This window comes from Ancylobacter sp. VNQ12 (assembly GCF_049445835.1).
In the GTDB taxonomy this organism is placed as follows: domain Bacteria; phylum Pseudomonadota; class Alphaproteobacteria; order Rhizobiales; family Xanthobacteraceae; genus Ancylobacter.
The window spans coordinates 1-50,832 of sequence record NZ_JBMSDU010000025.1 but is presented as its reverse complement, the minus strand read 5'-3'; the positions used below and the strand labels follow the sequence as shown (position 1 = coordinate 50,832).

The following is a 50,832-nucleotide window of genomic DNA, read 5'->3' as shown; positions in this document are numbered from 1 at the left end:
GGACCGCGGGCCGAACGCATCGGGACGAGCGTGAGCCGTTGCCCGCAAAGGGCGTGATGTGGGTCCGTGATCGTGACCTCGGACACCAGCCGGTCGACGATGAGGGTATCCTGTAATGTTCGGGGACCCCAAGATGACCACGGCGCTCCTTGATCGTCTCACCCACCACTGCGACATCGTCGAGACCGGAAACGAGAGCTGGCGCTTCAAGAACCGCGCCTGACCTCCGCCACCATTGACCCCACTGCCGCTGCGCCACACCAACGCTCCGCGGCAGTGGGGTCAATGCCCCAGCCCGGGGTCAATATTCGGCGCCGATATGGGGTCAAGTTTCCATGCCGATTGACAGATCGGGTGATCGTGATCGCTGTTCGTCGTCGTGACGTGGCGCCGGCGGGTGCGGGACTGGAGGCCATGCTCGCGCATCAACCTCCTGATCTTTTTATGATTTACAACAATGCCCTGGTGCCGAAGCGCCGCTCGGACACGCCGCCAGCCGTAGCTCTCAAATTCCTCACAGACGGCCGCAATCGCCTCGACGGCGGCCGTGTCGTCGCGGGCCTCGGCCTAGCCGTCGTAGTAGGTGGACCGCGCGATCCCCATCAGCTCGCATCCTTCGGAGATGTTGAGCTCGTCGGGCCGGTGATCACGGACGTAGCGCCGCTTCTCGCCCGCGGCGCGTTTCTCAAAGCCCGCTTTAGAAACTCGAGTTCCATGGCCTGCTTGCCGACGAGCCGTTCCAGCGCAGCGATCGGGGCTTCGTATTCCTGGACCAGGTCGGCCGCCACAGCCTCTTCCTCGAAGGCGCCGGTCTCATGCTTCTGAAGCCAGATGCGGATAAGGTTCCGCGACAGGTCGTGCCGCCTGCCGAACGCGTGGAGCGTCTCGCCAGCAAGATATTCCTCGACCACCTGTCGCTTGAATGCAGTGCTGTGGCTGCGGTGTCTGCTCATGAGCTTTCATCCTTCGAAAGCCCAGACCCCTGTCAATTCCAAAACCCGGTCCTGTCCGGCCGAAGGGGCCCACTCCAACGCGGACCAGAAGCGGTGCCGGCATCGTTCGGCCTTCAGTTCGCCACAACTAGGCCGCCGTCGTACAGGATCTGCTGGCCGGAGACGTAGTCGTTCTCTTCCGACAGCAAGAAAGCTGCAAGCCGCGCATAGCCCTCAGGCGTGCCGTAGCGGCGCAGCGGGATCGTTGCCAGCGTGCGGGCTCGAATTTCCTCGACCCTCACATTCTCTTGCCCGGCATAGGAGTCGTTCCAGTCGCGGATTCGGTCGGTCTCGACATAGCCGGGCGCCAGCGCGTTCACCAGGATTCCCCCCTCGGGCCCCAGTTCCAGCGCCGCGGTCTTGAGGGCGTTGACCAGCGCCGCGCGCAGCGCGTTCGACAGGCCGATGCCCGCCCAGGGGGCCTTGACCGTGAAGGACGAGATCGCCAGCACCCGTCCGGCTGCGGCAGCCTGCATCTGAGGCACGAGCGTCCGCATCACCCGAAGCGGCCCCACAACCATGGTCTCGAAGGCGCGCGACCAATCCTCGTCCGTCAATGCCATCACCGGCTTGACAGGTGGGCCACCGTGGTTGAGCAAAAGAGCCCGCGCTCCGCCCATCTCCTGCGACGCCGCCGCGAGACGCGCGGCCAAGTCGGCCTCGGCGATGCCGCCCGCCACTGCTTCGACCCGCACTCCGAAGGCGCTGCGGATCTCATCCGCTGCGACTTCGGGTCGGCGCGAGGACAGCACCAGATCATAACCACGCCGCGCCATTTCGCGCGCCGTGGCAAGACCCATTCCCGAGCTCGCCCCGGTCATGACGGCAACTTTCCGGTCCGACATCACAGCCGCCTTCAGATCCGGCTATCGAAGAAGTCGGCGATTTTCTTCGGCATGGCGTCCGGCACCGGGCTGCCGCCGTAGCTGCACAGACCCATGGCTAGACAATGAAACCGCCCGCCCAATTCGGGAATCAGATATTGCCAATTCGACCTGCACACCGCACCCGGGCCGGAGCCGTGAATCAGAACCGTCGCCGGCAGGGTGGGGGAGCCCGAGCAGCGCAGCAACGTCGTGAAAGCGTCGTGGACAATACCCACTTCGGTAGTGTCCGTCCGCGTCTGCATATTCATGGGCACCTCGATAAATATGGCTTCTCGTCCACTTTTGGACGATCAAGAGCATCGGTGACCGCGGAGCGCCCCTGATTGGGCGCCGCTCGGCGGCGCTTTTCGGTTGTTTGTAGCTGTCCAGCATACTCTCCGTATGCATTTCTCCTATAGCTGAACCGGTCAACTCGGGGCGCGAGCAGTGACCAACCCGTCCAGCTGCACCGCCCGACGCATGTTGTAGGCCAGATTCTTCAACCCGATCCGCGCCTTGGCGCGCGCGATCCCGAAGCTGCACCCCAAGGTGCCGCCCATGTCGCTGGTCTGTGCGCCGAACACGTGTTCGACCCGGGCGTGGACCTTCGATCGGGTCGTGTTGCCCTGTTGCTCGCGCTTGGTGAGCGGTCGGTTGCGATGGGCCTTGCGGTGGATCCGGCTCTTCAGGCCGCGATCTTCCAGTTTCTTATCGATCTCGGCCGAGCGGTAGGCGCTGTCCGCCCAGACGTCGGAGGCGGTGTTGTCGTCATCCAACACGTCATCGACGGCCCGGCTGTCGTGCACGGCCGCGTCGGTCACCTTGTAGCGCCGGATCAGCTTGTGCCGCCGGTCGACGCTGACGTGGGTGTTGTAGCCATAGCGCGACTTGCCGTGCTTCTTCGTCCAACGCGCGTCGGTGTCCTTCTGGCGCTTCTTGGCCGGCTTCTCGTCCCAACCCTCGGGCGTCTCGCCATCCTTGAGGCCGCGCTCTCCTCGCGCCCCGTTGCGCTGCCTGAGTACCGGTATGATCGAGGCGTCAACCATCTGCCCGCCCATCGCCAGCCAGCCCCGACGCCTTCAGGTAGGCGTCGAAGGCGCCGAAGGCGCCGAACAGCTCGTCTACGGTCCCGGCTTGGACCAGTTGCTCGCGGTACTGCCGGACCCTAGTGGCGTCCGGCACCCGATCCTCCAGACCAAACCCCAAGACGCGCATGAACGACAACAGTTCGCGCGGCTGGTACTCGAACTGCTCGTCGGAGAGGTTGTACAGCTCGCACCGCACCAGCACCTCAAACATCGCGACCGCATCCCCAAGACTTGCGCCCCACCCTAGACTTCCGCGCCTCCGGCCGCCGCCACACCGCCTCCACCTGGGGCCGGACATCCGCCCGGCCACCATCGCGTTCAGCCCGACATAGCGCTTCCGCACATCGAAAACGCCCATCTGGCCCCTCAGCAATCCCCAATCATACTGCCTACACCGCAAATTATACTGCAACCCGCGCAGAGCGCAACATTTTTCGAGGTGCCCGTCATCTCCCTCAGTCAGGGAGCAAAGCTTTTGCACGAATAACGTTCACGGATCGTCGAATATGCGCAGCAAGTGCGGATACTGCCTTATCTGTGTCCCGCGCCATCGTAGCGTGGAATATTTCCTCATGCTCATTGTGCACTTCAAGAGGAACCGGCCCCCTCGTGCCAGAAAGCCGACGGTAGCGCTCGGAACTTTGAAACAAAACCTGTCTAAACCGAGCAAGCCAAGCGGAAGGCGCCGCCGCCGCAAGCGCCTCGTGAAACTCCTTGTTCCGAACTTCCCACGCATCGAAGGCAATGGCGGGATCAACCTCAAGTCTCTCCTGCGCCCGAGCAAGACGGTGAAAGCAAGTGACGAGGTTATCCTCCCAAGCGTTATCGCCCAGCTTGATGCTCTCAGCTAACGCGCTTGTTTCCAACTTTATACGCACATCTGTAATATCCTCAAGGTCCGACAGCGACATCGGCGTCACGCGAAACCCTTTTTGGCCTTCGGCGACTACAAGCCCATCCGCCATCAATCGCGTCAACGCTTCGCGGAGGGTGCTACCGCTAATGCCGAGCGAGGACTTTAGCGTTTCAAGATGAAGCTTGGAACCTGATGGATACACTCCTTCAATGACCCGCCTTCTAACTACTGAATACGTTAACTCAATGGCCATTGGTCTCTTCTCTGTAGACCGCGCGCCACCGAGACCTGCTCTCTTAATGATTCTGTGGTCAACCATCACTTCTTAGTTCCAAATCTACCCAACCAATTTGGCGCATGGCCTGCTGGACCGGAGGACCGGCCGCAACGACGCGATTCGGTTCCAAAAGCGATGGTATAATCTGCCCCGCCGGTTTCACGCCATAAAATGAGTTGACGAGTCACAATATCGTTTTTACGCTCGAAAGTCGACATATGAGGGTGGCGGACTCTTGCGCCTCGTGCCGACTATTCCGCGGCGGAGCCTGCGGAAAGCAGTCGGTGAACGTCTCAAAACCATAGGAGGGATATCGTGCAGGAAGCCAATCCGGACATTGCGCGAACAATCGACGCAAACGGGATCGCGACGAACTTTCATGACGCCGGATCTGGTGCGCCTGTCGTGCTTGTTCATGGCTCGGGACCGGGCGTCACGGCTTGGGCGAACTGGAGAGCGGTGATTCCCGCATTGTCTCGACATAGGCGCGTCATCGCGCCCGACATGATTGGCTTCGGCTTCACCGAGCGGACACACCACGTTGAATACAATCTCGATCTTTGGACCAAGCATCTCGCGGGTATTTTGGACGCTCTGAATCTCGAGGTTGTCGATCTCGTCGGGAATTCATTCGGTGGTGCGCTGTCGCTGGCCTTCGCTATTAAATTTCCGAAGCGAGTTCGGCGCCTCGTTCTCATGGGTTCGGCGGGTGTCAATTTCGATCTGACCGAGGGTCTCGACGCTGTGTGGGGATATGAGCCATCCGTGCAAAATATGCGCAGGTTAATGGACTATTTCGCCTACGACCGAAGCCTCGTGAGCGATGAACTCGCGGAATTACGATATAAGGCGAGCATTCGGCCAGGCTTTCAGGAATCGTTCTCCGCAATGTTTCCTGCGCCAAGGCAGCGTTGGGTCAGCGCACTCGCCAGCAACGAGGACGATATTCGAGCCATTTCTCAAGAAGCGCTTATCTTGCACGGCCGCGATGACAATGTGGTGCCACTGGAGACTTCCATTCGGCTAAATCAGCTTATTGTGGCCTCTCAGCTGCATGTCTTCGGCCGATGCGGGCATTGGGTACAAATCGAGCAGGCGGCACGTTTCATTCGGCTGGTTGAGGATTTTCTTGCCGAGTCCTGATGTGCTCGCCTCTGGATAGGCGGTTCTACATTTCGATTTGCACATCTGGAGGCTACACGACCGAGCCTCATGATTGGGCACCCGTCCAGCTGGTTCGGGTTCGCATGGTAGGGAGGAAAAAGTGAGCATTCAGCGGCTTAGATACTTGGGCTTCGCGGTAACGGACGTGTCTGTCAGGAGTGTTCCTCAATGAACACGGTGACGACAGTGACCTCGGAGGCAGTTTGGCAGGCAGCCGATCGCCTTTTTGAGGCGGGGCGGACAGGTATCCCAACTTCGCCCGTGCGTGAGATGGTCGGCCTTAACGATGTTGACGTCGCTTACCAGGTTCAAGAGTTCAACACAAAGCGGGCGATGGAAGCTGGTCGCCGCTTGGTGGGTCGCAAGATCGGCTTGACGTCTCTGGCCGTGCAAAAGCAGCTCGGCGTGGATCAACCCGATTATGGGATGCTTTTCGCCGATATGTTCCGTAGCGATGGGGAAGAGATTTCTCTGAAGGATGTTATGCAGCCGAAGGTGGAAGCCGAAATCGCGTTCGTGCTGGAACGGGATATCGGGAGTGATCAGCCTACATTTGCGGATCTATTTCTGGCCATCGCTTACGCCGTGCCCGCTGTGGAAGTCGTGGGTTCGCGGATCGCCAACTGGGACATCAAGATCAGCGATACGATAGCAGACAATGCATCCTCCGGACTTTACGTGCTGGGCTCGATGCCGCGGCGGTTGGATGCAGGAGGCTTTGACCTGCGCAATTGCGACATGACAATGGAAAAGGCCGGGCTAAAGGTAAGTACCGGCACGGGTGCTGCATGTCTCGGATCCCCCCTGAATGCCGCCTTATGGCTGGCTCGGATCATGGCGCGTACGGGCCGTCCACTGCGGGCGGGCGACACTGTACTCTCGGGCGCGCTTGGGCCCATGGTTCCGGTGACACCAGGCGATGTGTTCGACGTGTGTATCAACGGAATTGGAAGCGTACGCGCTTCTTTCCTGAAGGAGTAGGTTATGCGAGATGTTAAAGTTCAGTGTGCGATAATCGGGTCAGGCAATATCGGCACGGACCTCATGATCAAGATCATGCGCACGTCCCGACACCTTGAAATGGGCGCCATGGTGGGCATCGACCCCGAGTCGGACGGCCTCGCCCGCGCCGCGCGCCTCAAGGTGCCGGTTACCCACGAGGGCGTTGAGGGGCTGCTAAACCTGCCCAACTACAAGAACATCCGGGTCGTCTTCGACGCTACCTCCGCCAAGGCGCATTTGCACAACAACGCGCTACTTCAGAAGGACGGCAAGAAGGTCATCGACCTGACACCAGCGGCCATCGGCCCCTTTACCATTCCGGTGATAAATGGGGAGGCCAATCTCGACGAGCCGAACGTCAACATGGTCACCTGCGGTGGTCAGGCGACCATCCCCATGGTTTATGCGGTGAAGCGGGTATCGAAGCGCCTCATTTATGCGGAGATCGTCGCCTCCATTTCCTCGAAGTCCGCCGGTCCGGGGACCCGCGCCAACATCGACGAGTTCACCGAGACCACTTCCAATGCCATCAAGGTGTTAGGTGGGGCAGAGCGCGGCAAGGCGGTGATCATCCTCAATCCTGCTGAGCCGCCGCTGATCATGCGCGACACAATTTTCACTCTCTCTCAAGGCGGGGATCGCGAGGCCATCGCTGAGTCCATTGTGGAGATGGCCGCGGCGGTACAGAAATACGTACCCGGCTATCGGCTGAAGCAAAAGGTGCAGTTCGAATCCATCGGCGGCACCGCGCCGCTGCGCATCCCCGGCATCGGTCCGTGCGAAGGACTCAAAACCACCATCATGCTGGAGGTCGAAGGCGCGGCCCATTATCTGCCAACCTATGCCGGCAACCTCGACATCATGACATCCGCCGCGCTCGCCACCGCCGATCGGTGGGTAGGCCGCGTGCTCGCCAGGGAGGCTGCGTGATGGCCCGTACCGATCCCGACAAGCTCTACATCCAGGACGTTACGCTGCGCGACGGCATGCACGCCATCCGCCACCACTATGATCTGGAGACGACGCGGGCCATCGCCCGTGCTCTCGATCGCGCGAAGGTCGACGCCATCGAGATCAGCCACGGCGACGGCCTCAGCGGCTCCACCTTCAGCTACGGCTTCGGCGCCCATGACGACGCCGAATGGATCGCCGCGGTGGCCGAGGAATGCACGCATGCGGTGGTCACGGTATTGCTCATTCCGGGCATCGGCACGGTGCATGACCTGAAGCACGCCTACGAAGCCGGTGCCCGCTCGGTGCGTGTGTGCACGCATTGCACGGAGGCCGACGTGTCTCGCCAACATATCGAGGTAGCTCGAAAGATGGGCATGGACACGGCGAGCTTTCTGATGATGGCCCACATGATTCCGGCCGAGATCCTTGCCGAGCAGGCGAAACTGATGGAGAGCTACGGCTCTGAATGCATCTATGTGACGGATTCGGCTGGTGCCCTCCTGCCGGAGGACTACACGCTGCGTGTGAAGATTCTAAGAGATGCGCTCCGGCCCGAGACGGAGATTGGCGTCCATACCCACCACAACCTCACCATGGGCGTCGCCAACGCCATAGCCGGCATCGAGGCAGGCGCCGTCCGTGTAGATGCCTCGCTTGCAGGCATGGGCGCCGGCGCCGGCAATGCGCCACTCGAAGCGCTCATCGCCGTGCTCAACCGCAAGGGCATCGACAATGGCTGCGACTTGTATGCCTTGATGGACGCGGCCGACGACTTGGTGCGCCCGTTGCAGGACCGTCCAGTGCGGGTGGACCGCGAGAGCCTCTCGCTAGGCTACGCCGGAGTTTATTCGAGCTTCCTGCGCCATGCAGAAAACGCATCGAAAATCTATGGGGTAGACACGCGCGAGATCCTCGCTGAGCTCGGCCGTCGCCGAATGGTGGGTGGTCAAGAAGATATGATTATCGACGTAGCGTTGGATATGCAGGCTCGCGCAAACCAATGATCAGCAGCGTCGATTGCTACGTTGATAACTAATGCAAGCAACGTGTGGAGGAAAGAACGATGTTCAACTATTCAGCGCTTGCCGCATTGTCCCATCGCCTGGACGGGCTGTTGCAGCATGATCGGGAAAAAGGGACGTCGCGCATTCATCGCGATGCATTCACTGACCCCGAAATCTTCGAATTGGAGATGAAACACATCTTCGAAGGGAATTGGGTATTCCTCGCTCACGAAAGTCAGATTCCGAAACCAAACGATTACTTCACGACCTATATCGGCCGACAGCCGATCATTATCACGCGCGACAAGGAAGGAAAGTTGCACTGCCTGATCAATTCGTGCAGCCATCGCGGCGCGCAACTGTGCCGATTCAAGCGGGCAAATCGTTCAACCTTTACCTGTCCCTTTCATGGCTGGAGCTTCTCGAACACCGGCAAGCTGTTGAAAGTCAAGGACCCCGAGGGGGCCGGCTACCCGGATCAATTCAACAAGGACGGTAGCCATGACCTCAAGCGCGTCGGCCGATTCGAAAGCTACCGCGGCTTTCTATTCGGCAGTCTGAATCCCGACGTGCAACCTCTGACCAAGTATTTGGGCGATGCCACCAAGATCATCGACTTAATGGTCGATCAGTCCGAGGAAGGGCTTGAGGTGCTGCGCGGCGTCTCAAGCTACACCTACGACGGCAATTGGAAGCTCCAAGCTGAGAACGGAGCGGACGGGTATCACGTCAGCAGCGTACACTGGAATTATGTCGCCACAACTGGTCGCAGGGTTCAGCAGAAAGGCGACGACACGATCAAAGCCGTAAACGTCGGTACCTGGGCCAAGCAGAAAGGTTCCTATTGGAGCTTCGACAATGGACACATTCTGCTTTGGACTTACTCTTCGACGCCTGAGAACCGGCCGCTCTACAACCGGCGCGATGACCTTGTGGAAAAATTTGGTGAGAAGAAGGCTGACTGGATGATTGGCGTCTTCCGCAACCTCTGTGTCTACCCCAATGTCTTCTTGATGGATCAGATGAGCACTCAGATCCGCGTGTTCCGTCCCATTGCGGTTAACAAGACTGAAGTCACGATCTACTGCTTTGCGCCGAAAGGCGAGAGCCCGGACTCGCGCGCGCGGCGGATTCGACAGTACGAGGATTTCTTCAATGCATCCGGCATGGCTACACCGGACGACCTAGAAGAATTCCGCTCGTGCCAAGTCGCCTATCAGGCACGCGATCTGGTTTGGAACGATCTCAGCCGTGGTGCGAAAAATCGTATCGAAGGGCAGGATGAAGATGCCAGGGAAATGGGTGTCCGCCCGCTGTCAAGCGGCATGCACGTCGAAGACGAAGGTCTGTTCGTCGATCAGCATACTGATTGGCTGTACCGCATGAAGGCCGCCGTCAATGAGGAGCTGGCAAAAGCCGAACCGCTGCGCGTGGCTGGGGAGTAACGCCTTTGAGCGCACTCAAAGAGACAACTGCGCCTGTGCAAGCCGCAATGACCTTCGAGGAAATTGTAGCCTTCCTGTTCAAGGAAGCGCGTGCCCTCGATGACCGCGACTGGGACACTTGGCTAACCTACTATGACCAAAACTCAGTGTTCTGGATGCCGACTTGGGACGACTTTGACCAGCTGACCGAAAACCCACAGACGGAAATGTCTCTGATCTATTACCCGAGCCGTTCGGGTCTGGAAGATCGAGTATTCCGTATAAAGACCGACCGTTCGTCAGCCACCAGCATGCCCGAGCCGCGAACCTCGCATAACATCTCCAATATTGAGGTTGTGGAGAGGCAAGGTAGCGAGGTTAAGGTGCGTTTCAACTGGTGCACCTTCAATTACCGTTACACTACAACCGATACGTTCTGGGGTACTTCATTCTACACGATCGATAAGGCAACTGGTCATCCCTTGATAACCAACAAGAGAGTGATTCTCAAGAACGATCAGATCCATCACGTGATCGATGTCTATCACGTCTAGTCCCCGGGACATTCAAACGCGTGAACTCGCCGCGTTGCAGGGAAGACCATGTGTTACAAGATAGCGCTCAATTTTGAGGATGGAATAACGCGCGTCATCGACTGCTACGCGGGTGAATACGTGGCAGACGCTGCGTTCCGGCAAAAGATCAACCTTCCGATGGACTGCAGAGACGGCGTTTGCGGTACCTGCAAGTGTTTTTGCGAGGACGGCAACTACGAGCTAGGCGCACATCTCGATGAGGCATTGACCTACGAGGAAAAGCGAAAAAGATATGTGTTGACTTGCCAGATGACCGTTGCGTCCGACTGCGTCCTAAAGGTTCCGACTACCTCGCATGTCTGCAGGACGGCGGCGGAGGTCTATAAGGCCGAAGTTTTGGAAGTCAGGCCAGCGTCGGAAACGACATTCAGTTTGTATCTTGCCTTAAGGCAAAAGATCGAATTTTTGCCGGGCCAGTATGTGAATGTTTCCGTTCCCGGAACGGAGCATAAGCGACCCTATTCCTTTTCCTCTTCGTCGGGAGCAGAGACCGCAAGTTTCCTGATCCGCAATCTCCCCGGTGGTGTCATGAGCACCTATCTGGCGGAGCGCGCCGTCCCGGGCGACACGATGGAGCTGACCGGGCCGATGGGAGCCTTTTATCTGCGCCCGGTCGTGCGCCCCCTACTTTTTCTCGCAGGAGGAACAGGGCTTGCCCCATTTCTTTCGATCCTAGAGGAACTTGCGGAGAAGGGAATCGAGCAGTCTGTTCGCATGTACTACGCTGTCACGCGCGACAGCGATCTTGTGGAGCTGTCGCGACTGGAGGCGCTCAGCCAGCGGCTTCCGAGTCTCAGTTTTGAGACGATTGTGGCGGATCCATCCAGCTCTCACCCACGTAGGGGTTTTGTCACCGACCATTTAGTAGCGGATGATTTAAACTTGGGCGACGTGGATGTGTACCTCTGCGGTCCACCGCCGATGGTCGAGGCCGTGTGCAATCACATAGATAAGCTCGGGATCAGTCCTAACAACTTCTACTTTGAAAAATTCAACCCGGCCGACGCAGCCAGAACAGCCGAGAAAGTTGCATGATGAACAGGTTTCTCAACAGGATTTTTGTTGTAACTGGCGCGGCACAAGGGGTGGGCCGGCGTGTTGCGGAGCGCGCTGCCAGCGAAGGAGCCACGGTGTTGCTGGTCGATCGTTCCGAACATGTGAGCAGCGTCGCGGAAGCCATCAGAAGCGTCGGAGGAGATGCGACGGATTTCCGGGCCGATCTAGAAACCTGGGACGGTGCCGAGCAGACCATGGTCGAGGCATTGAAACGTTATGATCGCATCGATGTTCTTGTAAACAATGTCGGCGGAACGATTTGGGCAAAACCCTACGTTCATTATGAGCCCGACCAGATCGAGGCTGAAATTCGCCGTTCCCTCTTCCCCACGCTTTGGTGCTGCCGTGCAGCGGTATCGAGCATGATCGAGCGTAAAAGTGGCGTCATCGTGAATGTTTCCTCTTGCGCGACGCGAGCGACCAAGCGCGTTCCTTACGGGGCCGCAAAAGGTGGAGTGAATGCAATCACCACCTGCCTCGCGCTCGAAGTGGCTGAGCAGGGAGTGCGAGTCGTCGCTGTTGCGCCAGGCGGGATCAGTGCGCCGGAAAGGGTGATTCCCCGGAATAAAGCCGAGTCGACTGAGCAAGAGAGGATTTGGTTGCAGGACATTTACAAGGAAGCTGTCGAGATGAGCATGATGAAGCGCCTTGGAACGCTTGATGAGCAAGCTGGTGCGATTCTATTTCTGGCCTCCGATGACGCTTCCTACATCACCGGCGTCACGCTGCCGGTGGCTGGAGGGCATCCTTCTTGACCTCACTCGAACCGCTCTGCCTACGAGGCTGTGTGGACGGGTTCAGTCGCGCAACGGGGAAGCGGAGATTTGCGGACCGCGTGTCTTTGATCAATAGCGGGGCCAAGAGGCTAGACTACGTTGATTGGAATGACAGAGAATTATGGAGCGAAGTGCCGCGAGCGCCCATCGTATCATACCAGCTTCTGCATGCATGAAAAATATAAACCAAGGGAGGTGTGTTGAAATGTTGAAACTCGAAGTAGCTATGCTTGGTCACGCAGCGTATGTCGTACCTGATCTGGAGAAATCGCTCTGGTTTTGGAAGGACGTCGTCGGTCTGATTGAAACCGAACGGACTACGGATGCAGTATATCTGCGCGCCTTCCAAGAGTTCGAGCATCATAGCCTTGTTCTGATACGGGGCAAGCAGGGCGAGGAAGCGCATTTGCACCATGTCGCCTTCAAGGCCAAGCGGCCCGAGGACGTGGATGCCTTCGCCAACCATCTTCGTGGCCTCGGCGTCGCGGTCGAGGAGGTGCCGGCGGGCACCGAGGCGGGGCAGGGTGCGGCGATCCGCTTCTTCGTGCCGACCTCGGGCCATCCGATCGAGATCTATTACAACATGGCCCGCCCGCTCTCGCCCAAGGAAGTTCGCTCGGCGCTAAGAAGTCAGACCGCGCGCAAGGGGATCGGCATATCACCACGGCGGATAGACCACATCAATCTGTGGTGCGGCGGCTTCCCGCCCGACGAGACCATCGCCTGGATGTGCGACAACCTCGGCTTCAAGGTCAGAGAATTCATCCAGCTGCCCGAGTTCAAGCTGGGCGCCTGGATAAGTGTGACACCGCTGGTGCACGATGCCGCCTTCATGTTCGATAGCAACAGCGAGGGCGCACGCCATCACCACATCGCTTATTGGCTGGAAGAGCCGACAGAGATCCTGAACGCGCAGGAGCATTTCGCCGAACATGGCATCAAGGTCGATCTCGGGCCGGGCAAGCACGGTGTTACGCAGGCGTTCTACACCTATCTGCGCGATCCGGCCAGCGGCATCCGCTTGGAAATCTTTGCCGGCGGTTACCTGATCTTCGATCCGGCCTGGGAGCCGATCAAATGGGACGCGCACGAGATTGAGCGCGGCCTGTTCTGGTATGGGGACAGCATGGATCCGACGAAAGAGCCCGAGCACCCCTTTATGCCGACCATTGGCGTACGCGGAAGGGAGTAACCATGGAGCGTACCCGGTGCCAGTCCAACTGGCGCCTAGCTCTGCCGGCGCTCGGCGACCGTTTGCTGTGTCTTGCGCCAGATCTGGTAGGCTGCGATCAGAGTACCCCTCCCGATCCCCGATTCGGCGCCTCGCGGCCCATGGGAATGTAAGTGGCGCTGGGTCGATCGGCTGATCGGCCTTCTGGATGTGCTGACCATCGACAAGGCGCTCTGGCGGGCAATTCCCTGGGCGGGGCGATCGCGCTGAACTTTCTCGTCGAGCGGCCCGAACGCTTCGGCCGGGCGGCGCTGATGGACCCTGCGGGCGCGCCGATGCCGATCACGTCGGAACTGGCACTTATCTGGTGCTTCTATCATGATCCCACGGCGGCAGCGATAAAGGCGGCGATCCGCATGTTCGCCTATGACGAGGGCTTCATTGCCGACCGGCTCGACGGCATCACCGAATCGCGGCTCGCTGCAGCCACCCGGCCCGAGGTGCACGCAGCTTTGCGGCCAAGTTCCACGACCCTTCGACGTGGTGGTCCGCGAGCTGATCCTGCCCGCGACGCTGCTCGAGCCGATCGCACACAATGCCTTGATCCTGCACGGGATCCAGGATTGCGTCGTGCCGCTGTCCCGTTCGGTCCGCCTGATCGACCACCTACCCGACGCGACGCTCTTGGCCGTTCCGAAATGCAGCCATTGCGTGCAGATCGAATGTGCGGATCTGTTCCATGCCGAAGTTGCACGGTTTCTTTCACAGGAGACGACCAAGTGAAGCATGCATTGCTCGAAACGCTTGCCAGCTTTTCCATGGGCCCGATCACGATGCGGCCTTTTGCCGGAAAGGACTACTGGTCGTGCGCACCGAAGTTCCCGGCGGGTCGGTCGCCCCGCGCCATTCGCATCCGACGGACGGTTGACAATCGTCGTTTCGGGCCGGACGGAGATGTCGGTGGGCGACGAGACCGGGATCCTCGGGCCGGGCGAGGTGGTGCACATTCCCGACGGAGTGGAGCACGGGGTGGTTCAGCTGGACGGGCTGGCCGCGGTCGCGCCCCGACGTGACCTGTTCAGCTACAGGAGAAGTGCGTACGGAGAGTAGCTGAACAGCTAAAAGCAACTGAAAGCGCCGCGGAGCGGTGCTCAATCAAGGGCGCTCCGCGGTTACGGGGTACTCTTGATCGTCCAACAGTAGGCGAGGAGCCGTATTTGTCGAGGCGCCCAAAGCAATAACATCTCCGAATTCCGGAAAGCCACGGCCGTCGTTGAGCTTTTAATTGCCTTCGAAAATCAGAATGATTGGGGAACGTTCAATGCCAAACAGCCTTCCACTAGCGTGGGATATCAAAGAGGTTATCGACACCGGGTCGATGACGGGCCGCCGCTGGTTAGTTATCGGCCTGAGCTTCGTCATTGCCTTGCTTGACGGCTTCGATACGCAGTCGATCGCGTTCATCGGCCCCGCGATCGCACAGGAATTCAAGATGAGTCCGGTCGACATGACATGGGTCATCACGGCGAGTATCATCGGCATGGCGATCGGCGCCATCGCGCTCGGAAGTTTCGGCGACCGTTTCGGCCGTCGCAAGGCCATCATGATCGCGGTCTTTCTGTTCGGCATCTTTTCGCTCGCGGGCGCGTACGCCACCTCACCCACACAGATCATCGTGCTGCGTTTCCTTATCGGTCTGGGAATGGGCGGCGCGACGCCTTCGTTGCTGGCGCTGGCGAGCGAATACAGCACGGCGTCCAAGCGCGGCATCATGATGACCACCGTGCTTCTTGGCCTACCTGCCGGCGCCATGCTGGGCGGCCTGATCGCGGCAAGTTGGCTGTCGGTTCTCGGCTGGCGCGGAATCTTTCTGCTCGGCGGGTCCCTGCCCCTCGCGCTCATGGTCATTATTCATTTCCTCCTGCCGGAATCTCCCGCCTATCTCGTCTCCCGCAACGAGCCCGCCGCGCAGAACCGAGCCCGTCATCTGCTGGAACAGATGACGGGTAAGGCCATTCCCGTCGATGTGCAGCTGGTGAACACGGTCAAGGTCGAGCGCGGGGCGTCGGTCGCCGGCCTGTTCGAGCCTCGCTATCGCAATGTCACACTGGCGATCTCGGTGATCTATCTGTTCAACTGGATTGCCTGGTTCCTGCTTCTTCAGTGGCTGCCCACCGCGTTGACGACGCTCGGCCTGGAAAAGGCGCAGGCGGCCTACGGCACTGTCGTGGTCAATGCGGTCTTCATCATCATGGCGCTGCCGCTATCGACGATCCTGCCCAAGGTCGATCCCCGCAAACTGCTCACCATCATGTTCATCGTCGGCATCGCCGTTGCGATCGGCCTGGGTTTGGCAGGTGACAGCTGGCCGATCGTCTTTGCCCTGATCGCGCTGGCGGGCTTTGGCATCGGTGGTCAGCAACTCGTGCTCAACTATCTGATTGCCAACGCTTTCCCGACCCAGCTGCGCGCCACGGCGACCGGTTGGGGCATCGGGATCGGCCGTTCCGGCGCCATTGTGGGATCCGCCGTCGGCGGGCTGCTGCTGTCCAGCGCCGGGCCTTCCGGTTACTTCATAGCGCTCGCCGTCCCCCTTGCGGTCGCGGCGGTCGCCAACTTGACCTTGCGCGCGTCCCAGAAGAGCTAAGGCCGCCATCGCCGTGGAAAGGCACTGATGCTCCGCTCAGCGGGACGGGTTCGCCCGTCCCTTCGCCCCAAGTTTGCTCACGGAGGGTACAAGTGTCAGTGCAGAGCACCCGCTCGCGACGCTTCGAAGGCAAGAGCCTGATCATCACCGGTGCGGCGCAGGCAGTGGGCAAGCAAGTCGTGCTTGATGCGGCGGAGGAGGGCGCCCGGTTCCTTGTCGCCGACCGCTCGCCCATCGTCGAGGAGGTGGCGGCTGCCGTCGAAGCCGCGCACGGTCCCGATCGCGCCATCGTGATGGTTGAGGATACGAGGCCTATGCTGGAGACGAGCGGGTCATGCAGCGGGCTCAAGACGCTTTCGGTCAGATCAATGTCCTTGTGACCAACGTCAGCGGCGCGATCTAGATGAAATCTTTCTAAGATGTTACACGAACGACAGATTGCGGCGGAAATCGGCCGCTCGCGGTTTCCGCCATTGCGGGGATGCCAGACCGTGCTCACCTACTTGCGGCGCCAGGGGCATGGCGCCATCGTGAATGTACCTGCCGTCGCGACCAAAGGCATCAATCGGATGCTATATACGACGGCGAAGGGCGGCCGCTGACATTGGCATCGTCATGGGCGCTCACCGGTACCGACGTCTCGAAGGAAGCCTCCAATATGGTGCTGGCGGGCGACAATTTCGCCACCATCGTCGCCTCCGTCGCGGAAGGGCGCGCCATCTTCGCCAACATACGCAAGTTCCTGGTAACCCTCCGGTGAGGGCCGCAATCATGCAGCTTTGAGCTTGTCGGCGGAGCTGGGTTGCCAGTTCCAGGGCAGGAGTTCGGAGAGCCGGTTCTGCGGAGTATCGGCGATGCGAGCGAGCACGTCGGCGAGCCAGGCCTGCGGATCGATGTCGTTGAGACGGGCGGTGCCGATCAGGCTGTACATAACGGCTGCGCGCTCGGCGCCGCGCTCGGACCCGGCGAACAGCCACGCCTTACGGCCGAGAGCGATGCCGCGCAGCGCCCGTTCTGCCGCATTGTTCGTGAGGCAAACGCGCCCATCGTCGAGGAAGCGGGTGAAGCTGTCCCAGCGGCGCAGCATGTAGTCCATGGCCTGGGCCACAGGTGCGTGGCGGGAGAGCCTGGCGCGATGCTCGCGCATCCAGGCCTCAAGCTCGGCGACGAGAGGAGCGCTGCGCTCCTGGCGAACGGCCCGACGCTGTTCGGCACTCGTGCCATTGATCTCGCGCTCGATGTCGAACAGCGTGTCGATGCGGGTGACGGCCTCGAAGGCGATGGGCGAGATCGGTGCGGGATTTCGCCCGCGCCGGCGGTTCGCCGCGATGTCGGCAAGCTCGCAGAACTTACGCCGTGCGTGGGCCCAGCAGAGGGCCTCGACGATCGGTCCCGGCTGGCGATCGGGTGCAAGCAGGCGATTATAGCCGGCATAGGCATCGACCTGCAGGACGCCGGTGAAGCGCATCAGATGCTCTTGCGGGTGATCGCCCGCGCGGTCGCGTGACGCTCGGAACAGCACTGCCGGCGGATCGGCGCCACTGAGCGGCCGATCGTCGCGCACATACACCCAGACCCGTCCGGTGTCGGTCTTGCCCTTCGCCAGGATCGGCACCGGCGTGTCGTCGCCATGCAGGCGTGCCGCGGCCATGACATGGCGCTCGATCAGCACGTGCAAGGGGCGCAGCGCCGCCGCACAGGCGCCGACATGATCGGCCAGCGTCGACAGCGGCAGGTCGATGCCCTCGCGGGCATAGCGTTCGCTCTGCCGGTTCAGCGGCTGGTGCTGGCCGAACTTCTCGAACAGCACCATGGCCAGCAGGTTCGGTCCGGCATGGCCGCGCGGGATGACGTGGAACGGCGCCGGCGGCTGCGTCACTGCCTCGCAGGCCCGGCACGAGAAGCGCTCGCGTACCGTCTGGATCACCTTCCACTGGCGCGGAATGACCTCTGACCTGAGACCCTTTTCTCCTCCGGCTTAAAGGAGAGTCCGAGGGTTGATTTGTGGCCTCAGGCGGCGTGGGTTTCCAGTGCGATTATTGCGGCGAACTCGGCAGGGGATCGATGGCCGAGAGCTGAATGAGGGCGGTTCAGGTTGTAGTCCTCCTTCCATGAGGCGATGGCGGCACGGGCCTGACCCAGGCTCGAGAACAGGGTCTCGTTCAGGCATTCGTCCCGGAAGCGGCCGTTGAAGCTCTCGACGAAGCCGTTTTGCATGGGCTTGCCGGGCGCGATGTAGTGCCATTCGACGCCGGTCTGCTGGCACCATTTGAGAACCGCCATCGAGGTCAGCTCGGTGCCATTGTCGGAAACGACGGTCAACGGTTGGCCCCGGGTGGCGATGAGCCCGTCCAACTCGCGCGTCACCCGCAGGCCGGAGAGGGAGGTATCGGCGACCAGCGCCAGGCACTCCCGGCTGAAGTCGTCGACCACGGCCAGCACCCGGAAACGGCGTCCGTCCGTGAAAGCATCCGATACGAAGTCGAGGCTCCAGCGGGCGTTGATCCGATCCGGCACCAGCAGGGGCCTGCGTGTGCCAAGCGCCCGTTTGCGGCCACCCCGCCGACGGACCTGGAGCTTCTCCTCCCGATACAGCCGGCGGAACTTCTTCTGGTTCATGACGATACCCTGGCGCCTCAGCATGACGTGGATCCGCCTATAGCCGAAGCGGCGGCGCTCGCCGGCCACGGTTCTCATGGCCTCCCTCAGGGGTGCATCGTCGGGACGGAGGCTCCGGTAGCGCGCGCTGGTGCGATCGACGCCCAGCGCCTGGCACGCCCGACGCTGGCTCACCCCGTGCGCGGCACAGGCATGAGCCACGGCTTTGCGCCTAGCATCGGGCGTCACCATTTTTTTGAGCTGACATCCTTCAGGATGGCATTGTCCAGCATCTGCTCGGCCAGCAGCTTCTTCAGCCGCGCATTCTCCTCTTCCAGCACCTTAAGCCGCCGGGCATCCGACACGTCCATGCCGCCGTACTTCGCCTTGAACTTGTAGAAGGTCGCCGAGGAGATGCCGTGCTTGCGGCAGACGTCAGCGGTCTTCGCGCCCGCCTCCTGCTCCTTCAGCATCCCTATGATCTGTTCCTCTGTGAACCGTGAGGCTCGCATCGTCCGTCTCCATGATCGACGGACTCTACCTAAATCTGGACGAGGATCAGGGTCTCAGGTCAACGACAGCATGGGTGCGGTTCATCGCGTCGAGCTTGTCTCGCGCCGAGCGCATGTGCTTGAGCACGGTCGGACGGGAGATCCCGAGGATCGTTGCAATATCCCAATCGCTCTTGCCCTCTGCCGCCCAGAGCAGGACATCGGTTTCGCGCGGGGTCATGGCGACCTCGACGTCGACGGACCGGCGCGGCACGTGCAAGAGGCGGCCGACGGCGTAGGCGGCTGCGAAGGTCAGCGCGTCCGTCGCATCGGCGCTCATTTCCGGTGCTTCGCCGCCAAACGAAATCGTTGCGAGGCTTCCATCAAGCGTTGGCACCGGAACAACATGGCCGGCGCGGAGACCAAACGCGCTGGCTTCGCCGCGGATCAGTTTCACGTCGGTGGAGTTCAGAGATGCTGCATACGCTTCGTCCCATGAGAAAGGCGCTCGCGCACTCTGTAGATGACTGACGATCGGGTCCCTGAAAACATAATCGTGATTATTATACCGCCTGGCCCATTCGATTGGCATTCGCTGGATAATTATGCGGGATGGGATCTCTTCGCGTGTGACCTCCTGACCTGGTACAACACCTCCGAAGACAGAGGTGAAGCCGAACAGCTCAGCGAGATCCATCAGGCAGCGCTCAACACTGAGAGCGTCGGGAGCCTGCTCCATCCTTTCGATAAAGTCCCAGGTCTTATAAAGGTGCTGGGAAGCTGATGTCGTTCGATAGGTCAAATTTATTCCGAGAGCTCTGTTGAACAGTGCCAGATAATCGGTGAGTGATCATAGGTGTCAAAGTAAACTACAAACCAAACGATCGCTGAGTTGAGCAGTATATTGGGATTCCGACCTCGTTCAGTGCGAGAGTTGCCGTTGCTAAGCGCACAAAGTGGACCATCAGTCTTAATTGTCGGAATAAATACTATACGGTAAGGAAATGGAATCTAGTGATGGGCGGAAGGCGAATGATTTCCATAGAAGTCATACGGATGTCAAGTTCCATGAAAGTCATCTTAATCTGATTCAGAAGTGTCTATCTTCATCAAGCGGCGAGGTCTGTCCACAAAACATATGTTGATCTGGACAGGAATATCTCACTTGGTCTGTGAAAGTGAGGACTTACGGGATGCCAGCAATCGGCTCAGAGCCGAAAGTAGGCCAATGCCAAGTGTCAGATTGCTGCCAAGGTTTTCGATACGATGGCCCGCAGCATGAACGAGCTGCACCATTCCCTGCGTATCCGCTGTGACCGTATCGAGTGCTGCCGTTTCCATCTCCTCAAGAGCCTGCAATTCAGGTGAGCGTGGCTCGCGCAACGTATAGGCGAGCAGGAGAATGGCGCAGACGAGATAGAGCGCAGCAATCGCCAACGTCGCGCCGAGTTCGCCGAGAGGAACCGTGCTCGCGAGAAATAACGCATAGGTCGCCAGACCCGCGGCAACAATGAACGCCGCAACGGCGAGCGCTCCAGTGATGACACGCCGGATGAGTTGCTGGAGGAGAACCTGGCGGCGCAGGAGCGCCACTCGGCTATAGAGTTTGACGGAGTTGAGCGTGGACATGGCTGACCTTTCGGGCGAGACGGGAGGTTGCTAGCGGAGTTGCCGGCCGATCACGACTCCGGCCGCCAAGCCGACGCCGAGCGCCGCAAGCGCCGTCAGGCGCGGAAACCTGTCCAGTTCGTCCGCGAACTCGTCGAGGGTGTCGTTCACTGCTTTCAGGACAATGTCGACGTCATTGGCTTGGCCGGGCGGCCCCGCCGATGGTTCGGAGCGAGCGGGCTCGGCGCCTGCGTTTTCGGCAGTTGTCGAGGGCTTACTCGTGTGGGCTCGAATCTCCGTTCGCAGCGCTTGGATTTCGCTCATCAAGCTCATGTACGTTCTCCTTGCATTTATGCCGGAGGCGGGAGAGGGGCGATATCATCCCGCCTCCGGCCCATAGGGACTATTTCTTTGTTGCGTCCTCTATGGATTGGCGGATCGAGGCGTAGGTGTCGAAGAAGAGCTGCTGCGCGTCGGCGTAGCTCTTCTTGGTGGTCTCCCAGGCCTGCGCGGATGCGTCCTGAAGACGGGCAGCGCGCGCCTTGGCCTCGTCCGCCTGGGCCTTGAGGGCTGCAATCCTCGTATCGACCGCCGCACGTTGGTCGGCGGCGAGCTTCCCGGCATCAGGCTTGAGATCGTCGATCGACTTCTGCCAGGCCTTCTGGCGAGCTTCGAGTTCGGCTTCCAGGATCGCCCGGCGGGTCGCCAGGTCAGCCTTCGCACTCTCGAGATACTCGTCGCGCGCCGTCTGAAACGCCGCCCAATTCTCGTCAAGCGACTTGCGTGCCTCGGCGACCTGCGTGTCGGTCCACGACTTGGCGTTGGTAGCAGCTTCATCCGCCTTCGTACGATAAGCGTCGCGCTTCTCGCGAAGTGCCTTCATCGTCGCATCGGCCTTTGCCCGGGCATCGCCCTGAAGCTTGGCGGCCTCCTTCTCCAGCACAACGATGGTAGCGTCGAGCTCGGCAAGGCGGTCCTGGGACCATCCGACGGCTTGCCGGGCAAGCGAGGGATTATCCTGGGTAGTGGTTTGATTCTGCGGAGCAGCGTTCTGCGCGCGCGCAGCCGGAGCTGTGAACAGCGCGGTGTGACCGAGCAGTGCCAGAGCGACTGCGGATAGTCGGAGCTTCATGATCTTGCTCTCCTTGAGTCGTTGTTCTGGGACGAGCGAAAGCGCCCGTTCAAAGCAGCTTCGAGAAAGCGTCTTTGATTTTCTCGATCGTGCGATCGTGGACCGCTTTGGCGTCGGCCACGCCGGCCTTCACAGCCGTCCAGGATTCGTCGCCGGCGTCCTTGGCTTCGCCGATGCGCGCCTGAAACCTCTCCGCTTCGTCCGACAGCCGCTTGATGGCGGCGTCGAAATCGCCACGCGCCTTTTCCACCGCGGCCTCTGCCTGCGCTCGCAGTTCGTTGAACGATGTTTCCCAGGATTTGCGCTGCGCCTGCGCGCGTGCCACGACGACATCACGCACGGTCTCGGCCTGATCCTTTGCTGCCGACAGGAATGACTGGAAGGCGGATTCGACTTCGACCCACTCCGCTTCCAGCGCGCCCTGAACGTCGTCGACGCCACTCTTCACGGCGTCTGCCTCCGAGCGGAACTGGTCGTAGTAGCCCTGCACTTTGGAGCGGGAGGCGTGAAGACGCGCCAGCGCCGCGTCGGCTTGCGCACGGGCATCGTCCTTCAGCTTGGCGGCTGTCTTTTCCGCTTCGGAAATAATCGCGTCGACATCGTCGAGGCGTTGCTTTGCCCAAGCGACGGTCTCATGCGTTGAGGATTTGTTGCTCATCGGAAGTTTCCTTTTCCAAAAGGGTTGAAGGCCGTGATGACGCAGCGTGAGGCGACCGTCACTGATTGCGATGGATCGCAAGAAAGTCGCTGCGGCAAAGATCGCGGATCATGCCTTCGATCTGGCCGACGCTGCCGGGTTGGAGCTCCGTCCACGCCATGCCGCGCAGCAGGATCCCGCGAAGAAACCTGAAGCTGATGATGGCTGTGACCATCGCGCTGATGCGCAGCCGTAGCGCCTCGTCGTCAGGAACGCGACCGGAGATTTCGCCTGCGGCCCGCACGAGACGCTCGATCAGCGGGGCGACCGCCCGCTCGTAGATGATGGCGAAGGCCTCGTCGTTGTCGTAGGTGCAGCGCGCGACGAACGACGTCCAGGAATGCGGCTCGGCATTCTCCAGGATGACATGCAGGAAGTTGGTGAATGCCTGCTCTAGGCGGATGGCCTTGTCTGGCCCGTCGCCATCTTCCAGAACGCTGACCGCCTCCTTGAAGCGATCAGCCGCATAGTCCGCAATCATGTGGGCGGCGGCGATATAGAGCTCCTTCTTGCCCCCAAAATGATAGGGGATGGCCGACAGAGTGGTATTCGCCGTCTTCGCCAGCGCGCGGGTGCTGGCGCCTTGGTAACCGACGGCGCCGATCACCTCGATCGCCGCGTCGATCAGTTGCGATCGGGTCTTCGCGCTTCGAACCTCGTGCCCGCTCGGCTGGGCCGGATGGGTGCTCATCGGCGTGGCTCCTTACCTCTGCGCGAGAAATTAGTTCATCCGAACGAACTTTTCAATTGACGCAGATCAACGCCTTCGCTATTTCGCACTTAACGAACGTTCAGGACGCTGAGGGGGCCGCCGATGCACCTCGCCGATACGCGAACCGCGATCCTGGAAACCGCCGCGCAGCTTTACGCCGATTTCGGCTACAGCGCTGTGTCCATGCGCGACGTCGCCACCGAAGTGGGGGTAACGCCCGCCAACCTCTACCACCACTTCGAGGGCAAGGACGAACTCGTCCGGGAGGCAGTCGCTCATGTCTTCGCCCAGAAGACCGTGCCGATCGCGGAACTGGTCGAAAGCCAGGGCACGGACGCCGATCGGCTCAGCCTTTTCGTCGCTTACTTCGTCCGGCTGCTGACGGAGGATCGGGTCTTCTTTCGCTTGCTGGTGCGCGAGCTCGTCGACGGCGATGAGAAGCGCCTCGACGATCTCGCCCGCTCCGTTCTCGAGCGCCCGTTCCGCCTGGTGAGCGGTCTTGCCGGGCAGGGGCAGTCGGAAGACGAGCGGCTTCTGGCAACCGTATCCATCATCAGCGTCATGCTGGGTCATGCCCTTCTGGCGCCGCTTATTCCCCATCTGCCGGGGGGGCGTCCCGATCACTCCGACGCATCTGTCATCGCCGGTCACATTTCCGCGGCCCTGCGTCGCTCCTTTCACTCCAACGCAAAAGACAAGTGAGATGCGCAAATTCACCGCTGCCACCTCTCTTCTCGGTTTCGTCCTGTCTCTTCTGGTCGCGGCAAGCGCATCGGCGCAGACCCCGACCGGCAACCCGCAGACGCTTCCCGTCACGAAGGTCGTGCTAGCGGACGCTTCCGTTACCTATACCGTTCCGGGCTCCGTCATATCGGACGGCCGCATCGAGGTCTCGTCGCGAGTCGTTGGCTTCATCGAGCAACTCGATGTTCGAGAGGGCCAGAAGGTCTCGCGTGGGGATCTGCTGGTGCGGATCGACCAGACTGATATCGACGAGGCGATTCGGCAGGCAAAGGCCGGCGTGCGCGCCGCCGGGCAAGACCTTCAGGATGGCGAACTCGACGTGCAGAAGTATGAAGGGCTTGCCAGATCGGGCGCAGTTGCAACCGAGACCTTGCGCAAGGCCAAGGTCCGGGTCGACGTAGCAAGCGCGACCCTCGATAAGGCGCGCTCGGCTCTCGCCGCGGCTGAGGCGCAGAAGAGCTATGCCACCATCACCAGCCCCGTCGACGGCGTCATCGTGTCCGTCGCCAGGCGCAGCGGCGAGATGGCCACGGCTGGCTCCACCATTCTCACGGTGGAGTCCCATGAAGTCCTACTGTTCAAGGCCTTTGTCTCCGAAAGCAGCCTTTCGGCGATCGATCCGAACAAGCCCGTGACGGTGCGGATTGACACACTTAAGGACGCGGTGTTGCAGGGTCGTATTCGGGGCATCGTTCCGTCCGGCGACGACATCACAAGACGCTACGAGATCAATGTCATCCTGCCGAAGGATATGCATCTGGTCCCCGGCATGTTCGGGCGCGCGGAGATCGTCCTGGGCACTCAGAAGGCCACTCTGGTTCCTCGCGCGGCGCTCGTCCGCCGGGGTGGGCTCGAGGGCGTCTTTGTCGTCGAGGACGGGACCGCTCGGTTCCGCTGGCTGCGCACCGGCCGCGTCATTGGCGACGCCATTGAGGTGGTTTCCGGGCTGACCGGTGGCGAAAGCATCATCGCCGCCCCGAACGATACCATCCGCGACGGTTCGCCGGTGCAGGTCGGGGAGATCGCGCAATGAGCGAGATTCGACTGAACTTCGCGGGCAAGCTCGCACAGGCCTTCATCACCTCGAAGCTGACCATCGTCTTTATCATTGCGGTCGCGCTGATGGGCGTAGTGGCCGTCCTGCAGACACCGCGCGAGGAGAACCCTCAGATCGTCGTGCCCGCTGCGGCCGTTAGCGTGACTTTGCCCGGAGCGTCGGCCGCCGAGGTCGAGCAGCTTCTCGTCACGCCGCTGGAAGGCATCCTCAAGGAGATACCCGGCGTTGACCATATCGAGAGCACGGCACAAAACTCGGCAGCCATCGTACAGGTCCAGTTCAAGGTCGGCCAACCGAGGGAAGAATCGCTCGTCAAGCTCTACGATAGGGTGCTGGCGAGCCGCAGCCGTCTTCCTTCTGATGCCGGCACCCCGCAGGTGCAGAGCGTCGACGCCGATGACGTTCCCATCGTCACCTTCACGCTCGCCTCCTCTACATATGATGATTATGCGCTCAAGCGTGTGGCGGAGCGCATGGCCGAGCGGTTGCGCAGCACCGAGAACGTTTCGGTTGTCTCGATCAAAGGCGGCCGCGAGCGAGAGATCGCCATCGAGCTCGACCCCGACCGACTACAGGCCTTCGGTGTTACCTTGAGCCAGGCCTATTCCGCCTTTACGGCAAGTAACCTATCCGTGCCCTTGCAGCCGACCGTGCGCGGCGGCAAGGTCGAGGCGATCAAGCTCTCCGCCTCCTTCCTGTCGGCCGAGGATGTCCGCAACCAGATCGTCGCCGTCTCGAAAGGCCGGCCCGTCTACGTGCGCGATGTCGCCACCGTCACCGACGGTCCGCCCTCCGAGATCACCACCTTCAGCCGCTTCTCCTTCGGCCCCGGTGATCCCCGCTCCAGGGAGACGAATTCGACGGACCTGCCGGCCGTCACCATCGCGGTTGCCAAGAAGAAGGGCGCCAACGCAGTGGTCGTCGCCAATGCGGCCATCGACCGCGTCGAGCGCATGCAGGCATCCTTCGTACCCAAAGACATTCAGGTGGTCGTCACGCGCGACGACGGCGAGAAGGCCGATGCCGCGGTGAACCTTCTGCTGGAGCACCTCCTCGTCGCGCTCGGCACCGTAGGGCTGGTGCTGATCTTCTTCCTCGGCTGGCGCGAGGCCATGATTGTCATGGTCACGGTGCCGTTGATCCTGTCGATTACGCTTCTCGCCGATTTTCTGGGCGGCGTGACCATCAACAGGGTGACGCTGTTCGCACTGATCCTGGCGCTCGGTCTGCTGGTAGATGCCGCGATCGTTGTCATCGAGAACATCCATCGCCACTACGGGACCGCGAAGGCGGGCGCCGACAAGCAGGCGATCACGATCCTCGCCACCAACGAGATCGGCAACGCCACCAATCTCGCGACCTTCGCAGTCATGCTGGTCTTCGCTGCGCTGTTTCTCGTCACCGGCATGGCCGGCGACTATTTCTATCCCATAGCCTTCAATGTGCCGATCGCGATGGCCGCTTCGGTGGTCGTCGCGTACATCGTCACGCCGTGGGCGGCCAATCGCTGGCTGCATCGCCACGAGGTCCAGGAAGAAGATGCCCACGCGGAGGAGGCCTCCCACGGCAAACCAGGCTGGATGGAGCGATTGTACCTGCGTCTCGTCGCCCCTCTCCAGGAGCGCCGTTTGGTACGCATCGCCTTCAGCACCATCATCGTCCTTCTGATGGTCGCGTCTACCATGCAGGGTGGATGGCAGTTCATCCGACCCTCCGGCGTCGGCGGCGCGGTCTCATCCCTCGGCGTGCCGATCGGCTTCCTGCCGAAGGACAACAAGAACACCTTCAATATCGTCGTTTCCATGCCGGAAGATACACCGGTCGAGCAAACCGACAGGTTTGTGCGAGAGATCGCCACTCTGCTTGCGAAGGAGCCGGAGGTCGTCAACTATCAGACTTGGACCGGTCAGGCGGGGGTGGAGGATTTCAACGCCCTCTTCAAGGGCACCGCGGGCCGCACCGGCAATCATGTCGCGGAAATCCGGGTCAATCTCACGGACAGGCACCACAGGTCGCCAAGCTCGATCGACATCGTGCGAGAGTTCAGGCGGAAGGTGGAAGCCATCCGTGCCGCATATCCAGGAGCGAAGGTAGCGCTCGTCGAAGACCCGCCCGGTCCGCCCTTGCGCTCGACCGTGCTCGCCGAACTCTACGGCCCGAATTCCGAAGGGTTGCGCGCGTTGTCCGGCGAAGTCCGCAAGGCGTTCGAGGAGACCTACGACAGCGTCGATATCACCGACACGGAGCCGGTCGACGTGCTGGAGCACCGCATCGTTCCCGACAAGGAGAAGGCCGCGCTCTCGCGGGTCTCGACTGCTCAGATCGCGGAAGCTCTGACTCTCGTTTATGGTGGCAACACGCTCAGCCGCGCACACCTCGCCGACGAGCGTAACCCGGTCGCCGTTCGCGCCTTCGTACCGCGCCGCTTCGCCGTTGATCCGACCCGGCTTGACCGCATCTTCGTGGACAATGCAGACGGCAATGCCGTACCGCTTTCCGAGCTGGTCATGGTCCTACCGGCGGCGACCGACCGGCCCATCCTTCATCGCGATGCCGAGAAGGTGACCTTCGTCGGCGCTGAGCTGTCGAACTCCGTCCCCTTCTATGCGGTGCTCGATCTGCAAAAACGTCTGGCCGGCATCACAGCTCCGGATGGCCGCCCGCTTCGGACCGGCAATCTCGGTTTCAAGGAGGATGTGCCCGATACAATCGACGGCTACCAGCTCCTCTGGGGTGGCGAGATGCGCATGACTCTCGACGTCTATCGCGACATGGGGGTGGCGCTCGGCGGCGCGTTGCTCGCTGTCTACTTTCTGCTCGTCGCTTATTACCGCTCCTTCCTGATTCCGATGATCGCGATGTCGTCGGTGCCGCTGGGCATCATCGGTATCTTCCCGGGCCATTGGCTGGTCGGAGCAGATTTTTCGGCGACCTCCATGGTTGGCATCATCGCATTGTCCGGCGTCGTGATCCGCAATTCGCTACTGATCATCGACTTCATCCAGGACAATCTGAAACATGGCATGCCGCTCGAGGTCGCAACCCGGCAGGCGGGCGCCGTGCGCCTGCGTCCCATCCTGCTGACCACACTCGCCATCGTTCTCGGCTCGGCCATCATGGTAACGGATCCCGTCTTCGGCGGCCTGGCGATTTCGCTGATCTTCGGGACCGTAGTGTCGACCGCCCTCACGGTCTTCGTTGTGCCGGTTCTCTACGAACTCGACGCGAAAAGGCGGCTTCGGCGCGCTGCTGCTCAATCGCAAGAGGCGGTTGCATGATGGCCATCAGCAGGCCGCGATGGGGGATCTGGAATGGAAACGATCTCGATTGTCTTGATCCTGATGATCGCGGTGATCGTCAGCGGCGTCATATCCCGAATGCTTCCACTGCCTGTACCGTTGCCGCTTGTTCAGATCGCCTTTGGCGCGGTCATCGCATCGGTCGCCAATCTCGGGGTCATGCTTGACCCCGATGTGTTCTTTCTTCTGTTCATTCCGCCGCTGCTGTTCCTAGACGGGTGGCGGATTCCCAAGGAGGGATTGCTTCGCGACAAGGGGACCATCATCGAGCTTGCGCTGGGGCTCGTCGTTTTCACCGTGGTCGGGCTTGGTTTCCTCATAAACTGGATGATCCCGTCAATGCCGCTTGCCGTGGCATTCGCGCTGGCGCCAATCGTCTCTCCGACTGACCCCGTTGCCGTCTCCGCAATCGCCGCGCGTGTGGCGATCCCCAAGCGGCTCATGCATATCCTCGAAGGCGAGTCACTGCTCAATGACGCGTCCGGGCTTGTCTGCATGCGGTTTGCCGTGATCGCCGCCTTGACGGGAGCTTTTTCGCTCGTCGAGGCTTCACTCACCTTTTTGTGGCTGGTTGCAGGCGGCATCGTAGTCGGAGCAGGCGTGACCTGGAGTGTTTCCCGCCTGAAAAACTGGATATCCTGGAAACTTGGCGAGGATACCGGCTCGCAAATTCTCATCAGCCTCGTCATTCCCTTCGTGGCCTACCTGGTCGCGGAACACCTGCATGCATCGGGCATTCTAGCGGCCGTGGCCGCCGGGCTGGTGATGAGCTATGCGGAGCAGACCGGACAGGCTCTTGCGACCACGCGTATCCGCCGCACCGGAGTTTGGGATACCGCCCAGTTCGCTTTGAATGGTGCGATGTTCGTTCTCTTGGGCGAGCAGCTTCCACGGATCGCAGCTGGCGCAGCTGAGGTGGTCCGCCAGACAGGGCACCATGAGCCTGCCTGGCTCGTCGTCTACGTTTTTGTGATCAATATCGCTCTTTCGGCGCTGCGCTTCATGTGGGTCTGGATCTCCTTGAGATTCACCATGTATCGAGCGACGCGTAGAGGGCAGAATCCGGAACGGCCGAGCTGGCGGCTTGTCGCCGCGACATCGCTCGCGGGCGTCCGCGGGGCCATCACGCTGGCAGGCATCCTGACCCTACCACTCGTCCTCGCAGACGGCTCACCATTTCCTGCGCGCGATCTCGCCATCTTTCTTGCCGCAGGGGTCATCATTTTCTCCCTGATAGGCGCGAGTATCGCTCTACCCATTCTGCTGAACGGCCTGAAATTGCCGCCCGAGACCTACGACCAGCGCGCGGAAGATCGCGCTCGTGTCGCAGCAGCCGAAGCGGCCATACGTGCCACTGAAAATGCACAGTCTAGCCTTCGGGAAAGCAGCGCTGATGCCGAGCTCTACGCTTCGAGCGCCGCACATCTTATGGATATCTATCGGCAGCGCATCTCGGTCTACTCCACGGGCGGGACCGATGAGTTGGAAGACCGCCGCCGTGCTCAGGGCGTCGACGACCAACTTTGGATGAACGCCCTTAGAGCAGAACGCGATGCTATCTACCGCGAGGCCCGTGCACGCAGATTATCGGACGAGATCGCACGTAAACTGGTGCGGGAGATCGATCTGAATGAGGCGCGTCTAGGTATTAGCTGATGAGACACAAGCAAAATACGGTACAAGGCGGCAACCTGAACTGCAATGAGAGCTTTTGCAGATATCAGGGGGCAGGCGGATGACAGAACTTGCTTTTACTGTGGGAGCCAAGTCGTCGCTGCTTGCCATAGTCATGCTGTGCGTTCTGGCTGGGTGCGCCGACCGGCCCGGCCCCGAGTTGCTTCGCGATAGCCAAATCAGTGTTCCGGGCGCCCACAACGTGACCGTCTATGTCGCGACGACGCGTCAACGTGATCCGAATGATCAGAGAGCCTTCACCTCCGAGCGTGCGTCACGCGTCAGCTACGGGGAATACACGATCTCAATTCCACCGAACCACAGACCAGGCAATATCGAATGGCCGACACGGCACATCGATCCTGCCAGACATTTCACCGTTGTCAGCTCTCGCACGTTGGATCGGGGCGCTTTCGAGCGCGAAGTAGGAAGACAGCGCGGCGGACAGTTGCCCGATGTCGGCGTCTTTGTCCACGGCTACAACACCAATTTTCAGGAGGCGCTGTTCCGCATGGCCCAGATGACCGCCGACGCGGGCATCGAGGATGCGGCTCCGATCCTCTTCGCATGGCCGTCCGAGGGAAGCATAGCGGGCTATGTCGCCGACAAGGACGCCGTCACCTATTCCCGCGACGAGCTCGTAGCGCTTCTCGTGAGGCTAGCCGCGCAAAGGACGCGTGGAGCTACTACGGTGGTTGGCCACAGCATGGGCGGATGGCTCACGGCGGAAGCCCTCCGCCAGCTCCGCCTGACAGGCAAGGATGGCGTGGTTGCGAGATTGCAGGTCATACTTGCCGCTCCCGATATTGATATCGACGTGTTCCGGGCGCAGATCGGCGTGATTGGGCGATTGTCGCCGCCCCTAGCCATCCTGGTGTCGCGCGACGATCTCGCCCTGAGGGCCTCGCAACTGCTCACCATCGAGCGGCCGCGGCTCGGGACCCTCGACGTGAACGATCCCGGCGTCGAGGAAGTCACCCGCGCTGCGGGGGTACAGGTGGTGGATATCTCGGACTTAACGACCGCCGACGCGTTCAGGCATGATCGGTTCGCAGCACTCGCCACCCTGTATCCGAAACTCTCCGGACGGAACGCCGACGGGCGCAATTCCGGTCTTCGCCAGGCGGGCGCCTTCGTGTTCAACGCGGTCGGCGCGACTATTTCCAGCCCGTTCGTCCTGGCGGGGCGGGTGGTGGGCGGAGAGTGAGCTGCCCAGCGGGAGATCAATCTTGATCCGAAAGACGACCATCCAGGACGCCAGCCTCGTCGCCGTCGTTGCTCTGGTGAGCACCGCCTTCATCTGGCTGATATTGCCGTTCTACGGGGCGGTGCTCTGGGCCGTCATTCTGGCCGTCCTGTTCTATCCACTGCATCGGGCGCTGGGACATCGCCTGGGCGAGCGGCCCAATCTCGCAGCCTGCCTCAGCGTCCTTGTGTGCATCTGCATCGCGGTTCTCCCCGCCTCGATGATTCTTGCCGCCCTCACGCAGGAAGCGGCCGGCCTCTACAATCGAATCAGCACTCGGCAGTTCGACATTGGAACAGTGCTTGAACAGCTTCGCTCCGCCGTGCCCGATTTCGTTCCGAAAATGCTTTCATGGCTCGATCTCGGAGATATGGCGGAAATTCAATCCAGGCTGTCTTCCTTCTTGATGCAGGTTAGCCAGATGGTTGCTTCGAGTGCGGTGACCATAGGGCAAGGAACCGCCCAGCTTTTCGTCAGCCTCGGCGTCATGCTCTATCTGCTTTTCTTCCTGTTCCGCGATGGCGAGCGCCTCGTCGCGGTGATCCGCAACGTCAGCCCACTCAGCGAGCGACACACGGACAAGCTCGTGGACAAGTTCGCCTCGGTCATGAAGGCGACGGTGAAGGGCAACGTCATCATCGCGATCATCCAGGGCACGATCGGCGGAACAACGTTCTGGATCCTCGGCATCGACGCAGCGCTTCTCTGGGGCGTGCTGATGGCCGTATTGTCGCTCTTGCCCGCCCTCGGCGCTGCTCTGATCTGGCTACCAGTGGCCCTGTACCTTCTCGCATCGGGCGCCTATCTCAAGGGCGTTCTTCTGCTCGCCGTCGGCATGCTGGTGATCAGCACGATCGATAATCTGCTGCGCCCGCCACTCGTCGGCAAGGGGATACAATTGCCCGACTATGTCGTTCTCATTTCCACGCTCGGCGGATTGTCGGTGATCGGAATGAACGGGTTCGTCCTCGGTCCGCTCATCGCCGCGCTGTTCGTTGCCGTCTGGTCAATATTCGCCAGGGAAGAGCCCGGATCGGACATATGACGACCATCGTCAGGATGACGGCTTCGTCTGCTTTCAGCAGCATGCCGCACATCGGGTCCTTCACGCGGCCATTGCAGCTGTGCCCCCCCTCGTCTGCATGATGGTGGGCACGCCGGCCATGGTTATGCGTGGTGGCTATGCTCGTTCGAGGACATTTCAGGGGCTTTTCCCCGCAATTGCGCCTTCTGGCAGGGGCCAGTGGCCTTGCGCAAGGCGCGACCTCACCGCCGAGATGGCAGGCGGCATCACATGGATGGTGATTCGTCGGCTGCGTAGTGAGTCGTATGACGAGCCGGCGGCCATGGCACGCCGATGTGCTAGCATCGCGCCGGCGGTTCACGCAGCCGCCGGTATGACCTTGTGCCGGCATTGCCGGGTGCAGAGCATCGTTGGCGCACAAGCGGACCAATCGGACATTGTAGTTCGGTCACGAAAGTACTTCACGATCGTAAACTAACCTTCCCCAGCTCATCTTACATCATGCCGTCACCGACACGACGCGAAGCGCTGGCTCGAATTCTTGGTCAGCACCGGCAATCCGTGCTTGAGGCGGATGACATCGGAACGAAGCGGGCTTTATTCACTCACCTCTTCGTCCAGGGGAGACGGCATCGACATCAAGCCATTTGAGAGCCTTCATGGCTGCCTTTTCCAATTCGCACAACCACAGCACTGAGCTTGCGACCGCAGCGCAGAAAAGCCAGTCACCGGCGTCGAGGGCGACGGTGGAGAACGCGTCCTGCAGGAAGGGCGCGTAGATCACGACGGCATGAAGCAGCAGCGAGACAGCGACGGAGGTCCAGAGCCATTTGTTGCGGAACGGACGATGAAGGGCGCTGATCTTGTCCGAACGCGCATTGAAGACGTTGAAGAGCTGGAACATGACGAGCGTGGTGAAAGCCATGGTCTGGCCATACGCCATCGTGCCCGAACCTTCGATCAGCCCGCCGGGAAGCGCGGAATCGAGCACGAGGAGCGTGCCCACCGCCATGATGGCGCCGACGAAGACGATCCCGGCCCACATTCGGCGGGTAATGACCCCCTCGCCATGCGGACGAGGCGGGCAGCGCATCACATCTTCGTCGGCCGGGTCGACACCGATGGCCAGCGCCGGCGCCCCGTCGGTGACGAGGTTGATCCAGAGGATCTGCGTCGCCAGGAGCGGCAGCGCGACCGCGCCGCTCGCGGCTGCCGACAGTCCGATCACCTCAGCGAGGAGCACGCCGAAGAACATCGTCATGACCTCGCCGATGTTCGAGGAGAGGAGATAGCGCAGGAACTTGCGGATATTGGAGAAGATCGCCCGGCCCTCCTCGACGGCGGCGATGATGGTGGCGAAATTGTCGTCCGCCAGCACCATGTCGGCCGCCTCCTTGGAGACGTCGGTGCCGGTGATCCCCATGGCGACGCCGATATCGGCCGCCTTCAGGGCCGGCGCGTCGTTGACGCCGTCCCCGGTCATGGCGACCGTCTCGCCGCTGCGCTGGAGCGCCTTCACGATCCGCAGCTTGTGCTCCGGATTGACGCGGGCATAGACCGAGACTTCCCGGACCGTGCGGTCGAGCTGCTCTTCGCTCATGTCCTGCAGCTGCGCTCCGGTGACGGCGCGGCCCTCCGCGGCGATGCCGAGCTCGCCCGCGATGACCGCCGCCGTCTTGGGATGGTCGCCGGTGATCATGATGGAGCGGATGCCGGCGGCGCGGGCCCGCGCCACCGCCTCGCGCGCTTCCGCCCGCGGCGGGTCGATCATGCCGATCAGGCCGATGAAGACGAGGTCGCGCTCCGCCTCCTCCTCGAACCCGTCGCCTTCCCGCCCTTCGGCCGGCAGGGAACGGAACGCGACGCCGAGCGTGCGCAGCGCCTCCTCGGCGAGCGCGTCGTTGCCGGCCATGATCTCGGCCCGGCGGGCGTCGGTCAGCGCGACATCCTTCTCGCCGACGAGTTCGTGGGTGCAGTGCGCAAGCAGTACGTCCGGGGCGCCCTTGGTCACCATGATCAGGCGCTCGGGCCGCTCCGCGTCGGTGTGGATCGTGCTCATCAGCTTGCGCTCGGACGAGAACGGCACCTCGCCGATCCGCCCGAAGCGCGCGTCCAGCATCTCCGGATGCAGCCCGGCCTTGCGCGCGGCGACGATGAGCGCCCCCTCCGTCGGGTCGCCCTGCACCACCCATCCGTTGCCGCTCTCGCGCAGCACCGCATTGTTGGCGCGCTCGGCCGCGGTCAGGGCGCGGACCATCTCGAGCTGGGCACGCTCGCCGGACAAGCCCGCCTCCACGAGCTCCACCTCGCCATGGGGCGCATATCCGGTGCCCGACAGATTCGCGCAGCCGCTCGCCGTCACCACCCGGCGCACCGTCATCTCGTTCCTGGTCAGCGTGCCGGTCTTGTCGGAGGCGACCACGGTCGCCGAGCCGAGCGTCTCGACCGCCGAGAGGCGGCGGATGATGGCCCGGTTCCTCGCCATGCGCTGCATGCCGACCGACAGCACGGCGGTGACCACCGCCGGCAATCCTTCCGGGACGGCCGCGACGGCGAGCGCGACGCCGAGGATGAGCACCTCGAACACCTCGGAGAAGCTCCGGATGTCTTCCACCAGGAAGATCGTGCCGATCATCGCCACCGCGATGACGACGACGACGAGCGCCAGGATCTTGCCGACGCGATCGAGCTCACGCTGCAGCGGCGTGACCTCGTTCGGCGCCTTCTCCAGCATGCCCGCGATCTGCCCCATCATGGTCTGCATGCCGGTCGCGGTCACGACCGCGGTGCCGTGCCCGTAGACCGCCGTCGTCCCGCTGAAGACCATGTTGTGCCGGTCACCCAGCTCGGCGGCGCGCGGGATCGCGGCGATGTCCTTGGAGACCGGCACGCTCTCGCCGGTGAGCGCCGCCTCGATCGTCTGCAGCGCGGTGGACTGGATCAGCCGCGCATCGGCCGGGATGGTGTCGCCCTCGGTGATGACGACGATGTCGCCGGGCACCAAATCGGCCGCCGGAAGGCTCTGCCGGGCCCCGTCCCGCACGACGTAGGACCGGGTGGCGGAAATCTGCCGCAGGGCCGTCGCCGCCCGCTCCGCCCGCGCCTCCTGGATGTAGCCCATCAGGGCGTTGAGGATTACGATGGCGAAGATCGCGAGGGCCTCGTAGGGCACCGGCGTGTCGCCCTCATACAGCCAGATCGCCGCGGAGATCAGCGCCGCGGCGAGCAGGAGCAGCACCAGCACGTCGGTGAACTGGTCGAGGAACTTCAGCCATTGCGGCCGCGGCGGCGCGACGTTCAGCTCGTTGGCGCCATAGCGTTCCCGACGGCGCTGCGCTTCGGCCTGGTCGAGTCCGGAGTGGGGCTCGGTCCCCAGGGCGGCAAGAACCTGTTCGTGGGTTTGCCGGTAGGGCTCGTCGATCGTCGGGTTGGCGGAGGCGGCGGGCATGGCGTCAGATGGCATCCATTCGCTTTCATGTCGTGGACCACGTCGGCCCGGACCGTGCGGCCGGGAGGCCGCGGACACGGGCGGCATGCGCGGGGCAGCGTGATGGCGCGGCCGCCATCAGGGATGGGGCTCCTCCACCAGATGGACGATGCCGGCCACCGTCTCCACCGGGATGACGAAGGCGAGGCCGTTGCCGGGCGCGGTCAGTTCCGCCACCCGGACGATCTCCGCGAGGACCGCGCTCTTCAAATCCTCGGAGATGACCGTCAGCACGATTTCCTTCTCCGGCTCGATCTGGATGCCGAAGACCCGCTGCTGCTCGTTGCGGCCGATTCCACGTCCGAGCAGAACCGTGCCGCCATGTGCGCCGGCATCCATCGTGGCCTTCAGCACCGTATCGCCCCAGCCCTTGCGAACGATGCTGACGATGAGGCACGGGTGCTGCATGTCCGCTACTCCTCGATAGGGGTCTTGAGCCGGACGAGAAATCCGAGCGTCATGACCGAAGTGATCGGCGCGAGCGCGATCAGCGCGACGAAGCCGAAGCCGTGGACGACGGGGTCCTGGTCGCCCATCGATGCCGACGCGCCGAGCGCCAGGACCAGGAGGAAGCTGTTGGCGAGCGGTCCGGTCGCGACGCCACCGGCGTCCACGGCGATCATGACGAAATCCCTGTCGCTCAACCACATCAGCATGATGACCAGGAAATAGCCCGGCACCAGGAGATAGAGGAGCGGAATCCCGTAGGCGATCCGCACCATGCCGAGCCCGACCCAGAAGGCGACGCCGATGCAGACGGCGTACAGCACCAGCGGGCCGCGGATGGAGCCGCTCGAGGCTTCCTCCACCTGCTGGGCGAGAATGCGCACCGCCGGCTCCCCCCACGCCGTGAGCAGCCCGAGCAAGAGCCCGGCGAGCACGAAGAGCCAGGTCTGGTCCAGCCGGCCGAGGGCCTCGCCCACCGCCCGGCCGAACGGCAGGAACCCGATGCCGATGCCGAGCAGGAAGAGGAAGAGTCCCGCCGCCGCGATGACCGTTCCTTTCAGGATATCGGCGACCTCCCGTTGCGGCAGCCTGAGCAGGAAGACCTGGAAGAGCAGGAAGAGCGTGATGAGCGGAACGATGGCGACCATCACGCCGAGGGCCGTCCTCTCGGTCTCCGCGATCCATTCTGCGATCATGGCCGCGCCATCCCCATCAGCAGCACGACGATGATCGGGCCCACCGAGGCGAAGCCGAGGAGCCCGAACCCGTCGGACACCGCCGAACGGCCCGCGAGCACCGAGCTCATGCCCATCGCCAGGGCAATCAGCACGGGGGCCGAAAGCACCCCCGTGGTCACGCTGCCCGCGTCGAAGGCCAAGGGCACGATCTCCGCCGGCGACACGAGGGACAGCACGACGACGAGCCCGTAGGCGATCGTCAGCATGACCCGCATCGACCAGCCGAGGACGATCCGCACGATCGCCATGGCGGCGAACAGGGCGACGCCGAGCGCGATGAGGATGAGGGCCGCATGCCCCGAAGGAGCGCCGGCCAGCGCATCGACCTGACCGGCGAGCACGAGCACATCGGGTTCCGCCACCGTCGTGGCGAAGGCGAGGGCGAACGTCACCGCGACGACGAGCGCGATCGACCCCTTCTTCGGCATCTCCGCGCCCACGAAGCGGCCCATGGGCAGGACGCCGAGGTCGATGCCCACGAAGAGCAGGGTCATGCCCACGACCGTGAGGACGGAGCCGGCCAGAAACGTCAGGAACAGATCTGCCGGAGCCCGCACGATCGCGACCTGGAGCACGCAGATCATTCCAACGAGAGGTGCGACGGCCTTGAACACGTCGACGAACCTGCCTCTCAGCAATACCCACATGACGTCGCCGCTCCGCCTCTCTTGCGTTTGGCCGATATCCGCATCTGTCATGGCCCAGCACCAGCAGTATCGTGCGCTAGGTAGGGTATCGTGGCTACTCTACCGGCTTGCGCAGCGAGTAACCAAAACGAGCGATCGACAGGCCATAAATCGAAAGATCGACACACAGAACGATGTCGGGAACGATCCGCATCGCCGCGACACGCGTGGCCACGAGCCAGACCACGCAGAACACGCCGGCGCCAGCCCCGGCTGTGAGCCAGGCTCTCCCGTTCTGGTTGCTGCACGTTGCGCCGATCCATAGGCGCAAAACCGCGGAACCGAGGAAAACCAAGCAGAACAGGACGAAGCTGTCGGTCGGAACCAGCGCGGGCTGGCCCGACAGGATGGCGCCGAGCCCCGTATAGATGAGCCCGACCGCGATCCAGTCGAGGTAGAATGCAGGCCGGGCGATGCGGATGATCCCGATACTGAGCAACGCGCCACCGAAGATCGCCGCAATGCCTGGGATGTAGTCGGGAATCCAGTTGTAGAAGAGCAAATGCGCCAAGCCTAACCCCGCCAGGGTGATCACCATCGCGCCCAGTGCAACAAGACGTCGCCAGTCGGACGGTTTGGAAAAGCGTGGGGCAGATCTTTCTCGGCCCGCCGCCGCGACGACCTGGAAGAATTCGAGAAGGCCCGGGAAGCGCATCGAGAAGATTACGCGTCCCGGGCGATGAACGACAAGGGATGGGTGTTTGGACAACGCTGCTCTCCTCACGCGTCACGAGCAGGAGAGAGAGCGGTATGCTTGGAATTGAACAGCCCCTTGATCTTCTCGCGCAGCGTCTGGAAGGTCACATAGAGCATCGGGATCAGGACGATGCCGAAGGTGCTCGACGCGATCATGCCCATGAAGACCGGTGTCGAGACGTTCTGGCGCGCCAGCATCGAGGCGCCGTTCGCCCACACCAGGGGGACAAGACCGAGGATGAAGGCGATGGAGGTCATCATGACGGCGCGGAAGCGCAGCCGCGCGCCCATCTCCGCCGCGTCGCGGATGCTCAGGCCACGCTCGCGCTGCTCCTTGGCGAACTCGACGATGAGGATGCCGTTCTTCGCCGCCAGGGCGATCAGGACCACGAGACCGATCTGACCGTAGAGGTCGAGCGTGAGATGCCAGCCGACGATAGCGGCAAACGCCCCGAGCACGCCGACGATGACGGAGAGCAGCACGGGAATCGGGATCGTCCAGCTCTCATAGAGGGCGACGAGGAAGAGATAGGCGAAGAGCAGCGCGAGCCCCAGGATGACGCCGGTCTGGCCGCCGGCCTGCTGCTCCTGGTACGAGGTGCCAGTCCATTCGAGCGCATAGCCGGCCGGCAACACCCTGGCGGCGACCGACTGGAACGCCTTCATGGCGTCACCGGACGACACGCCTGGCGCGGGGGAGCCGTTGATCGTGACGGCGCGGTAGTTGTTGTAGCGGGTGATGACGCCGGGACCGACCATGGTCCTGAGATCGGCGATGGCCTGAAGCGGCACCATGTCGCCGCTCGCGCTGCGGACATAGATGTTCCACAAGGCGGGAATGTCGCGGCGGTTGTCCACGTCGCCCTGCACCTGCACCTGCCAGGTACGACCGAACAGATTGAAGTTGTTGACGTAGGAGCCGCCGAGCGTCGCCTGCAGGGCGGAGAAGATGTCGTCGATGCCCACACCGAGCGCCTGGGCCTTCTCCCGGTCGATGTCGAGATAGAGCGAGGGGGCGCTGGCGGCATAGGTGGTGAACACACGGCTCAGCGCCGGATCCTGGTTGGCCGTGCCGACGAGCGCATTGGCGACACCGCCCATGGTGGCGGGGTCGGCGCCCTCGAGGGAATCCACCATCGCCTCGAAGCCGCCGCCGGTGGAGAGGCCAATGACGGGGGGCAGATTGAACGGCAGGATCATGGCCGAGCGTATCTGCTGGACGCTGCCGAACACCTGCGCGACGAGGGCCTGCACCTTATCGGCGGCAGCCTTGCGATCCTCGAACGGCTTCAGCTGCACGATCATCAGGGCGCTGTTGCTCGCCGAGTAGCTGTCGAGCAGCGAATAGCCTATGACGGAGGTGACATTGGCGACCTGCGGCAGCCCTTCGAGCCGTTTCTCCACCTCCCGCACCGTATCGCTCGTGCGCGCCACCGAGGCGCCGTCCGGCAACTGCACGTTGACGAAGAACGCGCCCTGGTCCTCCTCGGGCAGGAAGCCGCCCGGCGTCACTTTGGAGAGGCCGAAGATCGCGAAGGCGCACAGGCCAACCATGGCGAGGGACAGGGCGGACACTCGCAGCGTCTTGCGCACAATGAAGGCGTAGCCGTCGCGCAGACCGTCGATGCGCCGGCTGATCCAGCCCATGACGCCACGCTTCTCGCCGCCATGCCGCAGGAACACGGCGCAGAGCGCGGGCGAGAGCGTCAGCGCGTTGAGCGCGGAGATCAGCATGGACACGCTGATCGTCACCGCGAACTGCCGGAACAACTCGCCGGAGATGCCGGGAATGAAGCCGACGGGCACGAACACCGAAAGGAGCACGAGGGTGATGGCGATGATCGGCGCCGTTACCTGGGCCATGGCCTTCTTGGTGGCTTCGGAGGGGGAGAGGCCGGGCTCCTCCTCCATCACGCGCTCGACGTTCTCCACCACAACGATGGCATCGTCGACGACGATGCCGATCGCGAGCACGAGAGCCAGCAGGGAGACGGTGTTGACCGAATAGCCAAGGGCGATCAGCGCGGCGAAGGTGCCGATGATCGACACGGGGACGGCGATGACCGGAATGAGCGTCGCCCTGAGGTTCCCCAGGAAGACGAAGACCACGATCGCGACAAGGACGAAGGCCTCGATTAGCGTATGCACGACCGCGTCGATGGTGTCGTAGACGAAGTCGGTCGAATCATACATGACCTCCGCCTTAAGTCCCTCGGGCATGCGGGACTGCAGGACGTCGAGCTTCGCCTTGACGGCGTCGGCCGTCGTGAGCGCGTTGGCGCCGGGGGCAAGGAAGATGCCGATGGCCACCGCCGGCTTACTGTTCCGGCGGCTGGTGGCGTCCTCGTTCTGCGCGCCGAGCTCGACGCGGGCGACGTCCCTGACCTTCAGGACCGAGCCGTCCGGATTGGCCCGCAGCACGATGTCGCCGAATTCCTCCGCCGTGGCGAGGCGCCCCTGGGTCTGGAGATTCAGCTGGAACTGCTGATCATCCGGGACCGGACGGGCGCCGATGCGGCCGACCGGCGCCTGGACGTTCTGGGTGCTGATCGCGGCAACGACGTCGGACGGCACCAGTCCGAGGCTCGTCAGGCGCTCGATGTCGAACCAGATCCGCATCGAGTAGTTCATCCGGCCGAACAGCGTCGCGGAACCGACCCCCGGGGTGCGCGCGATCTCGTCGAGGACGTTGATGGTCCCGTAGTTCGTCATGAACAGCATGTCGTAGCGTTCGTCGGGGCTGCTCAGGGTGACGAACTGGAGAATCGAGGACGACCGCTTCTGCACCGTCACGCCGGTCGCCTGGACCTCGGCGGGCAGCTGCGACAATGCCGTCTGCACGCGATTGTTGACGTTGACGGTGTTGATGTCCGGGTTGGTGCCGAGGGCGAAGCTGACGGTGAGGGTATAGCTGCCGTCATTGCCGCTGGTGCTCTTCATGTAGAGCGCCTTGTCGACGCCGACTACCTTCGATTCGATGGGCTGGGCGACGGTCGCCTCCAGCACCTCGGCGGAAGCGCCGGGATAGATCGCGCTCACCTGCACCTGCGGCGGCACGATGTCGGGCAGTTGCGCCACCGGGATCCGCATCAGGGCGAGCGCACCGGCCAGCGAGATGACGATGGCGATGACGATGGCGAGGCGGGGCCGGTCGACAAAGACGTCCGAGATCATCGCCGTCAGCCCTGCTTTGCCATCGGGCTTTGCATGGGCTCGGGCGTGACCGGCGTCTGCGGCCGCACGCGCTGGATGCCTTCGACCACCACCCGCTCGCCCTCGGCGAGCCCTTCGAGAATGACCGCCGTGTCAGCCGTCGACTGGCCCAGCCCGACCCGCCGGATTTCGGCGATATTGTCAGCATTGACGACGTAGACGAAATTGCCCTGCTGGTCGGTCATGACCGCTGCTCGCGGGATCGCCAGCACCCGACGCGACGTAACGGACTCCAACACGACCCGCACGAACTCGTCGTTGAACAGCTCGCGCTGCCCATTCGCCCGCATAGGGTTGGGAATGGTACCGCGCAACGTGATTGAGTCCGTCGCCCCCGCCACGCTCACATCGACGAAATCGAGCACGCCAATCTGATCATAGAAGCGCCCGTCCGGCAGGCGCAGCCTGATCCGGAACGCTTTCGCGGCACCACCCTTCTCCTGAAGCTCGATGAGCTTGCGGGTCGGAACCGGGAAGGTGACGTACATCGGGTCCTGGCTCACCACTGTCACCAGAGTTCCCGAGGAGGAGGACACGACGTTGCCGATCGTCACGGAGGCGCGCCCTATGCGGCCATCCACCGGCGAACGGATTTCGGTGTAGCCGAGGCTGATCTCGGACGCACGCAGGGCGGCTTCGGACGCACGCAGTTGAGCTGCAGCCGTGCGCTGGGCCGCCACCGCATTGTCCAGCGCTGTCTGGGATCCCGAACCGGATTTACGGAGTTGATCGGCGCGCTCGAAAGCAAGATCGGCATTGTCCAGCTGGGCCTGGGCCTGAGAGACAGCGGCACGCTTGGCGTCGACATCGGCCTCGTAGGGCGGGCGCTCCAGTCGAAACAGGATGTCTCCCTTCTTCACGTCCGCACCTTCGCGGAAGAGCTGTTCCTCAAGGAAAGCGGATACGCGCGCGACGATGTTGACGCGATCGACGGCCTCGATGCGCCCGTTGAACTCCGTACTCTCGGTCACCTCCGTCGGCTCTACGGTCACGACCCCCACCGCCGGCGGCGCGCCGGCCGGCGTTTGGGCTAGCGCGGAAGAGGACAAGAGAGCCAGCAGGCAACAGGTCGCCCAAAGGCGACCGCGGGAATCGGGCATGGGCAGACACTCGAGCAGATGAATTCTTCATGTTCATTTATATACAATCAATATGTTTGTAAATGCCTTGCCGCATGACGCTACTCTCCCGACGCGAGCGCTCCAGCTCGGCGACGGGAAGGCTTCTCGGCTATAGATCGGCCGGCCCTTGGGCAGATTCGGGCAACAGCGCTTTAATCGATCCCTTGCAGCGAATGGATGCACTGACTGGATTTCGAAACCCGGCTCTGAAGTGCCAAGCCGTTTCGGTCCGTCATCTGTTCGTCCATGTCTGCAGCACCATACGGATGAAGGCCTGGCCATCGGGTGCCAGCCGGAAATTGCCTTTTCCCAAGGCCCATTCCCCGACCAGTCCACTGATGGTCGCGCTGAGCGCCGACGCCGCCGTTTCCGGTAGCCAGGGCGGTGGCAACCCAGCGTCCTGCGCCACCTTTCGGAAAATCCTGGCCAGATTGCCGAACATCTCTTCGCGAAAGGTACTACCGCCCTCGCCCTCGCAATCCGAAAGCGTAATGTCGAGGCGAAGCAGAACCCGGATCAGGCCCTTCTGGCGCGGGTCGCTCTCAAACTTCTCGAACACGTTCGAGATGACCTCGTCGAGTCGCTGCAGCAAGGCCGGGCCGCTTTCTTCGTCGAGGTGATCGGCGAGGCTGCGGAACGGCGCCTGCGCGTCATCCTGGAGAGCGAGAAGCAGACCTTGCTTGTTCTTGTAGTGCCAATGGACGGCACCGCGCGTGATACCGGCCGCTGCCGCGATCTGCTCAAGGCTGACATTATCGTATCCCTCTTCGAGGAACAGCGTTTCCGCCGCCTGAAGGATTTGCCGACCGGTCTCCGCCGCCTGCGCCTTGGTCCGTCTCATCGCCCCAGCCTTAGCTTCACAATAATATAAACATGCAGTATGTTTTTATGAGTTCGCAACTCTCTTCACACCGGATATGAAGGCGGAGGGAACGCACGTGATCGAACGGGACGAGCGTATCAGCGCTGCAGGACGGAACGATGGCCATCAGGACGATCGCGGTTCTCATTGATACCAGCCCGGCGTACGAGACTCGGATAGCTTACGCTATCAGCCTCGCCGCCCGGCACGACGCCCATCTTGTCGGGATACTATTGCTTCCGTCCGAGCTGACGCAGCATCCGGCCTCCTCCTATGTCCGCGGGCAGGCCGCGATCGCCGATCTCCTGCACCATCAGGAAGCTCGCAATCGGACAATCGGGGAGCAGGCCCGAGCTGTCTTCAACAAGCTTGCAGAACAATGGAATGTGCGGGGCGAATTCCGCGTCGACATGCCTCACGGCGACGACGAACGCCGCCTCGGTTCGCTCCACGCCGATCTCGTGGTCGCAGCGCCCCCAAAGGACCATGAGTCCGAAGACGGGCTGCCTTCCGACGCCGTCCAGCTCGCCACGGGCGTGCCCTTCCTGCTCGTCCCGGACAGCTGGCACAGGACCGAGCCTCCGCAGCATGTTCTGATCGGCTGGAACGCCAGCCGTGAGTCGCGCCGCGCCGTCGGCGACGCCCTGCCCCTCTTGGCCATGGCGAGTTCGGCGACGATCCTTCTCGTCGACCCTCCCAGCAGCGCGCTTCAAAGTGAAGAGCCCGGAGTCGAGGTGGCGATGTTTCTCCTGCGCCACGGCGTCCGCCTGACTGTGGCTCCCGTATCGTCCCAGGGAAAGGCGATTGCAGATGTGATCGCGGAATACGCCTCGTCGAACGGGCACGACCTGATCGTGCTCGGCGCCTACAGCCATGCCCGCATCCGAGAGATCATGTTCGGCGGGGTGACGAGGTCCCTGCTGATCCACGCGTCGATTCCGCTGCTGATATCGCACTAAGCGTTGAGCCTTCGGCCCCCTCTTCACCCGGAGAAGGTTCCTCGAAAGTCGACCGAATTCTCTCAATCAAAATATACTCTCGTACGCCGATGCAACCAGCTAGACGGCCGTGGGGCGATGACCGCCGGCCACCAGGAACGCCGTCTGGGCGACGATGCCCGATCCGGCAAGGACCAGGGCGGCCGCGAGAGCGGGATCGGACCCAAGGCCGGCAAGCGCGGTGCAAAGGGCGCCGACGGCCATCTGAACGGCGCCGTAGAGGCCCGAAGCGGAACCAACGACGCCGGGTTGCACGCTCATCGCCTCGGTAAGCGCAGCGGGCGCCGCCGTGCCGACGCCAAGGGTGAAGACGAACATGGTGACGATGATGAGCGGAACGGACAGCCACCCGGAGAGAACGGCGCCCAGCAGGAGAAATGCGGCGAGCACGCTGATCATGTTCGCGCCGACCAGCAGCCGACGGATGGACAGACGAGCGATCAGCCGGCTTGCCAGCATGCTGCCCACCCACACGCCCAGCACCAGAACCGCTATGTAGCCGCCGACCTCGGACACCGGCCGGTGCAATTCGTTGATGAAGATGAAGGGTGCGGCAGCCACGAAGGCGTACATCGAGGTCGTGGCGCATCCGCCTCCGATTGCGTAGGCCCAGAAGGCGGGCGCCCTCAGAAGCCTCCCGTAGGCTTCCGCCACTCCCGGGCCGCCCGCCTCGAACGGCTTCACTGTTTCCGGCAGGAGACGCCACGTCAGCAGGAGAGTGGCAAGGCCGAGCAGCGTCAGCACGACGAACACGGAGCGCCACCCGGTGACCTCCGCGAGGATTCCGCCGAGGAGCGGCGCGACGCCGGGGCCGATGGTGACCATGAGGTTCATCAAGGCGAGCCGCCGCGCCGTATCCTTGGGGTGAGAGGTGTCGCGCACGATTGCGCGCGCGAGGACTAAACCGGCGCAGCCGCCGAGCGCCTGAAAGAGCCGGGCGACGATGAGGGCATGGACGCCCGGAGCCCACATCGCTGCCAAACCCGCAACGGTGTAGAGCGAAAGCCCCATCATCAGGACGGGCCGGCGTCCGAAACGGTCGGCAAGCGGTCCGTAGACGAGCTGTCCTCCCGCCAGACCCAGGATGTAGATGCTGATCGTCATCTGCATGGCGGCCGTACCGCCGCCGAGGTCCACCTGCGCGATGGGAAGGGCCGGTACGAAGATGTGCATGGCAAGGGTGCCGGAAAAGCTGACCATGGCCAGCAGCCAGAGCGGAACCCGTGGGCGTGTCGGCTCGTCGTTCGTGTCTGCTCTGGTCGTCGAGAGGCTATCCATCGTACTCGTCTATTTGCATCACGGCCGTCTCGTGGCCCGTTCTGGGGGAAGCAGACATCCCGTGAACCTCCGCGGTGGCTCAGATTCCCGGACGCCCGGTTCGCCGACCCGTTTCGGCCGTCCGCGCGGCGATGGCAGAGCTCGGCTCGACCTCGACAGTCGCGGTCCGGCCCGCCACCAGCCGGATGTCCGACGGCAGATCGTCCAGGGAGATGCGCACCGGCACCCGTTGGGCGAGGCGGACCCAATTAAAGGTGGGATTGATGTTGGCGAGCAGGCCCGTCGCCGAGGTTCGCTCGCGATCCTCGATGGCTGCGGCGATGCTCTGCACGCGCCCGGAGAGGAGCGCCGGCTCTCCCATGAGCCGGACCGAGACGGCATCCCCCACATGAATCCGGCGCAGCTTGGTTTCCTCGAAATATCCCTCGATCCGCAGTGAATCCGTGTCCACCAGTGCCACGACACCGGCGCCGGTGGATGCATAGTCGCCGCGCCGCAGCTCGAGGTTGGTGACGATGCCGTTGACCGGGGCCTTCACATCCGAGCGTTCGAGATTGAGCCGGGCGAGATCGCGCTCGTTCAGGGCCTGCTGGTAGGCCGCATCGGCCTGGGTCACAGCGGTCCGCGCCTGCTCAAGATTCTGACGGGAGATCACGTCGCCTTCCCGCAGTTGCTCATAGCGGGCAAGATCGCGCTTGGCCTGATCGAGCGCCGCGGCGCGGCCCTTCACCGCCGCTTCCGCCTGCTTGAGAGCGAGGACGAAGCGCTCGCGATCGACGCGGAACAGCACATCGCCGGTCTTCACGGCGGCATTGTCGCTGACCAGCACTTCACTCACGAGACCGGAGACGTCGGGGGCGATCTCGACGACATCGGCGCGCACGCGGGCGTCGCGCGTCCAGGGCGCGTTCATGTAGCTGTCCCAGAGCGCGCGACCCATGAGTCCCGCGCCGGCGACCATGACGAGGGTCGCCGCCACGCGCAGGCTCTTCGCCAAATAGCTTTTCATCATGTGAGCCGTTCCAGGACATAGTAGGCGGCGCCGGCCACGAGGACGAACACCGCAAGATCGAACAGCGCCCGGTGCCAGATGAGGGGGCCAATCCGCAGGCGGTCCAACAGCCGGGACACGATCCGCGTGACCAGCATCGCGGCGAGCGCAAGGAGCAGGAAGGTCGGCACGAAGATGCCGAAGAGGTCGATTTCCGCGAGCATCCGCAATCACTCCGCAGCAAGCAGCACCGGCGGCTCGGCGACCCGCGGCGGCGGCAGAAGCGGGGCGACCGCATCGGGAAACAGGCCGCAGCGCAGACCGACCAGGGCCTGCAAGGCATCATCCGCCGCCAGGCCCGCACGCTGCGCCAGTGCAGCGGCGAGCGCCTCATCGATGCGCTCCAGCAGGCTCGCCGGCGGCGCCATGGCCTTCTCGGCGTCCACCTGCGCGCGGTAGTGCTCCGCGACCCCGAGCAGAACCCCGTTGATGCGCTCCTTGGCGGCGTCCGGCACACGACGGCGGTCCCGCTGCAGGTCGAGGACGTTGTAGCCGATGCGCAGGTCACGCAGGCCGTCCGTGGCACGGCCATTGGTGATGGCGCCGGAGGCAAGACGGGGAACGAGCTGACCGAGGCGGTCGAGGCTGCGGCTCACCAGCATGCCGTGATCCTGCCGGCGGGTTCCCGCGGCAGTGGCGGCGAGGTCGGCCCAGCCGGCATGGACGAGGCGTCGCGCCGCATACGCGGCCCCGAAGGGTTTCGTCACCAGCATCCAGACCCAGGCGAACATCAAGCCCCCGACCACCGCAAGGCCTTCGTTCGCATAGAGAGTGAAATCCGCGTTGTAGTGACTTTGCACAGAAAGGCTCCCCGCGCCGTTCGCCGCGAGCAGCAGGGTGATGAGCGCGAGTTCCGGGCGGGGAATGAACGCGCCCACGAGCAGGAAAGGCGGTGCGAACACCAGCACGAGCATCTCGAAATCGTGCACCCGCGGCAGCACGACGAACAAAAGCACGCCGGCGATGGTCTGCGCCACCGCGCACCAGACGACCATGGTCCAGATGAACGGTGCCGGCCGGTCCTGGGGGCCGAAGAAGCAGCAGGCAACAGCGGCCATCGCCACGAAGTTAGCGCCGCCTGGCCATCCGCTCGCAATCCACAGGGCACTTGCGGTGGCGGTGGCCAATGCGGCGGAGCCGGCGGCGAATGCCATTAGCCCATGGTCGTGATGGCGCGACCTGCCTATGATGGGCCGGTGACGGAGCACTGGCTTCCAGCGCCCGGCAGCAGGGCCTCGTGCGATCTGCGCGTGCAGGACGAGGCAGTCCTGCCAGAGGTTGACGAGTTCTGTCAGCCTCGCGCAGACGTTCGCGTGCAGCAGGTCACGCCATTGGCCGGGACCATCCTGGTCCTGCGCCGCCCGAGCGATCTGTCCACGCAGATGTTCGAAAGCGCTCGGCAAGCCGTCTGGCCCGGCGGCTATCCAGTCGGCGACCTCCCGGCCGACTGTGATGAGCTTGCTCCGCCCGGCTCCCTCCGCGAGCAGACGCCTCTCTCGCTCGAGAGAGGACATGCGGTCGGACACGGCGGAGAGGACGGGGAGCAGGAGCAGCAGGCGTCCTCTCAGCTCGCGAGCCGAACGCAGGAGATCGCGCGCGCTAGGATCGTAGGAGAGCTGGATGATGAGCGCATCGAGGATGGCCACGTCTGCGGCAAGCTTCTGCTGGACGGGGGCAGCGCTTCCGGTCGAAGAACCGCGCAGGATGTCGGCGGCCCAGGCACCGGTCTCGCGCAGCCAGCCGGAGACGCGCCCTGCGAGCGCCGGACCCACGCTCTCGGGAAACGCGATGGCGCTTACGATGCTTGCGCAGAGGATCCCGAGGACGATCTCCTCGCTGCGGGCCAGCGCGACGTCGAAGATGGTCTCGGGCGTCGTCACGGCCGGCAGTGCGATGATTGGCAAGGTATAGGCTGCGAGCATGAACACGTAGCTGCGCAGCGTGCGGTCGAGCAGCGCAAGATAGAGCAGGCCCCCGACCCAGGCGGCGACGGCGACGGTCAGCAATTCCGGCACATTCACGAAGGTGGGCACAAGAACCACCGTGCCGACGGCGCCGAGCACCGTGCCGAGTGCACGGTAGAGGGCCTTGGAGGAGGTCGCGCCGGCAAGCGGATGAGCGACCACATAGACGGTGGTCATCGCCCAATAGGGGCGCGGCAGGTCCATGAGCAGCGCTATGTAGAGCGCCAGCATCACCGCGATGAAGGCTTTGGCCGAGAACAGCCAGTCGCGCCAGGACGGGAGTTTCAAGTGTCCGTCTCCAGGAGGACAGTCTCCTGCTGGAGATGGGCATGGGCGTGCTCGATCGCGTCTAGAACCCTGTGCGTCGCCGCGATGTCTTCTTCGCTGACATCGGTGAAGACCTGGGCGCGCAGCTGCGCGATTGCACGCTCGATTCGCTCGGCGAGCTGCTCTCCTGCCGCCGTCAGCCACAATGTCTTGGTGCGACGATCAGCCGGATCGTCCCTGCGCACGACGAGCCCGGCGTCGCAGAGCTGGTCGAGCAGACGGACCAGTGACGTCCCTTGGATCCCCACGTGGGATGCGAGGGTGACCTGCCGCACCCCGCCACCAAGGCGTTTCAGCCACACGAGCGGCGAGGCGACGGCCTCCGAAATGTCGTGGGCGGCGAGCTCGGTTTCGGCAAGCCGTCGCCATTGCCGGCCAACATGAAGGAGGCGGGAAGTCAATCGACGTTTGCTGCCTTGCACATCATTCATAGTAAAATCACATGTATCAAATTAATGTGGATAAGAGCAATCCTCAAGATGCATACCTAGCGAATTGAGCCGCCTTGACCGCGGTCCCGCGTGATGGTCGAGCCGGAGATGTGGCCTGCATCCCAGCCGTGCCCAGGTGCCGTTCACCTCGCCGGGGAATTGCGCAATCGTGCGGACCGTGATGCGACTCGAGCTGCATCGGCTTTTCGAGTGCAAGGTAGCGGCCAGTGCTTCGCCATCCCCAGATTCGTATGAGCCACCTCCGAGAGCGGCCGCGCGCGACACCGGACGGCACCGCCGTTCCGGAACGACGCCGATCTCGGGCTTCTCAAACTAATGCTGGCCAGCAAACGACGACGCCCCGCGCCGACGGCTTACGTTGATCATCGTCAATACGGACGATCATCAACAGAATCGCGTTTCAACGGATTCGTGCTTGGATGGGAACTCCGCGAACGCGCTTCAACAATCCTTCGATGGATGAAGACTATCCCGGCAGAGTATTCATTCTGCCGTTTTCAGTTCTGGCCGATCGAGCATTTTCCCCTCAAGTCCGCCGACCCCTCCGCTTTCTGTCAAGGTGGCAACGACAGCCTTCGTCCAGCCCACCGCCTCTGGCGTCGGAGTGAAAACGGCGTTGATCATGTCGATCCACGTCGGAGGAGGTGCCAGGGCCGCCCCGTGTCGAGCAACCTGGAAACTGCCCCATTGCAACGCGAAGCTCTGATCGCTCTTCGTGATGGAGAAGCGAAGTGCAGAGGCAAAGGATGCCGATTATTCTTGCTCGCTGCGGACCCATAGGCTAGCGCCTAAAGGTCTCGCCCCCACGGCATTGGAAGACCCTCGCGTTCATCGCTGCCGCGCGACACGACTGCATCGACGCGCACGTCGTGTCTGACGGGCCGATCAACGGCGGGCCGTTCCTTTGCTATGTCCAGAAGGTCCTGCCCCCGCTCTCAAGCTTGGCGATGTCGCCGTTCTGGACAACCTGGGCTGCCGCGAAGTCAGGGCCGTTCGCGCCGTTGTGAGGGTAGGAAAAGCGCGCCATATCCTTACTGCCACACTAGAGCCCCGACCTAAACCCATCGAGCAGGTCTTTGCCAAGCGCAAGCATATTGTCCGAAAAGCCCGGCCCGGCGACGTCCACACCACCTGGCGAAAGGCTGAACAACTCCTAAGCGTCTCAAGACGCCAAGGGTGCGCAAAATACCTTGTCAACGCCGACTATGGCTCGTGTGAAAAAAATCTCGCTCTGGCGCGCCGCGAGGGTCAGGCGTCCGGCCCGTGCCACGGTGAGGAAGAATCTGAGGTCGCCCCAGTCGAAACCATGCATGGCCCCATCCTCGTATGCGCATTCTTGCACAGCAAGGGGGCAATAT

General features: G+C 62.5%; 46 protein-coding genes and 6 pseudogenes. 23 read left to right on the top strand and 29 right to left on the bottom strand.

The window, feature by feature from the left end; genetic code table 11:
- Positions 1-106: 106 nt before the first annotated feature.
- A pseudogene (locus ACO2RV_RS22320) lies at positions 107-223 on the top strand (ATP-binding protein); the annotation flags it as partial.
- Between the two features lie 59 nt (positions 224-282).
- Here the strand turns inward: ACO2RV_RS22320 and ACO2RV_RS22315 are convergent.
- The 6 genes and pseudogenes from ACO2RV_RS22315 to ACO2RV_RS22290 form a co-directional block, all read right to left on the bottom strand.
- A pseudogene (locus ACO2RV_RS22315) lies at positions 283-540 on the bottom strand (IS3 family transposase); the annotation flags it as partial.
- 62 nt (positions 541-602) lie between these two features.
- Positions 603-953, bottom strand: coding sequence for a transposase (locus ACO2RV_RS22310; protein ID WP_423296438.1), 351 nt, complete (start codon positions 951-953; stop codon positions 603-605).
- A 113-nt stretch (positions 954-1,066) separates the two neighbouring features.
- Positions 1,067-1,813: an SDR family oxidoreductase gene (locus ACO2RV_RS22305; RefSeq protein WP_423296437.1), complete on the bottom strand. Its 747-nt coding sequence runs from the start codon at positions 1,811-1,813 to the stop codon at positions 1,067-1,069.
- A gap of 35 nt (positions 1,814-1,848) precedes the next feature.
- The gene (locus ACO2RV_RS22300; protein WP_423296436.1) at positions 1,849-2,127 is read right to left on the bottom strand and encodes an alpha/beta fold hydrolase; all 279 of its coding nucleotides are present in this window, start codon (positions 2,125-2,127) and stop codon (positions 1,849-1,851) included.
- Between the two features lie 159 nt (positions 2,128-2,286).
- A pseudogene (locus tag ACO2RV_RS22295) lies at positions 2,287-3,304 on the bottom strand (IS5 family transposase).
- 97 nt (positions 3,305-3,401) lie between these two features.
- Entirely contained in the window at positions 3,402-4,055 is a 654-nt protein-coding gene (locus ACO2RV_RS22290; protein WP_423296435.1) for a GntR family transcriptional regulator, read from the bottom strand.
- Positions 4,056-4,394: 339 nt separating this feature from the next.
- Here ACO2RV_RS22290 and ACO2RV_RS22285 point away from each other — a divergent pair, with 339 nt between their 5' ends.
- The 15 genes and pseudogenes from ACO2RV_RS22285 (at position 4,395) to ACO2RV_RS22215 (ending at position 16,633) form a co-directional block, all read left to right on the top strand.
- Complete coding sequence (locus ACO2RV_RS22285) at positions 4,395-5,222, top strand: alpha/beta fold hydrolase (protein ID WP_423296434.1); 828 nt, start codon at positions 4,395-4,397, stop codon at positions 5,220-5,222.
- Positions 5,223-5,411: 189 nt separating this feature from the next.
- A complete protein-coding gene (locus ACO2RV_RS22280) occupies positions 5,412-6,224 on the top strand; it encodes a fumarylacetoacetate hydrolase family protein (protein ID WP_423296433.1) in 813 nt (270 codons plus the stop codon).
- Between the two features lie 3 nt (positions 6,225-6,227).
- Positions 6,228-7,175 carry an acetaldehyde dehydrogenase (acetylating) gene (locus ACO2RV_RS22275; protein ID WP_423296432.1) on the top strand — a complete coding sequence of 316 codons (948 nt, stop codon included), beginning with the start codon at positions 6,228-6,230 and terminating at the stop codon, positions 7,173-7,175.
- Entirely contained in the window at positions 7,175-8,203 is a 1,029-nt protein-coding gene (gene dmpG, locus ACO2RV_RS22270) for a 4-hydroxy-2-oxovalerate aldolase (RefSeq protein ID WP_423296431.1), read from the top strand. The genes ACO2RV_RS22275 and dmpG overlap by 1 nt, the downstream gene beginning before the upstream one ends.
- Positions 8,204-8,262: 59 nt before the next feature.
- Positions 8,263-9,648 (top strand): benzoate 1,2-dioxygenase large subunit, encoded by a 1,386-nt coding sequence (benA, locus tag ACO2RV_RS22265; protein ID WP_423296430.1) that lies wholly within the window; start codon positions 8,263-8,265, stop codon positions 9,646-9,648.
- Positions 9,649-9,695: 47 nt separating this feature from the next.
- Positions 9,696-10,181 (top strand): benzoate 1,2-dioxygenase small subunit, encoded by a 486-nt coding sequence (gene benB, locus ACO2RV_RS22260; protein WP_423296441.1) that lies wholly within the window; start codon positions 9,696-9,698, stop codon positions 10,179-10,181.
- A gap of 48 nt (positions 10,182-10,229) precedes the next feature.
- Entirely contained in the window at positions 10,230-11,258 is a 1,029-nt protein-coding gene (benC, locus tag ACO2RV_RS22255; protein ID WP_423296429.1) for a benzoate 1,2-dioxygenase electron transfer component BenC, read from the top strand.
- The gene (locus ACO2RV_RS22250; RefSeq protein WP_423296428.1) at positions 11,255-12,034 is read left to right on the top strand and encodes a 1,6-dihydroxycyclohexa-2,4-diene-1-carboxylate dehydrogenase; all 780 of its coding nucleotides are present in this window, start codon (positions 11,255-11,257) and stop codon (positions 12,032-12,034) included. Before benC ends, ACO2RV_RS22250 begins: the two co-directional genes overlap by 4 nt.
- A gap of 226 nt (positions 12,035-12,260) precedes the next feature.
- Positions 12,261-13,247 carry a VOC family protein gene (locus ACO2RV_RS22245; RefSeq protein WP_423296427.1) on the top strand — a complete coding sequence of 329 codons (987 nt, stop codon included), beginning with the start codon at positions 12,261-12,263 and terminating at the stop codon, positions 13,245-13,247.
- A 152-nt stretch (positions 13,248-13,399) separates the two neighbouring features.
- A pseudogene (locus tag ACO2RV_RS22240) lies at positions 13,400-13,552 on the top strand (alpha/beta hydrolase-fold protein); the annotation flags it as partial.
- Positions 13,553-13,766: 214 nt separating this feature from the next.
- On the top strand, positions 13,767-14,009 hold the full coding sequence (locus ACO2RV_RS22235; RefSeq protein WP_423296426.1) for an alpha/beta fold hydrolase: 243 nt from the start codon (positions 13,767-13,769) through the stop codon (positions 14,007-14,009).
- Between the two features lie 3 nt (positions 14,010-14,012).
- Positions 14,013-14,336, top strand: coding sequence for a cupin domain-containing protein (locus ACO2RV_RS22230; protein ID WP_423296425.1), 324 nt, complete (start codon positions 14,013-14,015; stop codon positions 14,334-14,336).
- Positions 14,337-14,547: 211 nt separating this feature from the next.
- On the top strand, positions 14,548-15,873 hold the full coding sequence (locus tag ACO2RV_RS22225; RefSeq protein ID WP_423296424.1) for an MFS transporter: 1,326 nt from the start codon (positions 14,548-14,550) through the stop codon (positions 15,871-15,873).
- Between the two features lie 98 nt (positions 15,874-15,971).
- The gene (locus ACO2RV_RS22220) at positions 15,972-16,253 is read left to right on the top strand and encodes a hypothetical protein (RefSeq protein WP_423296423.1); all 282 of its coding nucleotides are present in this window, start codon (positions 15,972-15,974) and stop codon (positions 16,251-16,253) included.
- Between the two features lie 224 nt (positions 16,254-16,477).
- Complete coding sequence (locus ACO2RV_RS22215; RefSeq protein WP_423296442.1) at positions 16,478-16,633, top strand: hypothetical protein; 156 nt, start codon at positions 16,478-16,480, stop codon at positions 16,631-16,633.
- 9 nt (positions 16,634-16,642) lie between these two features.
- Here ACO2RV_RS22215 and tnpC read toward each other — a convergent pair.
- The 8 genes and pseudogenes from tnpC to ACO2RV_RS22175 all read right to left on the bottom strand — a co-directional run.
- Positions 16,643-17,824: pseudogene (gene tnpC, locus ACO2RV_RS22210) on the bottom strand (IS66 family transposase); the annotation flags it as partial.
- 59 nt (positions 17,825-17,883) lie between these two features.
- A protein-coding gene (locus ACO2RV_RS22205) for an IS3 family transposase (RefSeq protein ID WP_423296422.1) occupies positions 17,884-18,983 on the bottom strand; the annotation gives its coding sequence in 2 pieces (ribosomal slippage) (positions 17,884-18,734 and positions 18,734-18,983; 1,101 coding nt in all).
- Between the two features lie 46 nt (positions 18,984-19,029).
- On the bottom strand, positions 19,030-19,764 hold the full coding sequence (locus ACO2RV_RS22200) for a helix-turn-helix transcriptional regulator (RefSeq protein ID WP_423296421.1): 735 nt from the start codon (positions 19,762-19,764) through the stop codon (positions 19,030-19,032).
- 359 nt (positions 19,765-20,123) lie between these two features.
- Positions 20,124-20,591, bottom strand: coding sequence for a hypothetical protein (locus ACO2RV_RS22195; protein WP_423296420.1), 468 nt, complete (start codon positions 20,589-20,591; stop codon positions 20,124-20,126).
- A 30-nt stretch (positions 20,592-20,621) separates the two neighbouring features.
- The gene (locus tag ACO2RV_RS22190) at positions 20,622-20,903 is read right to left on the bottom strand and encodes a hypothetical protein (protein ID WP_423296419.1); all 282 of its coding nucleotides are present in this window, start codon (positions 20,901-20,903) and stop codon (positions 20,622-20,624) included.
- Positions 20,904-20,973: 70 nt separating this feature from the next.
- Positions 20,974-21,702 (bottom strand): hypothetical protein, encoded by a 729-nt coding sequence (locus tag ACO2RV_RS22185; protein WP_423296418.1) that lies wholly within the window; start codon positions 21,700-21,702, stop codon positions 20,974-20,976.
- Positions 21,703-21,751: 49 nt separating this feature from the next.
- Complete coding sequence (locus tag ACO2RV_RS22180) at positions 21,752-22,360, bottom strand: hypothetical protein (protein WP_423296417.1); 609 nt, start codon at positions 22,358-22,360, stop codon at positions 21,752-21,754.
- A gap of 58 nt (positions 22,361-22,418) precedes the next feature.
- Entirely contained in the window at positions 22,419-23,090 is a 672-nt protein-coding gene (locus tag ACO2RV_RS22175) for a CerR family C-terminal domain-containing protein (protein ID WP_423296416.1), read from the bottom strand.
- 123 nt (positions 23,091-23,213) lie between these two features.
- Here ACO2RV_RS22175 and ACO2RV_RS22170 point away from each other — a divergent pair, with 123 nt between their 5' ends.
- The 6 genes from ACO2RV_RS22170 (at position 23,214) to ACO2RV_RS22145 (ending at position 32,176) form a co-directional block, all read left to right on the top strand.
- Positions 23,214-23,813, top strand: coding sequence for a TetR/AcrR family transcriptional regulator (locus ACO2RV_RS22170; RefSeq protein ID WP_423296415.1), 600 nt, complete (start codon positions 23,214-23,216; stop codon positions 23,811-23,813).
- Between the two features lies 1 nt (position 23,814).
- The gene (locus ACO2RV_RS22165; RefSeq protein ID WP_423296414.1) at positions 23,815-24,888 is read left to right on the top strand and encodes an efflux RND transporter periplasmic adaptor subunit; all 1,074 of its coding nucleotides are present in this window, start codon (positions 23,815-23,817) and stop codon (positions 24,886-24,888) included.
- Complete coding sequence (locus ACO2RV_RS22160; RefSeq protein WP_423296413.1) at positions 24,885-28,190, top strand: efflux RND transporter permease subunit; 3,306 nt, start codon at positions 24,885-24,887, stop codon at positions 28,188-28,190. The genes ACO2RV_RS22165 and ACO2RV_RS22160 overlap by 4 nt, the downstream gene beginning before the upstream one ends.
- A 33-nt stretch (positions 28,191-28,223) precedes the next feature.
- Positions 28,224-29,867, top strand: coding sequence for a Na+/H+ antiporter (locus ACO2RV_RS22155; protein ID WP_423296412.1), 1,644 nt, complete (start codon positions 28,224-28,226; stop codon positions 29,865-29,867).
- Positions 29,868-29,946: 79 nt separating this feature from the next.
- Positions 29,947-31,092 (top strand): alpha/beta hydrolase, encoded by a 1,146-nt coding sequence (locus tag ACO2RV_RS22150; protein WP_423296411.1) that lies wholly within the window; start codon positions 29,947-29,949, stop codon positions 31,090-31,092.
- A 25-nt stretch (positions 31,093-31,117) separates the two neighbouring features.
- Entirely contained in the window at positions 31,118-32,176 is a 1,059-nt protein-coding gene (locus ACO2RV_RS22145; RefSeq protein ID WP_423296440.1) for an AI-2E family transporter, read from the top strand.
- 580 nt (positions 32,177-32,756) lie between these two features.
- Here ACO2RV_RS22145 and ACO2RV_RS22140 read toward each other — a convergent pair.
- The 8 genes from ACO2RV_RS22140 to ACO2RV_RS22105 all read right to left on the bottom strand — a co-directional run bounded on the left by ACO2RV_RS22140 (position 32,757) and on the right by ACO2RV_RS22105 (position 43,383).
- A complete protein-coding gene (locus ACO2RV_RS22140) occupies positions 32,757-35,618 on the bottom strand; it encodes a cation-translocating P-type ATPase (RefSeq protein WP_423296410.1) in 2,862 nt (953 codons plus the stop codon).
- Between the two features lie 102 nt (positions 35,619-35,720).
- Positions 35,721-36,050 (bottom strand): P-II family nitrogen regulator, encoded by a 330-nt coding sequence (locus ACO2RV_RS22135; RefSeq protein ID WP_423296409.1) that lies wholly within the window; start codon positions 36,048-36,050, stop codon positions 35,721-35,723.
- Positions 36,051-36,055: 5 nt separating this feature from the next.
- A complete protein-coding gene (locus tag ACO2RV_RS22130; protein WP_423296408.1) occupies positions 36,056-36,784 on the bottom strand; it encodes a DUF1538 domain-containing protein in 729 nt (242 codons plus the stop codon).
- Positions 36,781-37,524: a DUF1538 domain-containing protein gene (locus ACO2RV_RS22125; RefSeq protein ID WP_423296407.1), complete on the bottom strand. Its 744-nt coding sequence runs from the start codon at positions 37,522-37,524 to the stop codon at positions 36,781-36,783. Before ACO2RV_RS22125 ends, ACO2RV_RS22130 begins: the two co-directional genes overlap by 4 nt.
- Before the next feature lie 43 nt (positions 37,525-37,567).
- Positions 37,568-38,221, bottom strand: coding sequence for a hypothetical protein (locus ACO2RV_RS22120; RefSeq protein WP_423296406.1), 654 nt, complete (start codon positions 38,219-38,221; stop codon positions 37,568-37,570).
- Between the two features lie 11 nt (positions 38,222-38,232).
- Positions 38,233-41,382 (bottom strand): efflux RND transporter permease subunit, encoded by a 3,150-nt coding sequence (locus tag ACO2RV_RS22115; protein ID WP_423296405.1) that lies wholly within the window; start codon positions 41,380-41,382, stop codon positions 38,233-38,235.
- Positions 41,383-41,387: 5 nt separating this feature from the next.
- The gene (locus ACO2RV_RS22110; protein WP_423296404.1) at positions 41,388-42,521 is read right to left on the bottom strand and encodes an efflux RND transporter periplasmic adaptor subunit; all 1,134 of its coding nucleotides are present in this window, start codon (positions 42,519-42,521) and stop codon (positions 41,388-41,390) included.
- Positions 42,522-42,774: 253 nt separating this feature from the next.
- Complete coding sequence (locus ACO2RV_RS22105; protein ID WP_423296403.1) at positions 42,775-43,383, bottom strand: TetR/AcrR family transcriptional regulator; 609 nt, start codon at positions 43,381-43,383, stop codon at positions 42,775-42,777.
- Between the two features lie 140 nt (positions 43,384-43,523).
- Here ACO2RV_RS22105 and ACO2RV_RS22100 point away from each other — a divergent pair, with 140 nt between their 5' ends.
- Positions 43,524-44,363, top strand: a complete 840-nt coding sequence (locus ACO2RV_RS22100; RefSeq protein ID WP_423296402.1) for a universal stress protein — start codon at positions 43,524-43,526, stop codon at positions 44,361-44,363.
- Between the two features lie 99 nt (positions 44,364-44,462).
- Here ACO2RV_RS22100 and ACO2RV_RS22095 read toward each other — a convergent pair whose 3' ends face one another.
- The 7 genes and pseudogenes from ACO2RV_RS22095 to ACO2RV_RS22065 all read right to left on the bottom strand — a co-directional run.
- Positions 44,463-45,680: a multidrug effflux MFS transporter gene (locus ACO2RV_RS22095; protein WP_423296401.1), complete on the bottom strand. Its 1,218-nt coding sequence runs from the start codon at positions 45,678-45,680 to the stop codon at positions 44,463-44,465.
- Positions 45,681-45,759: 79 nt separating this feature from the next.
- The gene (locus tag ACO2RV_RS22090) at positions 45,760-46,689 is read right to left on the bottom strand and encodes an efflux RND transporter periplasmic adaptor subunit (RefSeq protein WP_423296439.1); all 930 of its coding nucleotides are present in this window, start codon (positions 46,687-46,689) and stop codon (positions 45,760-45,762) included.
- Positions 46,689-46,895, bottom strand: coding sequence for a DUF1656 domain-containing protein (locus ACO2RV_RS22085; protein ID WP_423296400.1), 207 nt, complete (start codon positions 46,893-46,895; stop codon positions 46,689-46,691). The genes ACO2RV_RS22090 and ACO2RV_RS22085 overlap by 1 nt, the downstream gene beginning before the upstream one ends.
- Before the next feature lie 6 nt (positions 46,896-46,901).
- A complete protein-coding gene (locus tag ACO2RV_RS22080) occupies positions 46,902-48,983 on the bottom strand; it encodes an FUSC family protein (protein ID WP_423296399.1) in 2,082 nt (693 codons plus the stop codon).
- Entirely contained in the window at positions 48,980-49,453 is a 474-nt protein-coding gene (locus ACO2RV_RS22075) for a MarR family winged helix-turn-helix transcriptional regulator (protein ID WP_423296398.1), read from the bottom strand. The genes ACO2RV_RS22080 and ACO2RV_RS22075 overlap by 4 nt, the downstream gene beginning before the upstream one ends.
- 504 nt (positions 49,454-49,957) lie before the next feature.
- Entirely contained in the window at positions 49,958-50,098 is a 141-nt protein-coding gene (locus ACO2RV_RS22070) for a hypothetical protein (protein WP_423296397.1), read from the bottom strand.
- 538 nt (positions 50,099-50,636) lie between these two features.
- Positions 50,637-50,832, bottom strand: a pseudogene (locus tag ACO2RV_RS22065) (hypothetical protein); the annotation flags it as partial.

Coding starts and splice junctions, on each gene's coding strand:
- ACO2RV_RS22310 (WP_423296438.1), bottom strand. CDS start 953: ATGAGCAGACACCGCAGCCACAGCACTGCATTCAAGCGACAGGTGGTC.
- ACO2RV_RS22305 (WP_423296437.1), bottom strand. CDS start 1,813: ATGACCGGGGCGAGCTCGGGAATGGGTCTTGCCACGGCGCGCGAAATG.
- ACO2RV_RS22300 (WP_423296436.1), bottom strand. CDS start 2,127: ATGAATATGCAGACGCGGACGGACACTACCGAAGTGGGTATTGTCCAC.
- ACO2RV_RS22290 (WP_423296435.1), bottom strand. CDS start 4,055: ATGGCCATTGAGTTAACGTATTCAGTAGTTAGAAGGCGGGTCATTGAA.
- ACO2RV_RS22280 (WP_423296433.1), top strand. CDS start 5,412: ATGAACACGGTGACGACAGTGACCTCGGAGGCAGTTTGGCAGGCAGCC.
- ACO2RV_RS22275 (WP_423296432.1), top strand. CDS start 6,228: ATGCGAGATGTTAAAGTTCAGTGTGCGATAATCGGGTCAGGCAATATC.
- dmpG (WP_423296431.1), top strand. CDS start 7,175: ATGGCCCGTACCGATCCCGACAAGCTCTACATCCAGGACGTTACGCTG.
- benA (WP_423296430.1), top strand. CDS start 8,263: ATGTTCAACTATTCAGCGCTTGCCGCATTGTCCCATCGCCTGGACGGG.
- benB (WP_423296441.1), top strand. CDS start 9,696: ATGACCTTCGAGGAAATTGTAGCCTTCCTGTTCAAGGAAGCGCGTGCC.
- benC (WP_423296429.1), top strand. CDS start 10,230: ATGTGTTACAAGATAGCGCTCAATTTTGAGGATGGAATAACGCGCGTC.
- ACO2RV_RS22250 (WP_423296428.1), top strand. CDS start 11,255: ATGATGAACAGGTTTCTCAACAGGATTTTTGTTGTAACTGGCGCGGCA.
- ACO2RV_RS22245 (WP_423296427.1), top strand. CDS start 12,261: ATGTTGAAACTCGAAGTAGCTATGCTTGGTCACGCAGCGTATGTCGTA.
- ACO2RV_RS22230 (WP_423296425.1), top strand. CDS start 14,013: ATGCATTGCTCGAAACGCTTGCCAGCTTTTCCATGGGCCCGATCACGA.
- ACO2RV_RS22225 (WP_423296424.1), top strand. CDS start 14,548: ATGCCAAACAGCCTTCCACTAGCGTGGGATATCAAAGAGGTTATCGAC.
- ACO2RV_RS22195 (WP_423296420.1), bottom strand. CDS start 20,591: ATGTCCACGCTCAACTCCGTCAAACTCTATAGCCGAGTGGCGCTCCTG.
- ACO2RV_RS22190 (WP_423296419.1), bottom strand. CDS start 20,903: ATGAGCTTGATGAGCGAAATCCAAGCGCTGCGAACGGAGATTCGAGCC.
- ACO2RV_RS22185 (WP_423296418.1), bottom strand. CDS start 21,702: ATGAAGCTCCGACTATCCGCAGTCGCTCTGGCACTGCTCGGTCACACC.
- ACO2RV_RS22180 (WP_423296417.1), bottom strand. CDS start 22,360: ATGAGCAACAAATCCTCAACGCATGAGACCGTCGCTTGGGCAAAGCAA.
- ACO2RV_RS22175 (WP_423296416.1), bottom strand. CDS start 23,090: ATGAGCACCCATCCGGCCCAGCCGAGCGGGCACGAGGTTCGAAGCGCG.
- ACO2RV_RS22170 (WP_423296415.1), top strand. CDS start 23,214: ATGCACCTCGCCGATACGCGAACCGCGATCCTGGAAACCGCCGCGCAG.
- ACO2RV_RS22165 (WP_423296414.1), top strand. CDS start 23,815: ATGCGCAAATTCACCGCTGCCACCTCTCTTCTCGGTTTCGTCCTGTCT.
- ACO2RV_RS22160 (WP_423296413.1), top strand. CDS start 24,885: ATGAGCGAGATTCGACTGAACTTCGCGGGCAAGCTCGCACAGGCCTTC.
- ACO2RV_RS22155 (WP_423296412.1), top strand. CDS start 28,224: ATGGAAACGATCTCGATTGTCTTGATCCTGATGATCGCGGTGATCGTC.
- ACO2RV_RS22150 (WP_423296411.1), top strand. CDS start 29,947: ATGACAGAACTTGCTTTTACTGTGGGAGCCAAGTCGTCGCTGCTTGCC.
- ACO2RV_RS22140 (WP_423296410.1), bottom strand. CDS start 35,618: ATGCCATCTGACGCCATGCCCGCCGCCTCCGCCAACCCGACGATCGAC.
- ACO2RV_RS22135 (WP_423296409.1), bottom strand. CDS start 36,050: ATGCAGCACCCGTGCCTCATCGTCAGCATCGTTCGCAAGGGCTGGGGC.
- ACO2RV_RS22130 (WP_423296408.1), bottom strand. CDS start 36,784: ATGATCGCAGAATGGATCGCGGAGACCGAGAGGACGGCCCTCGGCGTG.
- ACO2RV_RS22125 (WP_423296407.1), bottom strand. CDS start 37,524: ATGACAGATGCGGATATCGGCCAAACGCAAGAGAGGCGGAGCGGCGAC.
- ACO2RV_RS22115 (WP_423296405.1), bottom strand. CDS start 41,382: ATGATCTCGGACGTCTTTGTCGACCGGCCCCGCCTCGCCATCGTCATC.
- ACO2RV_RS22110 (WP_423296404.1), bottom strand. CDS start 42,521: ATGCCCGATTCCCGCGGTCGCCTTTGGGCGACCTGTTGCCTGCTGGCT.
- ACO2RV_RS22105 (WP_423296403.1), bottom strand. CDS start 43,383: ATGAGACGGACCAAGGCGCAGGCGGCGGAGACCGGTCGGCAAATCCTT.
- ACO2RV_RS22100 (WP_423296402.1), top strand. CDS start 43,524: ATGGCCATCAGGACGATCGCGGTTCTCATTGATACCAGCCCGGCGTAC.
- ACO2RV_RS22095 (WP_423296401.1), bottom strand. CDS start 45,680: ATGGATAGCCTCTCGACGACCAGAGCAGACACGAACGACGAGCCGACA.
- ACO2RV_RS22090 (WP_423296439.1), bottom strand. CDS start 46,689: ATGAAAAGCTATTTGGCGAAGAGCCTGCGCGTGGCGGCGACCCTCGTC.
- ACO2RV_RS22085 (WP_423296400.1), bottom strand. CDS start 46,895: ATGCTCGCGGAAATCGACCTCTTCGGCATCTTCGTGCCGACCTTCCTG.
- ACO2RV_RS22075 (WP_423296398.1), bottom strand. CDS start 49,453: ATGAATGATGTGCAAGGCAGCAAACGTCGATTGACTTCCCGCCTCCTT.
- ACO2RV_RS22070 (WP_423296397.1), bottom strand. CDS start 50,098: ATGATCAACGCCGTTTTCACTCCGACGCCAGAGGCGGTGGGCTGGACG.